This is a genomic window from Frateuria defendens (assembly GCF_001182895.1).
Taxonomy (GTDB): Bacteria; Pseudomonadota; Gammaproteobacteria; order Xanthomonadales; family Rhodanobacteraceae; genus Frateuria_B; species Frateuria_B defendens.
This window is the reverse complement of the sequence record NZ_LFQR01000006.1, coordinates 1-56,632: the sequence shown is the minus strand read 5'-3', so window position 1 is coordinate 56,632 and position 56,632 is coordinate 1. Positions and strand designations below refer to the sequence as shown.

The 56,632-nt window shown below is 71.4% G+C and carries 51 protein-coding genes (1 of these 51 cut by a window edge); 28 read left to right on the top strand and 23 right to left on the bottom strand.

From position 1 onward, the window contains the following. The 3 genes from ACH65_RS01790 to ACH65_RS01780 all read right to left on the bottom strand — a co-directional run. A protein-coding gene (locus ACH65_RS01790; protein WP_049620859.1) for a beta-ketoacyl-ACP synthase III crosses the window boundary here: on the bottom strand, positions 1–99 show its 5' portion. It extends 876 nt beyond the left edge of the window; only the first 99 of its 975 coding nucleotides appear in the window; the start codon lies at positions 97–99; the stop codon falls past the left edge of the window. 138 nt (positions 100–237) lie between these two features. Further along, positions 238–432: a 50S ribosomal protein L32 gene (rpmF, locus tag ACH65_RS01785; protein WP_049620858.1), complete on the bottom strand. Its 195-nt coding sequence runs from the start codon at positions 430–432 to the stop codon at positions 238–240. 18 nt (positions 433–450) lie between these two features. Then, positions 451–930, bottom strand: coding sequence for a YceD family protein (locus ACH65_RS01780; RefSeq protein ID WP_049620857.1), 480 nt, complete (start codon positions 928–930; stop codon positions 451–453). A 213-nt stretch (positions 931–1,143) separates the two neighbouring features. Between ACH65_RS01780 and ACH65_RS01775 the strand changes: the two genes are divergently transcribed. Then, the gene (locus ACH65_RS01775) at positions 1,144–1,599 is read left to right on the top strand and encodes a hypothetical protein (protein ID WP_153242425.1); all 456 of its coding nucleotides are present in this window, start codon (positions 1,144–1,146) and stop codon (positions 1,597–1,599) included. Then, positions 1,596–2,177, top strand: coding sequence for a Maf family protein (locus tag ACH65_RS01770; protein WP_049620855.1), 582 nt, complete (start codon positions 1,596–1,598; stop codon positions 2,175–2,177). The genes ACH65_RS01775 and ACH65_RS01770 overlap by 4 nt, the downstream gene beginning before the upstream one ends. A 178-nt stretch (positions 2,178–2,355) precedes the next feature. Here ACH65_RS01770 and ACH65_RS01765 read toward each other — a convergent pair whose 3' ends face one another. Then, positions 2,356–3,981: an ArnT family glycosyltransferase gene (locus tag ACH65_RS01765; protein ID WP_049620854.1), complete on the bottom strand. Its 1,626-nt coding sequence runs from the start codon at positions 3,979–3,981 to the stop codon at positions 2,356–2,358. On the opposite strand from ACH65_RS01765, the gene ACH65_RS01760 reads away from it, so the two are divergent. From ACH65_RS01760 to ACH65_RS01745, 4 genes are read left to right on the top strand one after another with little or no spacing between them, the layout of a single operon-like run. Continuing rightward, on the top strand, positions 3,980–4,924 hold the full coding sequence (locus ACH65_RS01760; RefSeq protein WP_049620853.1) for an AAA family ATPase: 945 nt from the start codon (positions 3,980–3,982) through the stop codon (positions 4,922–4,924). The two genes, ACH65_RS01765 and ACH65_RS01760, sit on opposite strands and share 2 nt — an antisense overlap. Further along, the gene (locus ACH65_RS01755; protein ID WP_049620852.1) at positions 4,924–5,874 is read left to right on the top strand and encodes a DUF58 domain-containing protein; all 951 of its coding nucleotides are present in this window, start codon (positions 4,924–4,926) and stop codon (positions 5,872–5,874) included. Before ACH65_RS01760 ends, ACH65_RS01755 begins: the two co-directional genes overlap by 1 nt. Beyond that, positions 5,871–7,841: a transglutaminase TgpA family protein gene (locus ACH65_RS01750; RefSeq protein ID WP_049620851.1), complete on the top strand. Its 1,971-nt coding sequence runs from the start codon at positions 5,871–5,873 to the stop codon at positions 7,839–7,841. Before ACH65_RS01755 ends, ACH65_RS01750 begins: the two co-directional genes overlap by 4 nt. A 45-nt stretch (positions 7,842–7,886) precedes the next feature. After that, complete coding sequence (locus ACH65_RS01745) at positions 7,887–8,486, top strand: Slp family lipoprotein (RefSeq protein ID WP_049620850.1); 600 nt, start codon at positions 7,887–7,889, stop codon at positions 8,484–8,486. A 101-nt stretch (positions 8,487–8,587) separates the two neighbouring features. Here the strand turns inward: ACH65_RS01745 and ACH65_RS01740 are convergent, their stop codons facing one another. From ACH65_RS01740 to ACH65_RS01720, 5 genes are all read right to left on the bottom strand, one after another. Beyond that, positions 8,588–8,932 carry a histidine triad nucleotide-binding protein gene (locus ACH65_RS01740; protein ID WP_049620849.1) on the bottom strand — a complete coding sequence of 115 codons (345 nt, stop codon included), beginning with the start codon at positions 8,930–8,932 and terminating at the stop codon, positions 8,588–8,590. Positions 8,933–9,062: 130 nt separating this feature from the next. Beyond that, positions 9,063–9,659 carry a recombination mediator RecR gene (gene recR, locus ACH65_RS01735; protein ID WP_049620848.1) on the bottom strand — a complete coding sequence of 199 codons (597 nt, stop codon included), beginning with the start codon at positions 9,657–9,659 and terminating at the stop codon, positions 9,063–9,065. A 102-nt stretch (positions 9,660–9,761) separates the two neighbouring features. Further along, positions 9,762–10,085: a YbaB/EbfC family nucleoid-associated protein gene (locus ACH65_RS01730; RefSeq protein ID WP_049620847.1), complete on the bottom strand. Its 324-nt coding sequence runs from the start codon at positions 10,083–10,085 to the stop codon at positions 9,762–9,764. Between the two features lie 24 nt (positions 10,086–10,109). After that, positions 10,110–11,423, bottom strand: coding sequence for a DNA polymerase III subunit gamma/tau C-terminal domain-containing protein (locus tag ACH65_RS20515; protein ID WP_049620846.1), 1,314 nt, complete (start codon positions 11,421–11,423; stop codon positions 10,110–10,112). A gap of 273 nt (positions 11,424–11,696) precedes the next feature. Then, positions 11,697–12,746 (bottom strand): hypothetical protein, encoded by a 1,050-nt coding sequence (locus ACH65_RS01720; protein WP_064504797.1) that lies wholly within the window; start codon positions 12,744–12,746, stop codon positions 11,697–11,699. Positions 12,747–13,403: 657 nt separating this feature from the next. Here ACH65_RS01720 and fusA point away from each other — a divergent pair. Beyond that, complete coding sequence (fusA, locus tag ACH65_RS01715; protein WP_049620845.1) at positions 13,404–15,443, top strand: elongation factor G; 2,040 nt, start codon at positions 13,404–13,406, stop codon at positions 15,441–15,443. A 105-nt stretch (positions 15,444–15,548) separates the two neighbouring features. Beyond that, positions 15,549–16,058: a GreA/GreB family elongation factor gene (locus ACH65_RS01710; RefSeq protein ID WP_049620844.1), complete on the top strand. Its 510-nt coding sequence runs from the start codon at positions 15,549–15,551 to the stop codon at positions 16,056–16,058. A gap of 196 nt (positions 16,059–16,254) precedes the next feature. Here ACH65_RS01710 and ACH65_RS01705 read toward each other — a convergent pair whose 3' ends face one another. Continuing rightward, positions 16,255–16,761, bottom strand: a complete 507-nt coding sequence (locus ACH65_RS01705) for a type 1 glutamine amidotransferase domain-containing protein (protein WP_082190085.1) — start codon at positions 16,759–16,761, stop codon at positions 16,255–16,257. 87 nt (positions 16,762–16,848) lie between these two features. Next, positions 16,849–17,319 carry an SET domain-containing protein gene (locus tag ACH65_RS01700; protein ID WP_049620843.1) on the bottom strand — a complete coding sequence of 157 codons (471 nt, stop codon included), beginning with the start codon at positions 17,317–17,319 and terminating at the stop codon, positions 16,849–16,851. 284 nt (positions 17,320–17,603) lie between these two features. Here ACH65_RS01700 and ACH65_RS01695 point away from each other — a divergent pair, with 284 nt between their 5' ends. The 6 genes from ACH65_RS01695 (at position 17,604) to ACH65_RS01675 (ending at position 26,175) form a co-directional block, all read left to right on the top strand. After that, positions 17,604–18,083: a hypothetical protein gene (locus ACH65_RS01695; RefSeq protein WP_049620842.1), complete on the top strand. Its 480-nt coding sequence runs from the start codon at positions 17,604–17,606 to the stop codon at positions 18,081–18,083. A 29-nt stretch (positions 18,084–18,112) separates the two neighbouring features. Further along, complete coding sequence (locus tag ACH65_RS01690) at positions 18,113–19,888, top strand: acyl-CoA dehydrogenase C-terminal domain-containing protein (RefSeq protein ID WP_049620841.1); 1,776 nt, start codon at positions 18,113–18,115, stop codon at positions 19,886–19,888. A 286-nt stretch (positions 19,889–20,174) separates the two neighbouring features. Beyond that, positions 20,175–20,459, top strand: a complete 285-nt coding sequence (locus tag ACH65_RS21065) for a fimbrial protein (RefSeq protein WP_153242424.1) — start codon at positions 20,175–20,177, stop codon at positions 20,457–20,459. A gap of 241 nt (positions 20,460–20,700) precedes the next feature. Further along, positions 20,701–21,765, top strand: coding sequence for a glycosyltransferase family 4 protein (locus ACH65_RS01685; protein ID WP_049620840.1), 1,065 nt, complete (start codon positions 20,701–20,703; stop codon positions 21,763–21,765). A gap of 9 nt (positions 21,766–21,774) precedes the next feature. Further along, positions 21,775–23,919, top strand: coding sequence for an amylo-alpha-1,6-glucosidase (locus tag ACH65_RS01680; protein WP_049620839.1), 2,145 nt, complete (start codon positions 21,775–21,777; stop codon positions 23,917–23,919). A 294-nt stretch (positions 23,920–24,213) separates the two neighbouring features. Further along, positions 24,214–26,175, top strand: coding sequence for a CocE/NonD family hydrolase (locus ACH65_RS01675; protein WP_049620838.1), 1,962 nt, complete (start codon positions 24,214–24,216; stop codon positions 26,173–26,175). 59 nt (positions 26,176–26,234) lie between these two features. Here the strand turns inward: ACH65_RS01675 and ACH65_RS20220 are convergent, their stop codons facing one another. Beyond that, complete coding sequence (locus ACH65_RS20220) at positions 26,235–27,488, bottom strand: M48 family metalloprotease (RefSeq protein WP_049620837.1); 1,254 nt, start codon at positions 27,486–27,488, stop codon at positions 26,235–26,237. A 158-nt stretch (positions 27,489–27,646) separates the two neighbouring features. Here ACH65_RS20220 and ACH65_RS01665 point away from each other — a divergent pair, with 158 nt between their 5' ends. Together ACH65_RS01665 and ACH65_RS01660 are read left to right on the top strand one after the other, a co-directional pair. Beyond that, a complete protein-coding gene (locus ACH65_RS01665) occupies positions 27,647–28,507 on the top strand; it encodes a LytTR family DNA-binding domain-containing protein (RefSeq protein WP_049620836.1) in 861 nt (286 codons plus the stop codon). A gap of 178 nt (positions 28,508–28,685) precedes the next feature. Beyond that, a complete protein-coding gene (locus tag ACH65_RS01660; RefSeq protein ID WP_049620835.1) occupies positions 28,686–29,159 on the top strand; it encodes a GNAT family N-acetyltransferase in 474 nt (157 codons plus the stop codon). 74 nt (positions 29,160–29,233) lie between these two features. Here the strand turns inward: ACH65_RS01660 and ACH65_RS01655 are convergent, their stop codons facing one another. Next, complete coding sequence (locus ACH65_RS01655; protein ID WP_049620834.1) at positions 29,234–30,829, bottom strand: ArnT family glycosyltransferase; 1,596 nt, start codon at positions 30,827–30,829, stop codon at positions 29,234–29,236. Positions 30,830–31,183: 354 nt separating this feature from the next. Next, entirely contained in the window at positions 31,184–31,948 is a 765-nt protein-coding gene (locus tag ACH65_RS01650; RefSeq protein ID WP_049620833.1) for a SapC family protein, read from the bottom strand. A gap of 238 nt (positions 31,949–32,186) precedes the next feature. Between ACH65_RS01650 and ACH65_RS01645 the strand changes: the two genes are divergently transcribed. After that, positions 32,187–32,786, top strand: coding sequence for an HNH endonuclease (locus ACH65_RS01645; RefSeq protein WP_049620832.1), 600 nt, complete (start codon positions 32,187–32,189; stop codon positions 32,784–32,786). 75 nt (positions 32,787–32,861) lie between these two features. Here ACH65_RS01645 and ACH65_RS01640 read toward each other — a convergent pair whose 3' ends face one another. Then, positions 32,862–33,308, bottom strand: a complete 447-nt coding sequence (locus tag ACH65_RS01640) for a low affinity iron permease family protein (protein ID WP_049620831.1) — start codon at positions 33,306–33,308, stop codon at positions 32,862–32,864. Positions 33,309–33,429: 121 nt separating this feature from the next. Here ACH65_RS01640 and dxs point away from each other — a divergent pair, with 121 nt between their 5' ends. Continuing rightward, on the top strand, positions 33,430–35,319 hold the full coding sequence (gene dxs / locus ACH65_RS01635; protein ID WP_049620830.1) for a 1-deoxy-D-xylulose-5-phosphate synthase: 1,890 nt from the start codon (positions 33,430–33,432) through the stop codon (positions 35,317–35,319). A 255-nt stretch (positions 35,320–35,574) separates the two neighbouring features. On the opposite strand, the gene ACH65_RS01630 is transcribed toward dxs, so the two are convergent. Continuing rightward, positions 35,575–36,567, bottom strand: coding sequence for a LysR family transcriptional regulator (locus tag ACH65_RS01630; RefSeq protein ID WP_049620829.1), 993 nt, complete (start codon positions 36,565–36,567; stop codon positions 35,575–35,577). A gap of 271 nt (positions 36,568–36,838) precedes the next feature. Here ACH65_RS01630 and ACH65_RS18425 point away from each other — a divergent pair, with 271 nt between their 5' ends. The 4 genes from ACH65_RS18425 to ACH65_RS19525 all read left to right on the top strand — a co-directional run bounded on the left by ACH65_RS18425 (position 36,839) and on the right by ACH65_RS19525 (position 41,379). Beyond that, on the top strand, positions 36,839–37,420 hold the full coding sequence (locus ACH65_RS18425; RefSeq protein WP_053096111.1) for a sugar dehydrogenase complex small subunit: 582 nt from the start codon (positions 36,839–36,841) through the stop codon (positions 37,418–37,420). 59 nt (positions 37,421–37,479) lie between these two features. After that, positions 37,480–39,090, top strand: coding sequence for a GMC family oxidoreductase (locus ACH65_RS01620; RefSeq protein ID WP_049620828.1), 1,611 nt, complete (start codon positions 37,480–37,482; stop codon positions 39,088–39,090). Between the two features lie 11 nt (positions 39,091–39,101). Continuing rightward, the gene (locus tag ACH65_RS01615; protein ID WP_237561414.1) at positions 39,102–40,556 is read left to right on the top strand and encodes a c-type cytochrome; all 1,455 of its coding nucleotides are present in this window, start codon (positions 39,102–39,104) and stop codon (positions 40,554–40,556) included. 487 nt (positions 40,557–41,043) lie between these two features. Beyond that, complete coding sequence (locus tag ACH65_RS19525; protein WP_153242422.1) at positions 41,044–41,379, top strand: carboxymuconolactone decarboxylase family protein; 336 nt, start codon at positions 41,044–41,046, stop codon at positions 41,377–41,379. Between the two features lie 16 nt (positions 41,380–41,395). On the opposite strand, the gene ACH65_RS01605 is transcribed toward ACH65_RS19525, so the two are convergent. The 4 genes from ACH65_RS01605 to ACH65_RS01590 all read right to left on the bottom strand — a co-directional run bounded on the left by ACH65_RS01605 (position 41,396) and on the right by ACH65_RS01590 (position 47,820). After that, the gene (locus tag ACH65_RS01605; protein WP_049620827.1) at positions 41,396–42,460 is read right to left on the bottom strand and encodes an NAD(P)-dependent alcohol dehydrogenase; all 1,065 of its coding nucleotides are present in this window, start codon (positions 42,458–42,460) and stop codon (positions 41,396–41,398) included. 26 nt (positions 42,461–42,486) lie between these two features. Beyond that, positions 42,487–43,641: an MFS transporter gene (locus ACH65_RS01600; RefSeq protein ID WP_161805573.1), complete on the bottom strand. Its 1,155-nt coding sequence runs from the start codon at positions 43,639–43,641 to the stop codon at positions 42,487–42,489. 389 nt (positions 43,642–44,030) lie between these two features. After that, positions 44,031–44,861, bottom strand: coding sequence for a peptide chain release factor N(5)-glutamine methyltransferase (gene prmC, locus ACH65_RS01595; RefSeq protein ID WP_049620825.1), 831 nt, complete (start codon positions 44,859–44,861; stop codon positions 44,031–44,033). A 277-nt stretch (positions 44,862–45,138) separates the two neighbouring features. Further along, positions 45,139–47,820, bottom strand: coding sequence for a M1 family metallopeptidase (locus ACH65_RS01590; protein WP_049620824.1), 2,682 nt, complete (start codon positions 47,818–47,820; stop codon positions 45,139–45,141). Between the two features lie 455 nt (positions 47,821–48,275). Between ACH65_RS01590 and ACH65_RS01585 the strand changes: the two genes are divergently transcribed. Next, the gene (locus ACH65_RS01585) at positions 48,276–49,256 is read left to right on the top strand and encodes a LysR substrate-binding domain-containing protein (protein ID WP_049620823.1); all 981 of its coding nucleotides are present in this window, start codon (positions 48,276–48,278) and stop codon (positions 49,254–49,256) included. A 27-nt stretch (positions 49,257–49,283) separates the two neighbouring features. On the opposite strand, the gene msrA is transcribed toward ACH65_RS01585, so the two are convergent. The 3 genes from msrA to ACH65_RS01570 all read right to left on the bottom strand — a co-directional run bounded on the left by msrA (position 49,284) and on the right by ACH65_RS01570 (position 50,917). Further along, positions 49,284–49,940, bottom strand: a complete 657-nt coding sequence (msrA, locus tag ACH65_RS01580; RefSeq protein ID WP_049620822.1) for a peptide-methionine (S)-S-oxide reductase MsrA — start codon at positions 49,938–49,940, stop codon at positions 49,284–49,286. Between the two features lie 59 nt (positions 49,941–49,999). After that, positions 50,000–50,518, bottom strand: a complete 519-nt coding sequence (locus tag ACH65_RS01575) for an adenine phosphoribosyltransferase (protein WP_049620821.1) — start codon at positions 50,516–50,518, stop codon at positions 50,000–50,002. 123 nt (positions 50,519–50,641) lie between these two features. Beyond that, positions 50,642–50,917: a putative signal transducing protein gene (locus ACH65_RS01570; RefSeq protein WP_049620820.1), complete on the bottom strand. Its 276-nt coding sequence runs from the start codon at positions 50,915–50,917 to the stop codon at positions 50,642–50,644. Positions 50,918–51,129: 212 nt separating this feature from the next. On the opposite strand from ACH65_RS01570, the gene ACH65_RS01565 reads away from it, so the two are divergent. The 5 genes from ACH65_RS01565 to ACH65_RS01545 all read left to right on the top strand — a co-directional run. Next, the gene (locus ACH65_RS01565) at positions 51,130–52,188 is read left to right on the top strand and encodes a diguanylate cyclase (RefSeq protein ID WP_049620819.1); all 1,059 of its coding nucleotides are present in this window, start codon (positions 51,130–51,132) and stop codon (positions 52,186–52,188) included. Positions 52,189–52,261: 73 nt separating this feature from the next. Further along, positions 52,262–54,031, top strand: coding sequence for a glutamine--tRNA ligase/YqeY domain fusion protein (locus ACH65_RS01560; protein ID WP_049620818.1), 1,770 nt, complete (start codon positions 52,262–52,264; stop codon positions 54,029–54,031). Between the two features lie 2 nt (positions 54,032–54,033). Beyond that, entirely contained in the window at positions 54,034–54,591 is a 558-nt protein-coding gene (locus ACH65_RS01555; protein WP_049620817.1) for a nucleoside deaminase, read from the top strand. After that, the gene (locus ACH65_RS01550) at positions 54,588–55,292 is read left to right on the top strand and encodes a TVP38/TMEM64 family protein (RefSeq protein WP_049620816.1); all 705 of its coding nucleotides are present in this window, start codon (positions 54,588–54,590) and stop codon (positions 55,290–55,292) included. Before ACH65_RS01555 ends, ACH65_RS01550 begins: the two co-directional genes overlap by 4 nt. A gap of 178 nt (positions 55,293–55,470) precedes the next feature. Continuing rightward, positions 55,471–56,632, top strand: a 1,162-nt coding sequence (locus tag ACH65_RS01545; RefSeq protein WP_049620815.1) for a sigma-54-dependent transcriptional regulator, incomplete at its 3' end; no start/stop codon positions are given.

Sequence of the window (56,632 nt, the reverse complement as noted above, 5' to 3'; positions counted from 1 at the left end):
GTCGCTGGTGTCGACGAGCTTCTCCAGGTCGGCATTGGTGAGCACGCGCTCGGGCAATGCGCTGCCGGTACCGAGGATGCGGGAATAGATCGCGGTCATGGACTATCCAAAGTGCGGGGAACGCGGCGCACGCGCCGCCGGACCGGGAGCGCAACCTTACTTCGCGGCCACCCGAACGCAAAGCGGCGCGTCACCGCGCCGCCCTGCCCTACAGCCAGATCCCTTGCGGGATGGCGATCAATCCTCGTCGACCACCGCCGTGTCGGTGTCGATCACCTTCTTGCCGCGGTAGTAGCCGTCGGCGGTGACGTGGTGGCGCAGGTGCACCTCGCCGCTGGTCGGGTCGGTGGCCAGCTGCACGGTCTTCAGCTTGTCGTGCGAACGACGCATGCCGCGGGTGGACGGGGTCTTGCGGCTCTTGGCAACGGCCATGGCTAATCTCCAGCTAAATCAGTTCTTCTTGAGTTCGCGCAGGACCGCGAACGGGTTGTCGGTACGCCCCGTGCCGGAATCCTCTTCCGGCGCGGGCTCGGTCACTTCATCAGGCAGGCTGCTGTCCGGGTTCACCGGCACCAGCGGCAAGGCCAACAGCAATTCGTCCTCGATCACCTCGGCCGGGTTCAGGCGCCCGTCCTCGCCGATCAGCAGCGGCTCGCAGTCGGGCGGCAGTGCCGCCTCCTCGCGCTCGGAGCCGATCAGGCCCAGCCGCCCTTCCACCGTCACCGGCAGCGCGAACGGTTCCAGCGTACGCTGGCAAAGCAGCGTCAGCGGGGCCTGGACGCGGACGTCGAGATAGGCCGAGCCGAACTCGTCGCGGCCGAAATCCAGCTCGTACTGCGCCGTGCCTTCGCGGCCCGCCAACGCTTCGCACAGCCGCGGCATGGCGGCTACGGGCAGCTCCCCGGCGAACGAACGCCGCGCCGAGACCATGCGCCAAGCGTCCACGGACTCTGGCAGTGTCACGGACATAATCGCGAAATCTTAAATTTACGCCCTTCCGAAGTCAACCGCGGGCCCGCAGCGGGCCGGCTGCACCGGACCATCATAAGCCCATGGCGGGCACCGCTCCCGCACCACGCCTTTTTGCCTGCGCGCCGCCCGATGGGGCAGACTGCGGCCGTCCCCCGCCACGCCGACCTGTCCGTGCAGCCATTCCTCACCCTCGGCATCGTCGCCCTGCTGGCGTTCGCGCTGGCCGTGGCCTGCGCGGCACTGCTGCGCCGGCGCCGGCTGGACCGCCGCGCCGACAGCCTGCGCCGGCTGCTGCAGCTGGCCGACCAGGTGGAGGCCGACCTGAAGACCTGCCGCAGCGGCCTGCAACAGGCGCATGCGGTGATCTCGCTCAACCCCGACCTGCCCGCCGCCAGCGAGCAGGAGGCGCAGCAGGCCATCGACGCCGGCCTGCGCTCGCTGCTGCAGCAGCGCATCTGGGTGCGCGACCGCTCGGCCCGCGCCAGCCAGCAGGAGCTGGACGAGGCCGCCTCCACCCTGCGCACGATCCGCGACCGCCTGGAACCGCTGATGCACGCGCTCGAACGCGCCCACCACGAGCTGGACGCGGCCATGCGCGAGCACATCCGCCCGGAGCCGCACGCATGAGCGCGCGCCTGGTGCTCGGCTCCACCTCGCGCTACCGGGCCGAGCTGTTGCGCCGGCTGGTGGCGGACTTCGAACAGCGTGCGCCCGGCCTCGACGAGAGCCCGCTGCCGAACGAGGAGCCCGACCGGCGCGCCCTGCGGCTGGCGATCGCCAAGGCCGAGGCGGCCGGCCTGGGCCGGCGCGATGCCCTGGTGATCGGCTCCGACCAGGTCGCCGCGCTCGACGCGCACGTGCTCGACAAGCCCGGCACCGCCGAGCGCGCCGCGGCCCAGCTGGCCGCCTGCTCGGGACGCACGGTGATCTTCCACACCGCGCTGTGCCTGCTCGACACACGCAGCGGTCGCCATGCCACGCACCTCGACCGCACGCGCGTGCACTTCCGCACGCTGTCGGCGGCGGAGATCGCGCGCTACATCGAGCGCGAGCAGCCGCTGGACTGCGCCGGCAGCTTCAAGTGCGAGGGGCTCGGCATCAGCCTGTTCGAGCGCATCGACAACGAGGACCCCAGCGCCCTGGTCGGCCTGCCGCTGATCGCCCTGGCTCGACTGCTGCGCCAGGCCGGCGTGGAGCTGCCCTGAAGCGGCCGCGCCATAGCACATGCGCGGCAAGCACGTTGCGCATCCCGTAACCGCCGCGTCGCGCCTGCCTTTGCGCTCAAGCAGATAGACCACCTATCCACAGACTTGCCCCAGGCGCGTCCACAGGCGCTGTGGAAAACTCGCCCTCGTTTCGGTCGCTGGCGCGAAGCGCGCCGCCTCAATCGCCGTAGCGCGCGGCATGGGCAGCGCGCCAGGCGATGCACTGCGCCGGATCGGCAGGCACGACCGACGAGGCGGCCGCCACCGTGCCGCGATAGAAGGCGATGCGCTTGGCGCCGTCGAACAGCGTCAGCCGCCGCACCGGCCGCAGGCCGTCCACCCGCGCGCACAGCGAGCCGAGCCAGGCGAGCCGGTCGCGCTCGCTCAGCGTGCCCTCGTCCACCGCCAGCAACACCGGCTCGCCCGCATGCGCCGCGCGCAGCGCGCGCTCGTCGAGGCGCCAGATCGCCAGCTGCGGCACGCGGCCGTGCTTGGTGTTGAGCGGGCTGTCGAGCGCGTACACCGGCTGCCTGCCGTCGAGCGCGAAATCCAGCTCCGCCGCCAACATGAAGTTGTCCGCCACCAGCAGCGCGGGTTGCGCGGCGAGCTGTGCGCGCGCCGCCGCCGCGCTCTCGCGCCAGCCGACGAAGCCGGCCGGGAACGCCTTCACGCCCGCCAGCGCCGCCGCGCCCTGCGCGCTCGCCGCCAGCGCGAGATAGCCCAGCGCCGCCAGCAGGCCCAGGCCCGCCATCGCCGCCGCCGCTACGGCCACGATGCGTTGTCGCCGCGATGCGCCACACAGCACCGGCAGCGCCGCCAGCAGCGGCAGGTAGCCCGGCAGCGGCCAGTGCGCGCGAAAGCGCAGGTCGTCGGCGAACAGCCCCAGCACGAAATAGCCGGCCATGAAGACCAGCGACACCACCGCGATCACGTCCCACGGCGCGCCCTCGCCGCGCCGCCACCAGCTGCGCCACGCCGCCCACAGCAGCAGCGCGTACAGCAGCGGCGTGCAGGCCAGCGCCTGCTCCAGCGGCTGCACCAGCGCGTCGGCATGGAAGCGCCAGGGATTGCGCTCGACCAGTTGGAAGGCAAGCCCCGCGCCGCGCTGCTGCCAGTTGGAAACGAGCAGCGGCAGCAGGCCGAGCGCGGCCACGGCGAGCGCCAGCCACAGGCCGCCGCGCCGCCACAGCGTACGGCCGCGCGGCGCGAGCGCGCACAGCAACAACCCTGCAAGCATCGGCATCGCGGCGCGGTAATGGGTGAGCCAGCACGCGGCCAGGGCCGCGCCGAGCAGCAGCCACTGCCACGCGCGGCCTTCCTCCATCGCACGCAGCAGTGCGTAGAGCGCGAGCAGGATCGCCACCGTCAGCGGCACGTCCGGCAGGGCCAGCACGCCGAGGCTGCCGGCCAGCGGCAGCGCCAGGCCGAGCAAGCCCGCCTGCCAGCCCGTGCGCGCATCGAACGCGCGCCGGGCGAAGGCGACCAGCAGCCACGGCAGCGCACTGCCCAGCAGCAGGAACGGCCAGCGCAGGCCGAATGCGCCGTGCCCGGCCACGGCCTCGCCCAGCGCGATCAGCCAGGCAGTGAGCGGCGGCAGGTCGCTGTAGCCCCAGGCCGGGTGGCGGCTCTCCATCCAATAGAAAGCCTCGTCGCCGAACGGCGACAGCGTGCAGGCGATCGCCAGCTTGAGCAGGCTCAACGTCGCGAAGGCCGCAAGGAACCACGCTCGCCAGCGGGCGACGTCGATGGCTACACTGCCTTCACCCCCTCCGCTGACCGATCGCGCCGACTGCAAGGAACCCATGTCCGCCACCATCACTCCATTGCCCGAAGAGGCTCTCTATCCGCGCCTGGAAGCGGCCATGGCGCAGGTCAACCGCGTGCTGCTCGGCAAGCCGCGGCAGGTGAAGCTGGCCTTCGCCTGCCTGATCGCCGGCGGCCACCTGCTGCTCGAGGACGTGCCCGGCGTGGGCAAGACCACGCTGGCGCATGCGCTGGCGGCGAGCTTCGCGCTCGACTTCCAGCGCGTGCAGTTCACCAGCGACCTGATGCCGGCGGACATTATCGGGGTCAGCGTGTACGAGCGCGAGACGGGGCAGTTCCGCTTCCATCCCGGCCCCGTGTTCACCAGCCTGCTGCTGGCCGACGAGATCAACCGCGCCACGCCCAAGACGCAGAGCGCGCTGCTGGAGGCGATGGCCGAAGGCCAGGTCACCGTGGACGGCCAGACGCACCGGCTGCCGCAGCCGTTCTTCGTGGTCGCCACGCAGAATCCGCTCGACCTCAACGGCACCTTCCCGCTGCCGGACTCGCAGCTCGACCGCTTCATGCTGCGGCTGTCGCTGGACTACCCGGACCCGGCCGCCGAACGCGCCCTGCTCACCGGCGACGACCGGCGCAACCTGCTCGGCCAGCTCGCGCCGCAACTCGATGGCGATGGCCTTGCCGCACTCCATAAACGGGCGCAGGCGGTGACCGCCAGCGCCGCCCTGCTCGACTACCTGCAGGCACTGCTGCTGGCCAGCCGCCGCCACGCCGACATCCGCGCGGGCCTGTCGCCGCGCGCGGGCCTCGCCCTGCTCAACGCCGCGCGCGCCTGGGCCCTGCTCAGCGGCCGTGGCCACGTGCTGCCGGAGGATCTGCAGGCGCTGTTCGTGCCGCTGGCCGCGCATCGCCTGGTGCCGGCCCGCGGCGCCAGCGGCGAGGCGCTGGCGCGCACCCTGCTCGCCGAGGTGGCGGTGGATTGATGCGCGAGGCCCTGCTCCGCCTCCAGCAGTCGGCCGAGCGGCGGCTGCCCGCCCTCACCCGCTACCGCCGCCCCGAGCCGCTGCCGATCGCGCTGCACCGCCGCCGCATCTACATCGTGCCCACCGGCTTCGGCCTCGGTTTCGGCGGGCTGCTCTTGGTGATGATGACCGGCGCGCTCAACTACTCCAACAACGCCGCCCTGCTGCTCACCTGCCTGCTGGCCGCCGCCGCCGCGGCCAGCATGCTGGCCGCCTTCCGCGCGCTCGACGGCCTGCGCCTGCAAGCCGTCCGCGCCGGCCACGCGGTCGCCGGCGAGCCGCTCGCGCTGACCCTGGAATTCGTCTCCGTCCGCCCGCGCAGCGCCTTGCGCGTCGACCTCGGCGACAGCATGCAGGCCTTCGCCCTCGACAGCGGCCATGCCGCGATCGCGCTGCCGCTCGCCACCGAGCATCGCGGCTGGCAGGCACTGCCGCGGCTGCGCGTGTGGAGCAGTTGGCCGCTGGGGATGTTCCGCGCCTGGAGCTGGCTGCATCCGCAGCAGCAGGTGCTGGTGTGGCCGCGCGCCGAGGCGTCCGGCCCGCCGCCGCGGCAGCCGGCGGACGAATCCTCCCGCGTGCAGCTGCGCCACGGCGACGAGCTGGCCGCGTTGCGCGACTACCGCCGCGGCGACGCCATGCGCCGCATCGCCTGGAAGAGCAGCGCCCGCCACCACGGCCTGCTGGTGAAGGAATTCGAGCAGCCCGAGCCGCGGCCGGCCTGGCACCTGGACTGGCGCGCCGTGCGCGGGCTCGACGACGAGTCGCGCATCGCCCGGCTGGCGCGCTGGCTGGGCGAGGCACAGCAGCAGGGGCGCCCCTACAGCCTGTGGCTGCCGGGCGAGGAGATCGGCCTCGGCAGCGGCGCCGCCCACTACGCGCACTGCATGGACGCGCTGGCGAAGCTGCCATGATCCGCCGGCGCCGCACGCCGCCGGGGCCGCCGACCGCGGCGCATACGCTGGACCTGCTCAGCCTCGCCGTGGCGTTGGTGCTCGCCGTGCACGCCAGCCATCTTCCCGTCTGGCTTACGCCACCGCTGGGCCTGCTGCTCGGCCTGCGCTGGTGGCAGCGGCGACGGCGGCCGGGCGGCGCGCCGCTGTGGCTCAAGCTGCTGCTGACCGCGGGCCTGCTCGCCGCGGTGATCGCCGGCTACGGCAACCTGTTCGGCCGCGAGCCCGGCTCCGCGCTGGCGGTGGGCCTGCTGGTGCTGAAGCTGCTCGAATGCGAGACGTCGCGCGACGTGCGCGTGGGCGTCGGCTTCGCCTGCTTCACCCTGATGGCCGCGCTGCTGTTCGACCAGGGCATGGTCGCCACCTTCGTGGTCGCGCTCGGCCTGCTGCCGGCCCTCGCCGCGCTGCGCTCGCTGGAGCCGGCACAGGCCCCGGCCAAGCTGCCGCGCGAACTGCTGCAGGCCCTGAAGCTGCTCGCCGCGTCGCTGCCGCTGGCCCTGGTCGCCTTCCTGCTGGTGCCGCGGCTCAGCTCGCCGCTGTGGGGCACGCCCAACCCCGGCGCCGCCCGCACCGGCCTCAGCGATTCGATGGAGCCGGGCAGCTTTACCGAATTGCTCACCGACGACCGGCCTGCCTTCCGGGTCAGCTTCGACGGCCCGCCCCCGCCGCCGGCGCAGCGCTATTTCCGCGCCTACGTGATGTGGCACTACGACGGCCGCCGCTGGAACCACGTCGACCTGCGCCGCCCACCGGTGCCGATCGACGTGGACCGCAGCATCGGCTACCAGGTGAGCCTGGAGCCTGGCGGCGCCGGCGTGCTGCCCGCGCTGGACGTGCCGCTGGACACCCCGGCCCAGGCCCGCGGCCGCATGGGCGAGGACCGCGAGCTGCTGCGCAACCGCCCGGTCGAGGATCTCCTGGTCTACACCGTGCACTCGGCGCTGAGCTATCGCCTGCAGCCGGACCTGCCCGCGCCGGCGCGCCAGCGCGACCTGGCGCTGCCGCCCGGCTTCAACCCGCGCGCCCGTGCGCTTGCCGCGCAATGGCGGCAGCGCTACGGCCAGGACGATGCCGCCGTCGCTCGCGCCGCGCTCGCGCTGTTCCACGACGGCGGCTTCAGCTACACGCTGGCGCCGGCACCGCTGGGGCGCGACGCGGTGGACGATTTCCTGTTCGGCACCCGCGAGGGCTTCTGCGAGCACTACGCCTCCGCCTTCACCGTGCTGATGCGCGCGGCCGGCATTCCCGCCCGCGTGGTCACCGGCTACCAGGGCGGCTACTGGAACGGCATGAGCAACTACCTGCTGGTGCGCCAGTCCGACGCGCACGCCTGGAGCGAGATCTGGCTGAGCGGCCGCGGCTGGGTGCGCATGGACCCCACCGCGGCGGTGCGCCCCGAGCGCGTGAACCTCGGCGCCAACGCCGCCGCCGGCGCCCAGGCCGGCTGGGCGCACGCCGGCTGGCTGGAAGAGCTGCGCAATCGCTGGGACGTGGTCAACCGCTGGTGGAACCAGGGCGTTATCGGCTTCGACGTGCTGCGCCAGCGTGGCCTGCTGACGCCCTTCGGCATCAGCCGCGTTGAGCCTTCCACGCTGGTGGCCCTGCTCGGCGTCGGCATGGTGCTGTCGGCGCTGGCCGGGCTGGCGTGGGCGCTGCGCCGCCACGAGGCCCGCGACCCGGCCCTGGCCGCGCTGCGCAAGCTGGAACGGCGACTGGCCCGCCGCGGCCTCGCGCGCCGGCCGGGCGAAGGCCCGCAGCACTTCCTAAGCCGGGCCGCGCGCGCACTGCCGGCGCAGCGTAAGGAATTGGAAAGCTTGATGAGCTGTTATCTCGAACTGCGCTACGCCCACGACGAACCGCCGACTGAATTGCTGCGCGTCTTCCACCGTGCCGTGCGGGATTTCCGTCCGCGCGGCGTGGTCAAATGAGTGTCAACGCGGTTGCCATCGCAACCGTCCAGATGGAGAACCGTCATGTCCCCTAGCCGCCTCATCCCATTGGCCGGCGCCACCGTGCTCCTGGCTGCCTGCGCGACGGTGCCCCAGCCGTTGCAGGGCACCTACACCGATGTCTCCACTTCCAGCGCGCAGCAGGGCGGCGCGGGCGGCACCAAGGTGCGCTGGGGCGGCGAGATCATCAAGACCGAGCCGGGCCCGCAGAACACCTGCTTCTTCGTGCTGTCGCGTCCGCTCGACAGCCAGGCCCGCCCGAAGACCGGCGACAACGGCGCCAACCAGGGCCGCTTCGTGGCCTGCCGCAACGGCTTCTACGATCCGGAAGTGTTCGTGCGCGGCCGCGAGATCACCGTTACCGGCACCCTGCACGGCACCGTGAGCCAGAAGATCGGCGAATACGAATACGCCTACCCGCGCGTGGAAGCCGACGTGGTGTACCTGTGGCCGAAGCGCCCGCTCTACGTGAACTACCCGCCGGGCTTCTACGACCCGTTCTGGGGTCCGGGCTGGGGCCCGTACTGGGGCCCGTGGGGCTGGGGCGGTCCCGGCTACTGGGGCCGTCCGCCGGTCGTGGTGGTGCGCCCCGCACCGCCGCCGCGGCCGATGCCGCGCAAGTAATAAGTCCCCGCGCGCGCGGAACGAAAAACGCCGGCTTTCGAGCCGGCGTTTTTTTGCCTGGGCGCGGCGAAGCGCGCCGCGCCCGATCCGGTGCACCGCGCTCAGCCCGGCGGCCAGTGCATGCGGCGCCCGGCCAGAAGGTGCACGTGCAGATGGAACACGGTCTGCCCGCCGTGCTCGTTGCAGTTGACGACCGTGCGGTAACCCTCGTCGGCGAAGCCCTCGCGCTTGGCGTAGTCCGCCGCCGCCAGCAGCAGCTTGCCCAGCAGTTCCGCGTCCTGCGCGGTGGCCTCGTTCAAGGTGGCCAGCGTGCGCTTGGGGATGAACAGCACGTGCACCGGGGCCTGCGGGTTGAGGTCGCGGAAGGCGAGCACTTCGTCGGTCTCGTAGACGATGTCGGCGGGGATCTCGCGCCGGGCGATCTTGCCGAAGATGGTATCGGCCATGGGCAAACTCCTTGAGCGTTGCGGACGCCGCAGCATACCCGCGCCACCGCCGCTGTGGAGCGCGCCTTGCGCGCGAAAAACCTACGCAGCGATGACGCCGTAAATCGGCGGTCGCGCGCGAAGCGCGCGGCTACAGCACCTGGCGGCTGCCGAAGGCGTGCGCCAGCGTGCCGCGGTCGACGTACTCCAGCTCGCCGCCCAGCGGCACGCCGTGGGCCAGCCGGGTCGGCTTCACGCCGCCGGCGCGGGCCAGCTGCGCGAGGTAGTGCGCGGTGGCCTCGCCTTCCACGGTGGGGTTGGTGGCGATGATCATTTCCTCGATCTCGCCCTCGGTCAGCCGCTGCGTCAGCAGCCCGAGGCCCAGCTCCTCCGGCCCCATGCCGTCGAGCGGCGAGAGCCGGCCGAGCAGCACGAAATACTGGCCGCGGTAGCCCGTGGCCTGCTCGATCGCGGCGAGGTCGGTGGGCGACTCGACCACGCACAGCACGTGCCGGTCGCGGCCGCTGCCGGCGCACAACGCGCACACCGGCTCCTCGCTGAAATTGCGGCAGCGGCTGCAATGGCCCACGCGCCGCATCGCCGCATCCAGCGCCGCGGCCAGCCGCAGCCCGCGCTCGCGGTCGCGCTCGAGCAGATGGAAGGCCATCCGCTGTGCGCTCTTGCCGCCCACGCCGGGCAGGCAGCGCAGGGCCTCGATGAGTTCGGCCAGTAGAGGGGAACTGCTCATGGCTCAGGCATCACCTGCAGGAGCACGACTTGCGTGCGACGGCTCCGGTTCGCGCCGGCACGGCGAGAACGGTCGCGCGCAAGCGCGCTCCTACGTGCGGGCTCAGAACGGCATCTTGAAGCCGGGCGGCAGGTTGAGCCCGGCCGTGACGCCGCCGAGCCGGCTCTTGCTGGCCTCGGCCACCTTGTTCACCGCGTCGTTGACGGCGGCGGCGACCAGGTCCTCGGCCATCTCCGGGTCGTCCGCGAACAGCTGGCGGTCGATCTGCACGCGGCGCACCTCGTGCGCACCGGTCATCACCACGGTCACCAGGCCGCCGCCGGCGCTGCCGGTGACTTCCAGCTTGGCGATCTCCTCCTGCGCACGCTTCATGTCTTCCTGCATGCGCTGGGCCTGCTGCATCAGCTGACCGATCTGTCCTCTCATGATCTCTACTCCGAAAACGCTCTATCAGATTCCCACGGGTTTGATCGACTGCGGCACCACCCGGGCGCCGAATTCGCGCTTGAGCGACTGCACCAGCGGATCTTCCTCGATCGACTGCTCGGCCGCCGCCTGCGCCGCCCCGCGCGCATTGGCCGCGCGCGCGGCCGGCGTTTCGGCCGTGCCGCTGCCCTCGCTGGTGAAGCGCAGGCGGACGCGCTCGCCCAGCGCCTGGCTGATGCGATCTTCCATCTGCCCCACGATCGGCTCGACCGCGAGGTGCATGTGCAGGGGCTGCAGGACCAGCACCAGGGTCTGGCCGTCGCGCTCGCGCAGGGCCGCGTTCTGGGCCAGCTGGCCCAGCGGGCCGCGCAGGTTGGCCTGCTCGATCAGCGCGCCCCAGTCCGGCAGGCCGCGGGCATCGCGCGCGAGCGGCGCGCGCGGCGCCGCCGGCGCTTCCCGCACGGCCGGCGGCGCAACCGGCGGCGTGGGTGGCGCATAGGGGCGTTCGGCCGCGGGCGCGGCGGCGGGCGACGGCGGGCGCTCCACCGGCACGGCGCTGGGCGGCGCGTCCGATTTCGGCGGCGCGGCGTCGAGCGCGATGGTGGAAGCCTCGACCTTGGGCGGCGCCTGCGCCGGCATCTCGGGCATCGCCAGCGACGGCGGCGTGGGCATGGGCTGGGTGCCCTCGGCCTGCGGCCTGCGCACCGGCTCGGGCTGGAACTTCGGCGGCACCGGCTTGCTGGCGGGCGGCGTGTCCAGGGCGACCTGGGGCGGCTCGCCGCTCACCGGTACCGGTTGCAGGGCGGGCGCGGGCCGGGGCCGCGGCAGGCTGAGCGGGCGCGGCGGCGCGGCGACGGGCGCGGGTTTGACGGGCGCGGGCGCCGTGTCGGCGGCGACCGCCTGCGGCGCGGCGGCGCGCGCGGCGGAAGGCTTCGCGGCCGCCGCGGCCGTCGCCGTGGCGGCCTGCGCGTTGCGTGGCCGGTTGGCCGCGGCCTGGGTGCCGCGATGGCGTGGCCCGACCTGGCGCGGCGGCAGGCCACGCACCGGCGGCGGGGGCGGCGGCTCGGGCGCCTTCTCGATCAGGCGCACGTGCAGCGCCTCGGTGCGATGCCCGGGCCCTTCGGGCAGCTCGTAGGCCGGACCGAGGATGATGCCGACCAGCACCAGCAGGTGCACCAGCAGCGTCCCGGCCAGCGCCAGCACGCGCAGCAGGCGATCGCGCGGCGGATCCCGCCGGTTGCGGCGGTAGACGGCCGCGCGCGCGGCGGCTTCGCGCGGCGAAGGCAGCAGGGTGACGGCAGGCGAGCCGGCGGGCTTGTCCGCGGGAGGCGTGGGCATGGCGCGAGTGTAGCCGGCGTGATGGATGCCGCGGGACTGTCGCCGTCACCGCCGCGTGGGTGGCGCCGCGCCGCTTCGACGGGGGCTTGATAAGGCATGCCGGTGACTCGGCGCCGCCCGCGGGCCGCATGCACCGGGCTTTGAACAGGCTCTTAAAACCGTGCAGGGCGCGCCTTGCGCACAGGACACCCGGGTAGCGGCGACACTACCGCGCCCCGGTCGCGCGCGTGTGCGCTCCTGCGAGCCCGGCACACCGGCGGCGACTCGTTCTAGCTAGGGACGGCTCGAAGGCGACGCCGGCGCCGCGGCGCGTTTGGCGGTGTCGGCCGGGCACCAGGTGGGCAGGCGCTTGCCGGCGCGGTAGCGCTCGATGCAGTCGCGCGCCTCGGCGTCCACCGAGCGGTTGGGCGTGTCCACCGGGCAGCCGTGGGGCAAGGGTTTGCCGTCGCGGTAGAGAGCGATGCACTCGGCCTCGCTGGGCGGCGGGGGCGGGTCCTTCGCCAGCGGCGCGGCCGGGGCCATGCTGAGGCGCTCGTCGCCGTCCTTGGCCGAGGGCGGCGGGGGCGGATCACCGCCACAGCCGCCGGCAAGCATGGCCAGCGACAGCGCGCAGTGGATGCGCACGCCCTTGGGCAGGCGGATGGTGGTCTTGACCGTGGTCTTCTGCACCGCCTTGTCCAGCGCGCGGGTGACGGCGCCACCGCCCTTGCCCCAGGCATCGTCGAAGCGCGTGGCCTTGTAGGGCAGCGGGCTGGCGTGCCGCATCACCTGTGCATCGCCCTGCGGCAGGCGCTGCACGTAGCCCGGCGCGGCGTTGGCCGCGGGCGCGGGCGCCTGCGTGGGCAGCAGGATGCGGCCGTCCTCGCCGTAGAGGCGTGGCGACGACGGCGCCGCGCCCGCGCTGGCAGCCGGGGCCGGCAGCGTGGCCGTCATGGCGTCGCGCGCGGGCCGCTCCGGCGACGCGGGTTTCGGCGCCGGCACGCGCCCGGCCTGCGTCGGGCGTGCCGAAGGCGGACTCGGCGTGGCCGCGGGAGGCGTGGCCGGTCGCGCCGCGGGTGGCGGCGATGGCGGCGGCGCGGGTGCAGGCGGCGGCGCGGCCGGCCGTTCGGCCACGATCAGGCGTACGTGCAGGGCATCGTCGCGGTAGCCGCCGGCATCCGGCGCCGGCGGCCGCATCTCCAGCCACACCACCCAGGCGAACAGCAGATGCAGCGCCAGCACCACGGCCAGCGCCGGCCAGGAGCGGCCCTGCCCGCGCGTCCAGCCCGGCGGCACCCAGCCGCGCGCGCTCAGGCGCGCGCAGGTGTCCGCGTCCAGGGACAAGGGCTGGAGCGTCGAGCGGTCGGAAGCCGGCGGCGGCCGGCGTTCGTCGGGAGGCGGCGTACGGGGTTCGATGACGGTTCTCTTGAACGGTGACGGGGCATGCCGGCGCCACACGCCCCGACAATGGCATTCTCCGGCACACAGACCTGGCCGGGGCCGTCCGGGTTCCCCGCAGCGCAGCTTGACCGCGCCGGGCGCCGGTTCTAAGAACCTTGCCCAAGGTCCTCACGCAAGCCTGCCTGGCCGGAACACAGCGAAGGCGTTCGCACCGCCCTGCCCCCGCGACGCCGGCGGTGCCGGGCGAACGCATCGCCGGCCGGCACGACGCGGCGTGGCGACCGGAGCGATTTTCGGCCCCTCCACCGCCGGGAGCGAGGCCGAGGGCGATGGCGCGGCCCGTACCGGTCGCGCCCCACGCCCGATCCGGCGCGCTGCGCCACCGTCTCCCGGAGGAAGATGGCAAGGCGCGGAGAACAGGAGCCGCACGACTTTGAGGCCTTGACGCACGGCGCCCCGGCGCCGCGCCCGCCTTGACCGCCCGTCCCTCGCCGCTGCGCGTCCGGACGGCCACGACGGCACGCCATCGCCATCCGTCCACGCGATCCCGCACGGCCACGCGCCGCTAAGCGGAACCGCCCAGCCGAGGAGGGTCGCATCGTGTCCTATCACACGGAAGGCATCCGCAATCTCGCGCTCGCCGGCCACGCCGGCGCCGGCAAGACCACGCTGTTCGAGGCGCTGCTGCTGGCCGGCGGCACCATCCAGACGCCGGGCTCGGTGGAGCGCGGCACCACCCAATCCGACACCGACCCGCAGGAGCAGGCGCGCGGGCATTCCATCGACAGCTGCATCGCCGCCATCGAGCGCGACGGCTGCCGCATCAACCTGATCGACACCGCCGGCCACACCGATTTCCGCGGCGGCGCGCTGTCCGCCCTCGCCGCGGTGGAGACGGTGGCAGTGGTGGCGAGCGCCACCAATGGCGTCGAGTACGGCACGCGGCGGATGATGGAGCGCGCCCGCGAGCGCGGCCTGGCCCGCCTGCTGGTGGTCAACAAGATCGACGCCGAGGGCGCCTCGCCCGCCGCCGCGCTGGAGGCATTGCGCGAGGAATTCGGCAGCGCCTGCCTGCCGGTGAACCTGCCCGCCGACGGCGGGCGGCGCGTGCTGGACTGCTTCTTCCACGCCGAGGGCGCCACCGACTTCTCTTCGCTGGCCGAGGCGCACCAGCGCATCCTGGACCAGGTGGTGGAGATCGACGAGGCCACCATGGGCGCCTACCTCGACGGCGGCGAGGCCACGCTCACGCCCGCGCAGCTGCACGACGCCTTCGAGCGCTGCCTGCGCGAGGGCCACCTGGTGCCGGTGTGCTTCGTCAGCGCGCGCACCGGGGCCGGCGTGCCCGAGTTGCTGGAGCTGGCCACGCGCCTGCTGCCCAATCCGGCCGAGGGCAATCCGCCGCCGTTCCGCGACGAGCAGGAGCGCCCGGTCGCGGTCGCCGCCGATCCGTCCGGGCCGGTGGTCGCCGACGTGTTCAAGATCGTCAACGACCCGTTCGTGGGCAAGCTCGCCGTGTTCCGCATCTGGCAGGGCAGCGTGCACCGCGACAGCCAGCTGTTCGTGGACGACGGACGCAAGCCGTTCAAGGTCGGCCACCTGTTCCGGCCCGGTGCCAGGTCGCACGTGGAGATCGAGCAGGCCGGCCCCGGCGATATCGCCGCGGTGGCGCGGGTGGAGGAGATCCACTTCGACGCCGTGCTGCACGACGCCAACGCCGCCGAGCACCTCCACCTCGCGCCGATGCGCTTCCCGCAGCCAATGTTCGGCCTCGCGCTGGAACCCCGACACAAGGGCCAGGAACAGAAGCTGTCGCAGGCGCTGGCGCGGCTGGCCGAGGAAGACCCGTGCCTGCGCGTGGAGCAGCACAAGGACCTCAACGAGACGGTGGTGCTCGGTCTCTCCGAGCTGCACCTCAAGGTGATGCTGGAACGCATGCGCCAGCGCTACGGGGTGGAGGTGGACACGCGCCCGCCGCGCATCGCCTACCGCGAGACCATCGCCGACAGCGCCGAGGGCCACCACCGCCACAAGAAGCAGACCGGCGGTGCCGGCCAGTTCGGCGAGGTGTTCCTGCGCGTGGAGCCGCTGGCGCGCGGCAGCGGCTTCGAGTTCGTGGACGCGGTGAAGGGCGGCACCATCCCCGGCCAGTTCCTGCCCGCGGTGGAGAAAGGCGTGCGCCAGGCGATGGAGCACGGCGTGGTGGCCGGCTACCCGATGCAGGACCTGCGCGTTACCGTGTACGACGGCAAGCACCACCCGGTGGACTCGAAGGAAGTCGCCTTCGTCAGCGCCGGGCGCAAGGCCTTCCTCGATGCGGTGAGCCGGGCGCGGCCGACCGTGCTGGAGCCGATCGTGGACGTGGACGTGGCGGTGCCCGAGGCCAACATGGGCGACGTCACCGGCGGCCTGGCCGGCAAGCGCGCGCGCATCCTCGGCACCGACACGCAGCGCGGCGGCGAACTGCTGATCCACGCGCAGGCGCCGCTGGCCGAGCTTGCCGGCTACGCCACCGAGCTCAAGGCGATGACCGGCGGCCGCGGCCGCTACAGCCTCGACCTCAGCCACTACGAGCCGGTGCCGCCGCCGGTGCAGAAGCAGCTGAGCGAAGCCTGGAAGCCGCATGCGGAGGAAGACTGAACACGACTGTTCTAGGCCGTCCGCACGGCTTGATTCGCGCCGCCCGCGCCACCACGCCGAAAGACATGCCGCGCGTGCGGCCCCACCTGCTCCCGAGCGACCACCATGAGCCGTGCATTCGTCAAAGATTCCGACACCCCGGCGGGCGACACCCAGCCGGAACTCGCCATCAGCGGACACACCAACTACGTGACGCCGCGTGGCCTGCGCCTGCTGCGTGAGCGGCAGGCGAAAGTGCGCGCGCAGCGCGACGCGCTCAAGGAAGGCGCCGACGCGCTCGCCCAGCAGGCCGAGCTCGCCGCCCTGGAGCGCGAGCTGCGCTGGCTGGACGTGCGCACCGCGGGCGCCATCGTGGTCGATCCCGACAAGCAGCCGCACGACCGCGTCGCCTTCGGCGCGCACGTCACCGTGGACAGCGCGGAAGGCGAGCGCCGCTGGCACATCGTCGGCGAGGACGAGGCCGATGCCGAGCACGGCCTGGTCAGCTACGTTTCCCCGCTCGCCAAGGCGCTGCTCGGCGCGCGCGTGGGCGACGAGGTCAACTGGACGCGCCCGGCCGGCATGCTGGCGCTGGAGGTGCTGGCGATCGACTACGACAAGGCGCCGCCGGAGTGAGGGCCGCGCGTTCGGCGGGTCGTGAACGGTTGAAAGGAACAGTTGGAGGTGGGCGTGATGCCTGGCGGTGCGCTCCGGGCGTACCCTCATCCGCCTGCCGGCACTTTCTCTCGGCGGGAGAAGGGTTCCTGCCTGGGAGCGTGGCGGCACACCGGCCGGGCAACGCGGCGGGCCCGCGGCGGGCGACCGTCTGCGCTCACGCCGCCAGCGCCTCGATCACCGCCTGCGCGAAAGCCGGGATGTCGTCCGGCTTGCGGCTGGTGATGAGCTGGCCGTCGCCCACCACCTCGCGGTCCTCCCAGTGCGCGCCGGCGTTTTCCAGGTCCCGGCGCAACGAACCCCACGAGGTGCGCGGCCACGGGCCATGGCAGATCGCGGCGATCGGCTTGCCGGCCCTGGCGAAGGCCTGCACCAACGCCACCGCCTCGGGCTGCGTGCGCAGCTTGTCGGGGGTGATCACGCCGCCGGGCAACACCAGCGCGTCGTAGCCGGCGGCGTCGACCTCCCCGAGCGTCCGCCCGGTCCACGTCCACCCAGTCGCCCCACTCGCGCACGTTCCAGCCCTTGATCCGCCCGGCGCGAGCACGTCCACGCCCGCGCCGGCCTCCTCCAGCAGGCGCTTGGGCTCGGTCAGTTCGGAGTATTCGAAGCCGTCGGTGGCGAGCATGGCCACGCGGCGGCCCTCGATGCGCTGGGTGGCCATGGGGTTCCTCCTCGCGTCGGAAAGCCCCACCCTCCCATGCCGCGCATGAGCGACCCGTGGCCGCGGCGTGAGCGGTGCGTGAGCCGCTTACGCGCGCTTGGACTTGAGCAGCGTGCCCGTGCAGTTGGGCGCGCCGCACAGGCAGCGCCACAGCTTCTTGAGGCGTGCCGTATGCGGCACGTCCAGCGTGATGCCGTAGTCGTAGGTGAGTTCCTGGCCCGGCTTGATGGGGCGGATGGCCTCGATGATCACCTTGTCCTTGCGCCGGTCGCCGTTTGCGCTCTCCTCGATCACCGCGCGGCAGTTGGGCGCGCAGCTGTGGTTGATCCAGCGCGCGGTGTTGCCCTTGCGGTTGGCGTCGACGATGTAGTCCTCGTTCAAGGTGAAGAGGAAGGTGTGGCCCGTCTCGCCGCCGTCGCCGTACATCGCGTCGGCCTCGGCGTGGGTCATCAGCGTGCCCCGGTACTGGATGATCTCCTCGCCCTTCTTGATCGGCGCGGTGGCGAACACGCCGGTGCCGTGGATCGGCGAGCGGCGGGCGATGAAGCGTCGTGACATGGAAGGCAGCTCTCGGTCGCGATGAAACCCCGATCATGCCCGTTTGATCCACACCGCGAAACCTTGCCATCGACGCGGGACGCGGCCAAAGAAATTCGAAAGAGCGCATGACACCGCCGGTGCGATGCGCGCCTGCGGCAACGCCACTGGCCGGCGCGCATCGCGGCGACGGTTTCCACGCGCGGCCGCAAGCCGGATTCGCGGGCGAAGGCACGCCCCCTCACCATCCCGCCCCCAACGCGGTTAGAATCGGCATTCAAACGATCGTTTGGAGAGACCGCAAGATGCGTTGGCTGCGCTGGATCGTCCCCGTCGTACTGGCCCTGGTCCTGATCGCCTGCGGCCCACCGCGCAAGAGCGTGTTTCCGCCCACGGTCAGCATCCAGCAGCTGGAAGTGCGGCCCAACGGCAGCTGGCACCTCACCGTGCGCATCCAGAACAACAGCTACGCCGGCATGGATTTCTCCGCCATCGAGGGCGAGATCCGCGTGGCCGAGCTGGTGCCGGTGCGCCTGCACGCCCGTTTCGACCGCGACATCCCCGCCTTCGCCGGCGACGTCGTCGCGCTCGACCTGCTGCCCACGCCGGAGATGGCCGCGGCCTTGCAGGCCATCGCCGGCAAGGGCAGCGCCAGCGGCCTCGCCTACAGCGTGAACGGCACCGCCAGCGCCACGCCGGAGAAGGAAAAGGCGCCGCGCGATTTCGCCTTCCACGGCAACGACTGGCTCTCGCCGGTGCCCGGCATCCCCAACACCTACCGCTGAACCCTCTCGACCTTTCGAAGGAATCCGCCATGACGATCTACAAGGCCCCGCTCGACGACCAGCGCTTCGCCCTCTACGACGTGCTCGGCGCCGAAGCCGCGCTCACCGCGCTCACCGGCGGCGAGGGCCACACCCGCGACCTGCTCGACGCGGTGCTGGAAGAGGCCGGCAAGCTCAGCGAGCAGGTGCTCGCCCCCACCAACGGCCCCGGCGACGAGGAGGGCTGCCACTACGACAAGGCCACCCGCACCGTCACCACGCCCAAGGGTTTCAAGGAGGCCTTCAGGCAGTTCGCCGAGGGCGGCTGGGCAGGCCTCACCATGGCCGAACACTTCGGCGGCCAGGCGCTGCCGCAGGTGTTAGGTACGGCCACCACCGAGATCTTCCAGTCCGGCAACCTGTCGTGGAGCCTCTACCCGCTGCTCTCCGAGGGCGCCTGCCACGCGCTGGAGCTGCACGGCACCGAGGCGCAGCAGCACACCTACCTCAAGCCCATCGTGGAAGGCCGCTGGACCGGCACCATGTGCCTCACCGAGCCACAGGCCGGCTCCGACCTCGGCCTGCTCAAGACCCGCGCCGAGCCGGGCGAGCACGGCAGCTACAAGATCACCGGCACCAAGATCTTCATCAGCGCCGGCGAGCACGACCTGGCCGAGAACATCGTGCACCTGGTGCTGGCCCGCCTGCCCGACGCGCCGGCCGGCAGCCGCGGCATCTCGATGTTCATCGTGCCCAAGTTCAAGCTGAAGGCGGACGGCTCGCCGGGCGAGCGCAACGAGGCCTACGCCGGCGCCATCGAGCACAAGATGGGCATCCGCGGCTCGGCCACCTGCGTGATGAACTTCGACGCGGCGGAGGGCTACCTCATCGGTCAGCCCAACAAGGGCCTGGCCGCCATGTTCACCATGATGAACGCCGCCCGCCTCGCGGTGGGCGTGCAGGGCCTGGCGCTGGCCGAGCGCGCCTACCAGAACAGCCTGAACTACGCGCGCGAACGCCTGCAGGGCCGCGCGCTCACCGGCGCGAAACTGCCGGAAAAGCCCGCCGACAACCTGGTAGTGCACCCGGACGTGCGCCGCATGCTGCTCACCCAGCGCGCCTTCGTGGAAGGCTCGCGCATGCTGCTCTACTACACCGCGCTCAAGAGCGACCTGGAGGCGCGCGGCGCCGACGAGGCGACCCGCCGCGACGCCGGCGACCTGGTGGCCTTCATGATCCCCATCGCCAAGGGCGTGGTGACGGAGCTTGCGCAGGAGTGCACCAAGGAGGCGCTGCAGGTGTACGGCGGCCACGGCTTCATCGTGGAGAACGGCGTGGAGCAGTTCGTGCGCGACGCGCGCATCATCACCCTGTACGAGGGCACCACCGGCATCCAGGCGGCCGACCTGCTGGGCCGCAAGATCCTCCAGCTCAAGGGCGCGGGCTTCAAGCTGTTCCTCGGCGAGGTGCAGGCCTTCCTCGCGCGGCACGCCCAGGACGCCGCCCTGCAGCCCTTTATCGCGCCGCTGGCCGCGCTGGCGAAGGAATGGGGCGAACTCACCCTGGCCCTCGCCCAGCGCGTGCAGGCCGACCCGGAGGAACTCGGCGCCGCCGCCAACGATTACCTCTACTACGCCGGCTACGCCGCCCTCGCCTACTTCTGGGCCCGCGCCGTGGCCGCCGCCGAAGCCGGCAGCCAGCCGGCCGCGTTCAAGCAGGCCAAGCGCGACACCGCCGCGTTCTACTTCGCCCGCATCCTGCCGCGCACCCGGGTGCACAAGGCGGCGATCGAGGCCGGCGTGGCGACGCTGCCCGCGATCGCCTGAGCCCTGTCGACGGCCCGGCGCAAGAACTGGATTTTTCCAGTGTCCGCCGCCGGGGCCGTCGCCTAATCTACCCGCATGGACCCGCATGGACCCGCATGGACCCGCATGGACCCGCATGGACCCGCATGGACCCGCATGGACCCGCATGGACCCGCATGGACCCGCATGGACGCACGGCTTCCGCTAAGCCACAACCTATAGAGCTGCACGCGCTTTCCCGATGCAGCCGTTTGTCCAGAAGCCCAGCCTTTAACCCGGCTGGGCTTCTTTGCCATGTATCCGGCTGATGCCCCACCGGCGAGCGCGACACGCTGGGGTTTCAGGCTCAAATGCTGTTCGTCATAACGGCTCGCCGACCACACGGGCGAAGGCATGGCGAGGGGCACCGGCGCGCGGCTGCTGCAGGACGACAAGCCCGTCGAGACCAACAGGCTCTCGCACCTGCGCGACGACCACGGCCGAGCAGCAGGCGCTCGACATGCCCTTCGTCGCCCGGTACTACCGGACGGACCAGGCGGTGACACCGGGCAAGGTGTCGGCGACGGCGACGTTCACGATGAACTACCAGTAGGCGCCGCGACCACGCGCGCCTTCAGCGCCTGCCGCCATCGTGCGCGCTGGCGATACCATGATTTTTCCACTTTCCGTTTGGACGTCCATTCGGCAATGCGGCGCGGCGCCTTCCCCGGCGCCGGGCACCCCGCGCAAACGGCCATGTCACGGCAATTTCGCAAACCACGGGGCAAGCTTACCCAGGCTCGTGGCCGGCCGCTCTGGCCATGCCGCCTGTTCGCGCACCGAGGCGCCCGGCCATGAAGATCGCGCAGATCGCCCCCCTCTACGAAGCCGTGCCGCCGCGGCTGTACGGCGGCACCGAGCGCGTGGTCGCCCACCTCACCGAGGCGCTGGTGGAGCAGGGGCACGAGGTCACCCTGTTCGCCTCCGCCGACACGTTCACCCGCGCCCGCCTGGTGCCGGGGCGTGACCGCGCGCTGCGGCTGGACCCCTCGCCGCTCAAGAGCGACCTGGCCTGCCACCTCAGCATGCTGCACGAACTGCGCCGGCGCGCCGACGAGTTCGACATCCTGCACTTCCACCTGGACCTGCTGCACTTTCCGCTGTTCGAGGACCGCGCCGGCCGCACGCTCACCACCCTGCACGGCCGCCTCGACCTGCGCGATCTCGCCGAGGCCTACCGGCGCTGGTGCTGCTATCCGCTGGCGTCGATCTCCTTCGACCAGCGCACGCCATTGCCGGAGGCCAACTGGTTCGGCAACGTCTACCACGGCCTCGACCCGCGGCCGTACGGCCTGGCGCGGCAGCCGCGCGGCGACTACCTGGTGTTCCTGGGCCGCATCTCGCCGGAGAAGCGCCCGGACCGCGCCATCGCGATCGCCCGCCGCACCGGCCTGCTGCTGAAGATGGCGGCCAAGGTGGATCCGGCCGACCACGAGTACTTCAAGCAGGTGGTGCGCCCGCTGCTCGACCCGGCGGTGGTCGAGTTCATCGGCGAGATCGGCGACGCGGAGAAAGTGCACCTGCTCGGCCACGCCCGCGCGCTGCTGTTCCCGATCGACTGGCCCGAGCCGTTCGGGCTGGTGATGATCGAGGCGATGGCCTGCGGCACGCCGGTGATCGCCTGGAACCGCGGCGCGGTGCCGGAGATACTCGAGCACGGCGTCACCGGCTTCATCGTCGCCGGCGAGGACGAAGCCGTCGCCGCCGTGCAGCAGGCGGCGGTGCTGAATCGCCGGCGTATCCGCCTCGCGTTCGAGCGGCGATTCACCGCGCAGACCATGGCCCATCGCTACGTGAACCTGTACTGGCGGCTGCTGGAACGGCACAGCGGCACCCGCCCCCTCAGCAAGATCGCCTGAGCCCGCACGATGGCGCACGAAGCCCCGAGCCTGCCCGACACCGAGCCGCCGCCGCGCAGCCTGCAATCGCTGTTCGTGCTCAAGGAGGGCGACAGCTTCCTGGTGGCCGACGCCTTCGGCGACGTCACCGGCGAGGACGATGGCCTGTTCCACAACGACACCCGCCTGCTCTCGGGCTTTCACCTCTATCTCGCCGGACGCCGGCCTTCGCTGCTGTCGAGCGCGGTGAGCCAGGACAACCTCTACTTCACCGCCAACCTCACCAACCACCCGCTGCCCTCGCTGGGCGACTCGCCCATTCCCCAGGCCGTGGTGCACGTGGAGCGCAAGCGCTTCCTGTGGGAGGACCGCGTGTACGAGCGCGTCCGCCTGGTCAACTACAGCGACCAGCCCACGCGCGTGCCGCTGATGCTGCGCTTCGCCGCCGACTTCCGCGACATGTTCGAGGTGCGCGGCCAGCGGCGCCTGCAACGCGGCCAGGCGCAGTCGGCAGAGGTCGACGGGCGCGGCGTGGAACTGCGCTACCACGGCCTGGATGGCAGGCTGCGCCGCATGGCGATCGACTTCTCCGAGCCACCGCAGCAGCTGGACGAATGGCATGCGGAGTTCCAGGTGGCGCTGGCGCCGCGCGCCGAGTGGCGGCTCTACCTCGAAGTGGGCCCGGCCCGCGCCGAGCCCTGCCGCGCCCGCTATCGCCAGTGCGCCGCGCGGGCCTGGCGCAGCCTGCGCCTGCGCCGCCACCGCGGCGCGCGGCCGGTGGCCTCCGGCCGCCTGTTCCAGGCGTGGCTGGACAAGTCGCGCGCCGACCTCGCCCTGCTCACCACCGAGCTGCCCACCGGGCCATATCCGTATGCCGGTATCCCGTGGTTCTCCACGCCGTTCGGGCGCGACGCCATCATCACTTCGTTGCAGGTGCTGTGGCTCGATCCCAGCCTGGCGCGCGGCGTGCTCGCCTTCCTGGCGCAGAACCAGGCGCGCGAGACCTCCGCCTTCCGCGACGCGCAGCCGGGCAAGATCATGCACGAGACGCGCAAGGGCGAGATGGCGGCGGCGAACGAGCTGCCGTTCGCCCAGTACTACGGCGGCGTCGACACCACGCCGCTGTTCCTGATGCTGGCCGGCGCCTATGCCCGGCGCACCGGCGACATGACCCTCGTCGGCCAGCTGTGGCCCGCCCTGGTGGCCGCCACGCACTGGCTGGAGAACAACGCCGACGCCAGCCCCTACGGCCTGCTCACCTACGCCCGCGGCGAGCTCAGCGGCCTCGCCAACCAGGGATGGAAGGACAGCCACGACTCGGTGTTCCACGCCGACGGCCGCCCGGCGGAAGGCCCGATCGCGCTGATCGAGGTGCAGGGCTACGCCTACCGCGCCTACCGCGACATGGCCGAGCTGGCCGAACGGCGCGAAGAAACGAACGCCGCCCTGCACTGGCGCCGCCGTGCCGACCAGCTGCGCAAGACGGTCGAACAGCGCTTCTGGATGGACGACCTGCGCTACTACGCGCTGGCCCTGGACGGCGCCGGCGAGCCCTGCCGCATCCGCGGCTCCAACCCCGGCCACCTGCTGTACGCCGGCCTGCCGCGCCCCGACCGCGCCCGCGCGGTAACGCGGCAGCTGCTCTCGCGGCCGCTCAACAGCGGCTGGGGCATCCGCACCCTCGCCACCGGCACGGCGCGCTTCAACCCGATGTCCTACCACAACGGCTCGGTGTGGCCGCACGACGTGGCGCTGTGCGCCGCCGGCCTCGCCCGCTACGGCGAGCGCGACGGCGTGGTGCGGCTGCTGGGCAACATGTTCGAGGCCGCCACCCAGTTCGGCATGCGCCTGCCGGAGCTGTTCTGCGGCTTCGACCGCGCGCCCGGCGAGGCGCCCATCGCCTATCCAGTGGCCTGCCTGCCTCAGGCCTGGGCCTCCGGCTCCGCCTTCATGCTGCTGCAGGCCTGCCTGGGGCTGTACGTGGACGGCCGGCGCGGCCGGCTGACCATCGAGCGCCCGCGCCTGCCGCGCGACATCGAGCAACTGACGCTGCGCGACCTGCAGGTGGGCGTGCAGCGCATCGACCTCGCCTTCCGCCGCCTGGGCGACCAGGTGTCGGTGTTCATCGAGCGCCAGCAGGGCCCGCGCGAGGCCAAGGTGGACGTGCGCCTCTGAGCGCGGCGCCCGTCGCCGTCCGCCTCCGCGCAGGCGGCGCCGACCTGCCCCCTCCCCTGCGTGCAGGGAGAATTGGGGGGTGAACACCGGCCTCGAGGCCACCCCCTGCAAGCAGAGGGAGGCGCCATGCCGCGTCGACGGCAAGCGTTTGAACAGGCCCCAAGATCTTGCGATGACGGCGCCGCCGCGCACCGGAACGGCAACCGCATCCCGCAACGCCAACGTGCGCATGCCGCCGCCGGCCGCAGCGGTTACTCTCGGGAGCGACATTCGTCAGACAGGGGGATCCACCGCATGCCATCGTCTACCGCGCCGCTCCGTCGCCGCGTCGTCGCCGCGCTCGCCGCCGCGCTGTCCGTCTCCATCGCCGCCGCGGCGGATACGCCCAAGCCGCAGTACCCGAACTACCCGAGCGAGACGCCGGCCGCGTTCACGCCCTCCACCGCCGACCACGACTACGTGCGGCGCGAGGTGATGATCCCGATGCGCGACGGCGTGAAGCTGCACACCGTCATCCTCGTCCCCAGCGGTGCCCGGCATGCCGGCATGCTGCTCACCCGCACGCCCTACGACGCCAAGGAACTCACCAGCCACACGCCGAGCGGCCACCTCGCCGCAATGCTGGAAGGCTACGACAACGCCACCGACGTGATCGTGGAAGAGGGCTACATCCGCGTGGTGCAGGACGTGCGCGGCAAGTACGGCTCGGAGGGCGACTACGTGATGAACCGCCCCGTGCACGGCCCGCAGAACCCCACCCCGGTGGACGACGCCACCGACACCTACGACACCATCGACTGGCTGGTGAAGCATGTGCCGGAGAGCAACGGCAAGGTCGGCACGCTGGGCATCTCCTACGACGGCTTCGAGCCGCTGATGGCGCTCTACCACCCGCACCCGGCGCTGAAGGTGTCGGTGCCGATGAACCCGATGGTGGACGGCTGGATGGGCGACGACTGGCTCCACCACGGCGCCTTCCGCCAGCCCAACATGGCCTACATCTACGAGCAGACCGCCAGCCGCGACAACAGCCACAAGTGGTGGAGCAACTACCACGACGACTACGACCTGTTCATGCAGGCCGGCTCCGCCGGCGCGCTGGGCAGGCGCTACGGCATGGAGCAGCTCGGCTTCTGGAACAAGCTGCTCGCGCACCCCGCCTACGACGCCTTCTGGAGCGACCAGGCGGTGGACAAGCTGCTTGCCGCCGAGCCGCTCAAGGTGCCGGTGATGCTGGTGCACAGCCTGTGGGACCAGGAGGACATCTACGGCGCCCAGGCCGTCTACCGCGCCATCAAGCCCAAGGACAAGAGCGGCGACATGGTGAAGCTGGTGATGGGCCCGTGGTACCACGGCCAGGAGATCCACGACGGCAGCGCACTGGGTGCGATCCGCTTTGGCAGCGACACCGCCAAGTACTTCCGCGAGCACGTGCTGCGCCCGTTCCTCGCCCAGTACCTCAAGGACGGCGCGCCCAAGGCCGACCTCGCCCCGGTCACCGCCTTCCAGACCGGCACCGACCAGTGGCAGCGCCTGGACCGCTGGCCGCTCGCCTGCGACGGCGGCTGCGCCACCAAGAGCCGCGCGATCTACCTCGAACCGGGCGCCAAGCTCGGCTTCGCCGCGCCCGCCGGCGGCGAGGCCTACGACGAATACGTCTCCGACCCCGCCCGCCCCGTGCCCTACCGCGAGCGGCCGATCCTGCCGACCGGCTACAGCGCCGGCAACACCTGGTCCGAATGGCTGGTGGACGACCAGCGCATGGCCGCCGGCCGCACCGACGTGCTCACCTACGTTTCCGAGCCGCTCACCGCGCCGCTGCGCGTCGCCGGCGCGCCCGAGGTCAACCTCGTCGCCTCCACCAGCGGCACCGACAGCGACTGGGTGGTGAAGCTGATCGACGTCTACCCCGACCAGGTCTCCGACCAGCCGGAGATGGGCGGCTACCAGCTCGCGGTGGCGATGGACATCTTCCGCGGCCGCTACCGCGAGGGCTACGCGACGCCCAAGCCCATCGCCGCCAACCAGGCCCTGCCCTATCGCTTCGACCTGCCCAACGCCAACCACGTCTTCCTGCCCGGCCACCGCGTGATGGTGCAGGTGCAGTCCAGCTGGTTCCCGCTCTACGACCGCAACCCGCAGACCTTCGTGCCCAACATCTTCTGGGCCAAGCCGAACGACTACGTGAAGGCCACCCAGCGCGTGTACCACGCGCCGGGCGAGGCGAGTTTCATTGCGTTGCCGGTGGTGGACTGAGCGACGCGGCGGACAGGCGAGAACGCCCGGGCGATCCGGGCGTTCTCCTCCGCGGTTTGCTATCCACCTGCGGGCATCGCGCACTCGCCGGCATACTCCAGCGGCTCGCCCGTCGCCCATGGGCGATAGCGGTTCGCCATCCGGATGCGCTCGCCCACCGGGGGGTGGGTAGCGCGGAACAGGCGCTCGAACCATCCTGGCTCGGCCAGTTCCGTCTCGCTCGCCCAGCCGGCGAACATCCGCGCGGCCGCGTCGTTCTCGTGCGTCATCTCGAGGGCGAACCGGTCCGCCTCGCGCTCGATGTGCCGGTCGAAGGCGAGGAAGGCCGGCGTAACCGCCAGCCATAGCCCCGTCGCGCAGAGCACGAACAGAGGCAGCGAGGCCGGGTCGTCCAGCCGGGCGAAACCGAGACGCCGCGGCCAGCGCCCGATGGCCCAGCCGCCGACCCCGTGCATGCTCCCGAAGCCCGCCAGCAGCAACAGGGCGGCGATGAGCAGCGCCTTCCAGTTGTCGCCCATCACGTAGTGCTTGAGCTCGTGCGCGATGGTGAAGCGCACCTGGGATGGGCTTTCCACCTCGGCCAGGTCCCGTTGCAGCACGATGCGGCTGCTCGGCCCCAGCCCGACCACGGTGGTATCGCTGCCGCCCACCACCACCGGAACATGGCGATGCCCGCATTGCGCCGCCAGCATCGTGATCTGCGCTTGCAGCGACTTGTCGGCGACGGGTCCATACGTGGCGGCCAGGGGCTTCATCCACAGCGGCTGCGACACCAGCAGCACGCAGGCGACGGGCACGCTCACGGCCGTGCTCCAGAGCCACCAGCGGCGCGGGCTACGGCGTATCAGCCAATAAGGCATCCAGAGCAGCAGGACCACCGCGATCATCAGGCCCAGCAGCGAGACGCCCTGCCCCAGCAGCCATCCGCCGGCGCTTTCCTGCTTGAGCCAGCCGAGGGACGTGGGCAGGACGAAGTGGCGCAGGTAATCGAGCGGCAGGCGCAGGAGCGCATCGAGCAACAGGTAGGCACAGCCGAACAGCGTCACGCTGGCGTAGCGCGCACCATGGGCCAGGCGGCAGCAGGCCGCGCTCAGCCTGGCGCCGAAGCCCGACACGAGGAAGCCGGCCGGGATCAGCAAGGCAAGCAGCGCCTCGGCGATCCAGTAGAGGTCGAACGTGCGGCCCAGCGCGATGGCGGCGGGGGAGTCGTGCGGGACGGCCACGCCCGCATGGGCGCTTCCCGCCACCGCGGAAGCCGCCAGCAGAAGCGGCCGCAGCAGGCTCGGACTGTGGCCGGAAGACAACGCACTCATCGGGTGTTCCCTGTCGCGGAGAAGACTTAGAGAAGTGTGTCCGGCACCGTGGCAACTGCCAGACCGGCCCGCCCCCGTTCCGACACGATTCGTCACAAAAACAGGGCATTGCCGCCGCAGCCATGGACGCCCCGGTGGCGCCTGGGCAGACTGCGTCCATGGCTTGCCCGAACCGCTCCAGTCGCCTCCCGCGCCGACGAACGCTGCCGCCATGGCTCGCCGAGAGCGGCGGCGGCTTCGGCTATTGGCTGCTCTTCCTGATCGTGCTCGAACCGGGCAATGCGCTGCGCGCCAACGCGCACGGCCATGCGCTCGCGGCCGGGCCGGAGGCCTTGCGCATGACGGTGGCCGCCCTGCTCGGCGCCGCCGCCACGCCGGCCCTGCTCGCGCTGACGCGGCGCTTTCCGCCGAGCGGCCCCAACGCGCTGCGCCGCCTGCCCGCCCTCGCACTGGGCGTGGCGACGCTGGCGTTCGGTCTGATCGTCGCCTCGTGCTTCCTCGCCGCATGGGGCTACCACCAGGCATGGCTGCCCTCCCTGGCCGATCTGCGCGACCAGCTCATCGACAACTGGCTGTTGCTGACCTACGCCCTGCTCGCGCTGGCCGCCCTGGCGCACTTCCTGCGCTGCCTCGGCAGCACGCGCGAAGCGGCGCCGGCCATGCTGGCGGCACCCGCACAGCCTTACCTCACGCGCGTGCCGGTGAAGCATCGGGGCCGGCAGAGTTTCGTCGAGCTGGACCAGGTCGATTGGATCGAGACACAGGGCAACTATCTGGCATTGCACACCGGCACCACTTCGCACCTGATCCGGGAGGCTGCCGTCGCCTTCGAAGCCAAGCTCGACCCCGCGCGCTTCATGCGCGTGCACCGCCGCGCCATCGTCGCCATCGACCGTATCCGCGACCTTCGCCCCATCACCAACGGCGACGCCCTGTTGCGGCTCAGCAGCGGCCACGCGTTGCGCGCGAGCCGCCGCTACCGAAAATCCATCGCGGAGCGATGGCGCCTGGACGGCTGATCGGCCGCGGCCCGGCATGAGCGCCGCCAATGCGGGCCGGCTCGGATACCGGAGCCCCTGCCGCGGCACGCCCGGACTTCGCACCACCCGCAGGCCCGCCCGCCGCGGCGGGCGGGCTTCCAAATAGCTGCCCCTCCGGTGTAGAACCGCAACACCGTTCACCGACGACCGCCAACGCATGAACGACGCCATCTACCGGGTCCGTCTCGCCGAGGACGACGACGATTTCATCCTCGGCCTGGCGCCGCGCCTCGCCGGCGTCCCCCTTCCCGCCTGGCGCAAACGGGCCGAGTGCATCAACGGCATCCGGCGCGACCTCGCGCAGCAGCTGGACGAGCAGCCCGCCAACAGCTTCGTGTTCGTGGCCGAGGACGCCGACGGCAAGCCGGTCGGCTTCATCCACCTGCAGAAGACGCAGGACTACTTCAACGGCCACGCCAACTGCCACATCGCCAACCTCGCCGTGGCCGCCGCGCACGAGGGGCGCGGCGCGGGCACGGCACTGCTTGCGCATGCCGAGACCTGGGCTCGCGAGCACCGCTGCGCGCTGCTGACGCTGGCGGTGTTTCCCGGCAACGAGCGGGCCCGGGCGCTGTACGAGGCGGCCGGCTACGGCACCGACCTGCTGCGGCTGGCCAAGCCGGTGCGCTGAAGCGTAAGCGGCGGCGTGGCGTAACGGCTTTCCCGCACTCGCCCGGCATGGCAAAGCAGAAGCGCAGCGCGCCTCTAAGGCTTGTCGTCCTCGTCCCCGGCTGTGCCGTTCTTGGCCTCGGCGATGCGCGCGGCTTCGTCCGCAATGTCGCCCGCCCGCCAGATCGCCAGGCGCCGCCCCAGCATCGGCTGCGCGTACAGCGGCGCGGCGGCGTAGCGGTAGCGCGGGTAGCTGCTGATTACCCAGCCGTCGGGATGCGCCCCGGCCCACGTCGCCACCTGCGCCTGGCCGTGCGCGCTGGGAATGGCGCGGGTCAGCCGGCCGGCGAAGGTGTACAGCCCATGCTGCTGGCCGGCGTGCAGCAACGGCACGCCGGCTGCCTGGGCCCGGGCGATGCGTTGTGCCGCCGGCCGCACGTCGTAGCCCGGGCCCAGCGCCTGCATGAAGGCGAGCTTGGCCAGGCCGATGGCGGCGATCATCCCCAGCGCGGCCGCCTCCACCGGCGTGTCGCGCCGGCCGCGCAGCAGGAAACCCAGGCCCAGCGCCGCCATCGCCGCCACGCACGCATAGGCGAGGCCGACCGGGCCCAGCGGATGCCGCAGCACCACCGCAAAGCCCACCGGGAAAGCCAGCAGCACCAGCCCCACGCGCCAGCCCACCACCCGCCAGCGGCCGTCGGCAAGCCGCACGCCGGCCGCCAGCAGCGGCCCCGGCAGCAGGGGCAGCAGGTAATGCGGCTGCTTGCCGCTGATCAGGCAGAAGGCCAGGAAGGCCGGCACCGAAGCGGCCAGGGCGAAGCGGTCCAGCGGCGACAGCGCGGCGCGGGCCACACCGCCGCGCCCGAGCGCCAGCGTCCACGGCAAGAGCAGCAGCGGCGCGACGGGCAGGTACCACCACCAGCCGCGCGCATGGGCAAAGCTGCCGGCCATCCGTCCTACCGTCTGGCGCAGGAAAATCGCGTTGGCGTACGCCTCGCCGCCGGCGCGCGCGGCCGGCAACGCCCAGGCCAGCACCAGCACCGCCGCCGCCGCGAGCGCCACGGCGACGGCGAGGTAGTAGCGCCGCCACGGCGTGCGCAACGGCGGTTGCCACCACGGCGCGAGCAAGGCCGGCAGGCCGCCGACCAGGAGGCCCACCGGCCCCTTGGCGAGCACGGCGAGGCCGAGCCCGAGGCCCAGCACCGCCACGCCCGCCGGCCCCTGCCCGCGCAGCAGCGCGAGCGCGCCCAGCCAGGCGACCAGGGTGCACACCACCAGCAGCGCATCGAACATCACGCCGCCGGCGAAGCCGGCCAGCGCGACACTGCCCAGCCACAGCCAGCGCGCACAGCGCACGGCCTCCGCGCTCGCGCCCAGGCGTCGGCCGAGCAGGGCCAGCAGCGGCAGGGTCGCCAGCGCCAGCAGCAGTTCCAGCAGCCGCGCCGCCCAGGCGTGCACGCCGGTGAGCGCCCAGGTCAGGTCGATCAGCCAGAACAGCAGCGGCGGCTTGTCCGAGTAAGGCGCGCCATCCAGCCACGGCACCAGCCACTGGCCGCCGAGGTGCATGTTCCAGGCCACCGCGAGGTAGCGCGTCTCGTCGATGGGAATGGGCAGCATGAAGAAGACCGGCGGCAGCAACAGCAGCACCGCCAACAGCCAGCGCCACGCACATGTCCCGCGACCGGCATGCATCGCCCACTCCTCCGTCGAGGATCGGCTACCCAGTCCTAGCGACTGGACAGCCTAGAACACCCTGCGTTTCAGGAGGAAGCAGTCCCGGCGAACCCGCTCCGCCGTGCGCGCGCTGACGGACCTGAAGCGAGCGGACGCGGCCAGGCGGAGGCGGCCGGCCACCCGGTGTTCATGCCGGGCCGGCTCGCGGCACGGGCGGACTCGTCGGTACCCATGGCCGCGGCAGCCATCCGGGCAGACGCGACGCCGTGGCGGTCCGCGCGGCCCCAACGAAAACAGCCAGGCAGGCGGCGCGAACGCCGCATTGCCTGGCCGTCTATCGGCATGCCCGCCCGGACGGGCGGGGCCGCGGGCTTAGTTGACGCTCGAGCTGGCGGCGGTCTCGGCCGCCTCGCGCTCGTTGAGGCGCAGGGCCAGGCGGTCGATGTTGGGCAGCGACAGCAGGTGCGAGTAGATCCAGCCGAACACGCCTTCCTGGAGGAACTCGTGCGCGGTCTTCTCGTCGAGCTGGCGCAGCTTGTCCTCGTTGACCACGAACAGGCCGTTGAGGTTGATCGCGTTGCCATCCTTCTGCAGGCGCACGTTGCGCGGCTCGAGCAGGTCGTGCTTGCGCAGCTGGTCCATGAACCAGTGGGTACGCGCCACGTGCTGCTGGAACTCGCCGAGGAAGCTCACGGCGCGGCTCAGCACTTCGCTGTCGGTGCCGTCGTCCTTGAACAGGCGCTCGCCCTCGTTCTCGCCGAAGCCCTCGAAGGCCTCGTCGAGGAATACGGTGAAGTCGTCGCCCTCCTGCCCCTCCGGCTTCTCCGCCAGCACGAACGGGTAGCGGCGCACGAAGGCCGGCACGTACACGTTCGGCGCCCACTGGCCGTCGGCGTCCACCAGCAGGTTCTCGTCCTGGCGCAGGCCGAGCAGGGCCATCGGGCCGGCGTCGGCCACGCTGGTGCCGGCGAACAGGATCGGCACGTCGCGCGCGGCCAGCGGGAACTCCACGCCGGTGAGCGGCACGGAGTGCACCTTGGCGGCGAACTTCATGCTCGGCACGCCCTTGATGCGCAGATCCTTGTGTTGGGTGCGGTTGAGCGGCACCGGGCGCTCGTAGAAAAGAACTTCAGCCACGTCACTTACCTCTGCCCCGCCGTGCCGGGGTCGCCACCCAGGCTCCCCCTCCCGAGCCCGGCGCCGGGTCTCTAGATCGACTGGCGACTATAGCAGCGGCCACCGGTGGTCGCGAATGGACGCCTTTAGCCTGCACCGGCAAAGGCTTGCACGGGAATTGCAATATGTTTTGGTCTATGCTGGGCTCGATACGACATCGCTTGGACGCTCTCTTCACTTAACGGGAAGGACGCAAGACATGCTGATGGAAGTAACCCGCCGGGCCAATCTGCACTCGACCCGCGTGCTGTCCCTGGACGCCGCCGGCCGCATCCTCGACTGGATCAGCTGGCAGGAGGCCGTCTGCCTCTACGTCCGCGAGGCGGTGGCCTGGACCCTGGGCGATCCCTGCCTCACCGTGCACGGCGGGCACAACCGCGAGCTCGGCGAGCAGAGCCGCATCCACGTGCACCCCATCGTCGCCAGCACCGGCCATTGCCGCGACCACGCGGTGGACCCGGCCCCCACCCTCACCAACACCGCGCTGTTCGCCCGCGACCGCTACCTGTGCCTGTACTGCGGCAACCACTACAGCCGCGGCGAGCTGACCCGCGACCACGTGCAGCCGGTGTCCAAGGGCGGCCGCGACGAATGGGAGAACGTGGTCAGCGCCTGCATGGCCTGCAACCTCAGGAAGGGCAGCCGCACGCCGCAGCAGGCCAACATGCCGCTGCTGGCGGTGCCCTACCGCCCGAGCTGGGTGGAGCACCTGATCCTCTCCAACCGCAACATCCTGGCCGACCAGATGGAATTCCTGGTGAGCCACCTGCCGCGCCACCGGCGCGCGGCGATGGCCTGAGGCCTCGCCCGAATCCCCCGCGCACGGCGGGCCCTGCGCCCTCTGCGCCGCCCCCGGCTCAACCAGCTCAACCGCTCAACCCGGCGGCGGCCGGCCACGCCGGCCGTGATGGCCGCTGTGGTCGATGTTGTCCTCGATATCCTGCTCGATCACGTCCAGCGTGTCCCGCGCCCGGCGGGCCAGCTTGCTGTAGTGCTCGCGGATGCGGTCCAGCGCCTGGTCGTCCAGCTCCTCCAGGTTGAGCAGGGCGTTGTGGGCGCGGCTGGTGCGGATCAACTCGTCCAGCTTGATCTGCAGCGCCGCGGTGTCGCGGTTCTGCGTGTTCTGGATCAGGAACACCATCAGGAAGGTGACGATGGTGGTGCTGGTGTTGATCACCAGCTGCCAGGTGTCGCTGAAGTGGAACAGCGGGCCGGTGAGGGCCCAGGCCCCCACCAGCACCACGGCGGTGGTGAACGCGCTGGGCCGGCCGGCGTGGCGAGACGTGGCCTCGGCGAAGCGGCGGAACAGGCGCTTGGACATGGCGGCAGCTTACTCGAACGGCGGCAGGCCGGCATGCCTAGGCGGCGTGAAAGGCCGCCCGCCTGCGCCCGTTCACACCGCTGCCCTTGCCCCGCCCCCTCGCTGGGCCAACAATATGCCGATGATCGACTCCACCCGCTTTCCCCGCCTGGCGCACATCGACGGCCCGGCCGATCTCCGCCGCCTGCCCGACGACGCGCTGCCCGCCGTCGCCAATGAGCTGCGCCAGTACCTGATCGAATCCGTCGCCAGCTCCGGCGGCCACTTCGGCGCGGGCCTGGGCGTGGTGGAGCTCACCGTGGCCCTGCACCACGTGTTCGACACCCCCGCCGACCGCCTGGTGTGGGACGTGGGCCACCAGTGCTACCCGCACAAGATCCTCACCGGCCGCCGCGACCGCATCACCACGATCAAGAAGAAAGGCGGCCTGGCGCCGTTCCCGCACCGCGAGGAGAGCGAGTACGACAGCTTCGGCGTCGGCCACTCCTCCACCTCGATCTCGGCCGCGCTGGGCATGGCCATCGCCGCCCAGCGCAAGGGCGACCCGCGCAAGATCGTGGCGGTGATCGGCGACGGCGCGATGACCGCCGGCATGGCCTTCGAGGCGCTCAACCACGGCGGCGACGTCGAGCCGGACATGCTGGTGATCCTCAACGACAACGGCATGTCGATCAGCGAGAACGTGGGCGGCCTGACCAAGATGATGGCCCGCGCCATGGCCAGCCGCACGCTCAACACCTGGCGCGAGCGGGCCAAGCGGGCGATCCCCAAGCAGTCGTTCATGGGCCGCTTCTTCCAGCGCTGGGAGGAACACGCCAAGGGCATGTTCGTGCCCTCCACGCTGTTCGAGGAACTGGGCTTCCACTACACCGGCCCGATCGACGGCCACAACCTGCCGCAGCTGCTCGCCGCGCTGCGCACGGTGAAGGACTTGCCCGGTCCGCGCGTGCTGCACGTGATCACCACCAAGGGCAAGGGCTACGCGCGCGCCGAGAAGTCGCAGATCGAATACCACGCGGTGGGCCCGTTCGACCCACTGGCCGGCGTGGTGAAGAAGGCCGGCCCGGCCAAGCCCACCTATACCGACGTCTTCGGCGACTGGCTGTGCGACATGGCCGCCGCCGACGAGCGCCTGCTCGGCATCACCCCGGCGATGCGCGAGGGCTCGGGCCTGGTGAAGTTCTCCAAGCGCTTCCCCGAGCGCTACTTCGACGTGGCGATCGCCGAGCAGCACGCCGTGACGCTGGCCGCCGGCATGGCCTGCGAGGGCGCCAAGCCGGTGGTGGCGATCTACTCCACCTTCCTGCAGCGCGCCTACGACCAGGCCATCCACGACGTGGCGCTGCAGAACCTGGACGTCACCTTCGCCATCGACCGCGCCGGCGTGGTCGGCCCCGACGGCGCCACCCACGCGGGCAGCTTCGATCTCAGCTTCCTGCGCTGCCTGCCCAACATGGCGATCATGGCGCCGGCCGACGAGCGCGAGTGCCGCGCCATGCTCAGCACCGGCTTCCTCCACGACGGCCCGGCGGCGATTCGCTACCCGCGCGGCGTGGGCCTGGGCGTGCCGGTGTCCGGCGACCTGGAGACGATCCCCTTCGGCAAGGCCGAACTGCGCCGGCGCGGCCGCGGCATGGCCTTCCTCTCCTTCGGCGCCATGCTGGCGCCCGCCGCCGCCATGGCCGAGGAGTTCGACGCCACCCTGGTCAACATGCGCTTCGTGAAGCCGCTGGACGAGGCGATGATCCTGGAGTTGGCGCAGGGCCACGACGCCTTCGTCACCTTCGAGGACAACGCCGTGGCCGGTGGCGCCGGCTCGGCCGTGGCCGAGTGCCTGGCCGCGCACGGCATCGTGATGCCGATCCTGCACCTGGGCCTGCCCGACACCTACCTGGAGCATGGCAGCCGCGAGGAAGTGCTGAGCATGGCCGGCCTCGACCTGCCCGGCATCCGCAACGCCATCCGCGCCCGCTTTCCGCAGGCGGCGGGGCGGGTCAACGTGGCGGGCTGAACGCGGGAGGGCGGCGGCCTCGATGCCGTGACCCTCGTCATCCGCCCCCGCGCCACCCGCGGCGCATCGCAAAGCGCTGCTGCCCATCCGGACGGCGGCTGACGACGCACCGGCCAGGGCTTCGCAGCGCGCTCCTCTGAGCCTGCCCTCGATCCCCACGAGTGCCTCGCCCCGTCCTGCCCTGCAGGGCGCTTTCGCGCGACCGCGGCGCGGCGGCGTTATCGCTGCGCAGGCTCGGTGCGCGTGCACGCGCCGCTACAGCGATCGCCCTTGCACGTTTGCGACGCCGGGGGCATGAACGGGCTCCTGGGCCAGCACCGGCGCGCGCCGGCCCTCGTCCATCCAGTCCAGCACCGGGCTGGCCGCCAGCCGCTCGGCCAGGAAATCGATCAGGGCGCGCAGCCGCCCCGACAGCGGCCGCGGCCCGGGCACGTAGACGGCCTGGATCGGCGCGGTGGGCGAAGTGAACTTGGGCAGCACGTCCACCAGGCGGCCGGCGGCGAGGTCCTCGGCCACGTCCCAGATCGATTTCAGCGCGATGCCGGCGCCGGCCAGCGTCGCCGCGTGGGCCACCTCGCCGTCATTGGTCTGGAACGCGCTGCTGCCCACGTTGACGGCGACCGGCTCGCCGCCCACCCGCGGCTGGAAGCGCCACAGGCTGATCGGCGGGTCGCCGGGCAGAATGCAGCGGTGCCCGGTCAACGCCTGCGGGTTGGCCGGCAGGCCATGGTTGCGCACGTACCCGGGCGAGGCGCAGGGTACGCGGCGATCCGGCACCAGCATGCGTGCGGCCAGCGTGCTGTCCACCAGCGCGGCCTGGCGGATGGCCAGGTCGTAGCCGCCCTGCACCAGGCTGACCAGCGCGTCGGTGGAGGTGAGGTGGATGCGCAGCCGGGGATAGCGCAGCCCGAACTCGGCCAGCAGCGGCGCGAGGTGGCGGCGCGAGAACGGCAGCGAGGCGGTCACGCGCAGCTCGCCCGCCAGCTCGCCGCCGCGCTGCACCGCCTCGCGCGCCTTCTCCAGCTCGTCCAGGATCACCCGGCAATGCGTGGCGAAATCGCTACCCTCGGGGGTCAGGTAGAGATGCCGGGTGCTGCGCTTGACCAGGCGCACGCCCAGCGCGTGCTCCAGTCGCGCCAGCTGCTTGGACACCGCCGCCGGCGACAACCCCGTGTCGCGTGCCACTTCGAGCAGGCTCTGCGCCTGCGCGATGCGCACGAACAGGGCCAGGTCCTGCAGATGCTCCACCGCTTTTTTCCATTTCGAAAAAAGTGAATTTAGCTCAAAGCGCTTATCCGGCACCGCCTGCGGGCGCTACCATGCGCCGGCCGCCCTCCGGCGGCTGTCGATTACTCCCACCATGGTCTTCCGCCCATGCGCCCTCGGGCCGCATGCCGGGTCAGTGTTGCCCATTGCCGCCAGGGACGGCGTCGAAGCTAAGGAGGTGTGAGCGAACGGCCGCCAGGAGGCCGGCCCCGCGTCGTCGACGCGGGCGTTCCCTCCAAGCCATGGGACCCACATGACCGACGCCTACGATCCGGTTCTCCCCCACGCCGATGCCGCGGACCCGCGCCGGCGCGCCTTCCTCACCGCCACCCTGTTCGGCGCCTCCGCCGCCGTGCTGGCCACGGCGACGCCGGGCTGGACCTCGTCGCTGCATGCGGCGCCCGCCGCGGGAGCTCTCGCGCCGGAAGGCTTCCTCGCGCTCTCGCGCCTGCTCACTGCGCATCCGGAGCTCAACCCCGACCTGGCCGATGCGGCCTGGAGCGCCCTGGTGGAGCGTGAGCCGGACTTCGCCGCCCGCTTCACCGACCTGCAGCGCGCCGTGGACGCCGCCGGCCTGCACGACATGCGCGATTTCGGCGCCTCGCCGGTGGCCGCCGACGCGGCCCTCAAGCGCACCGCCGTCGCCATCGTCGGCGCCTGGTACCTCGGCCGCGTGGGCGAGGTGAAGCCGCGCTCGGAGGACGGCCCGGCCTTCATCACCTACACCGGCGCACTGATGTGGCGGCCCACGCTGGACGTCACCGTGATCCCCACCTACTCGCGCGGCCGCCCCGGTTTCTGGGCCGAAAAGCCCGCCACGCTCGCCACCGACTGAACCGGCGCGGGCGCCGCCTCCGGCACCCGCCGCGTCACCGCAACAGGGAACCAGGCACCATGGCAAACACCCAATACGACGCCGACGTCATCGTGGTCGGCTCCGGCGTGATCGGCAGCCTCGCGGCGCACGACCTCGCCAGGCACGGCAAGGCCGTGATCCTGCTCGAGGCGGGTCCGCGCGTGCCGCGCTGGAAGATCGTCGAGAGCTTCCGCACCTGCGCCAACGTCAGCGCCAACAACGGCAACCGCAACCAGCCCTACCCCAACGAGCCGTGGGCGCCCAGCTCGTTCACGCCCGGCTACATCGAGAGCACCGGCCCGGTCGACTACATCCCCGGCATGCTGCGCCTGGTCGGCGGCACCACCTGGCACTGGGGCGGCGCGTGCTGGCGCAACCTGCCCAACGACTTCAAGCTCAAGAGCCTCTACGGCGTGGGCCGCGACTGGCCGATCGGCTACGACGACCTGGAGCCCTGGTACTACCGGGCCGAGGTGGAGATGGGCGTCTCCGGCAGCGACAGCGACGACTACAGCGGCCACGGTGGCGCCTCTTATCCGCCGCGCAAGCAGCCCTACCCGGTGCGGCCGCAGGCGCTCAGCTACTACAGCCAGCGCTTCAAGGAGCGCGTGGCCGAGGGCGGCTACCACTTCACCTACCAGCCCAACGGCCGCGCCACCGACCCCTACGACGGCCGCCCCGCCTGCGTGGGCAACAACGACTGCTCGCCGATCTGCCCGATCGGCGCCCAGTACAGCGGCGACCGCCACGCCACCAAGGCCGAGCGCGCGGGCGCCAGGCTGATCCCCAACGCGGTGGCCTACAAGCTGGAGAAGGGGCCCGACGGCAAGAAGATCGTCGCCGTGCACTACAAGAACCCCAAGGGCGAGAGCACCCGCCTCACCGCGCGCTACGTCATCGTCGCCGCGCATGCGCTGGAGACGCCGCGCCTGCTGCTGATGTCCGAGGTGGCCAATTCCTCCGGCCAGGTCGGCCGCAACCTGATGGACCACAACGCCTTCTCGATGGTGCTGCTGGCCGACGAGCCGCTGTGGTCGGGCCGCGGGCCGGTGCAGCAGGGCGACATCCTCAACTGGCGCGACGGGGCGTTCCGGGCCAGGCACGGCGCGATCCGCCACGAGATCGGCAACTTCGTCGGCAACGTGCCGATCACCGAGCGCCTGCTGAGCCAGGGCGTGATCGGCCCGGAGCTGGACCGGCAGATCCGCCACATGGCGGCGCGCTGGACGCCGCTCTCCTCCAACATCGAGATGCTGCCCGAGCCGGGCAACCGCGTGGCCCTCAGCAGCACGCGCAAGGACGCGCTCGGCCTGCCCACCATGACGGTGCACTACGACGTCAACGACTACGTGCGCGCCGCCGGCGAGGTGGTGAAGCAGGACTACGCCAACTTCCAGAAACTGCTCGGCGCCGAGGTGTTCGACAAGAACGTGGCCGTGTGGGAGAACCGCGACCACCCGATGGGCACGGTGATCATGGGCACCGACCCGAAGGACTCGGTGGTGAACCACGAGTGCCGCACCTTCGACCACGACAACCTGTTCCTGGCCACCACCGGCGTGATGCCGGCCTCTGCCGCGAACAACCCCACCATGACCGGCTGCGCGCTGGCCTTGCGCTCGGCGGCGATCATCCGCCAGGAACTGTGAGGAGCGCCGCCGTGACGAACCGCATCTTCCGACTCGGCCTCGGCCTCCTGCTCGCCGGCCTCGCCTCATCCGCGCTGGCCGCGGCAACTCCCGACGCCGCCCTCGCCCCGCGCGGTGCCTACGTCGCCCGCGCCGCCGACTGCGCGGCCTGCCATACCGCGCCCGGCGGCAAGCCCTACGCCGGCGGCTACGCCATCGCCTCGCCGCTGGGCGCCATCTACGCCACCAACATCACACCCTCGAAAAACGCTGGCATCGGCAACTGGAGCGAAGCGCAATTCGCCCGCGCCGTGCGCGAGGGCGTGGCGGCGGACGGCCATCGCCTCTATCCAGCGATGCCCTATGCCGAGTACAGCGGCATGACCGACGAGGACGTGCATGCCCTCTATGCCTACCTCATCACGCAGGTAGCGCCGGTGGACAAAGCACCGACGCAGCGCACGCAGCTCGGCTTTCCCTACAACCTGCGCAGCCTGATGGCCGGCTGGAATCTGCTGTTCCTCGACAGACAACGCAACACGCCCGCTGCCGGCGCCAGCCCGCAGCTCGCGCGCGGCCGCTACCTGGTCGACGTGCTCGGCCACTGCGGCAGCTGCCACACGCCGCGCAACCTGTTCATGGCCTCCGACCGCGGGGCCTACCTCGCCGGCGGCGACGTGGACGGCTGGCACGCGCCCAACCTCACGTCCGACCCGGTGAGCGGCATCGGCGGCTGGAGCGAAGACGAGCTGGCCGGGTTCCTCAGGAACGGCCACGCGCCGGGCAAGGCGCAGGCCGCCGGCGGCATGGCCGAGGCGGTGGAGCACAGCCTGCGCTACTTGAGCGATGACGATCTGCACGCCATTGCCGCCTACCTGAAGTCGGTACCGGCCAAGGCCAGACCGGGCCAGACGCAACCCGCCTATACCTTCGGCCAGACCGCCGAACGGGCCTACGACTTCGACAACGCGCAGAGCGCAACCACCCTCGCGGCCATCGGCAAGGCCCGCGCCGCCGCGGCCGATGTCGAAGCTCAGCGCAGCAACGTGGCCGGCGTCACCGACGGCGCCATCCTGTTCGACAGCGCCTGCGCGAGCTGTCACCAGCCAAGCGGCAGCGGCACCGCGGATCACTACTACCCGTCGCTGTTCCACAACACCGTCACCGGCGCCGCCACGCCCAACAACCTGGTGATGGCGATCCTGCGCGGCGTCAGCCGCCAGGGCGCCGATGGCGCCGCCTTCATGCCCGGCTTCGCCGGCGACATGGACGACGGCCAGGTCGCCGCCGTCGCCAACTTCGTCGCTGCCCACTTCGGCAACCCCGCCCTCACGGTGACCGCCGGGGAGGTTGCCCAGTTGCGCGTGGGCGGCCCGGCGCCGGCTATCCAGCGTGCGATGCCGTGGCTGATGGGCGGCGCGATCCTCGTGGTGCTGCTGGCGATCGCACTGGCCGCGCGCCTGGTGCGGCGAAAGCGAAGCCCCTGAGCCGCGATGGGAAGGCTCGCCCGCGGCGGGCCTTCTTTTTTAGGACGCATGGACTGTCTATCCTCCCTTGGTATTTGAGTCGTGATTGAACGGGTTATGGCACTCTGGGTGCACGCGATTACCTGATCGCTTCACACCAACGATTGACCATCAGGGGAACGATGATCGGGATGGAGTGGTTGACCGAGGATGGGCATCCAGAACGCAAGACTCCGCCCATCGCCAAACAGCGGGTGATACAAGACGGTCATGGCCTCGATGAAGAGAACGGCATCAGTCGTAGCCGGGGCCAGTGAGTTTTCACAACGCCGATCCGAAACCTTTCGCCTGGCACAAGAGCGCCGACACCATCTTGGCATCCGTCGCTCGCGCCGCGGCCAAACTTACTTAATATTATTTATGAGACCCTACACTAGGGGGAGGTCGATCTACCACGCCGGCCCTCAATCCTTACCTTCTCAAATTTCCAAGAGATAAGGGGGAGGCATTGCTGGACACAGGCACCGCCAACCAGACCCGGCTGTCGGACGGCCCCGTCGCGGGGCCGCTGTTCGATTTTGCCCCCGCCATCGACCAATACCTCAAGACCCATTTGTTCGGCGACATCTTCGAGCGCGACAATCTCGACTGGCAGAGTCGCGAACTGGCGACCCTGGGCATGCTCTCCGCCCTGCCGGGGGCCGAGCCGCAGCTGCGGGCGCACGTGCGCATCAGCTTGAATGTCGGGCTCGGTTCCGGCCAGTTGCGTCAGCTTGTGCGAGTGCTGGCCGAACGCGTGAATGCCGATGAGGCGGGGCGTTTGGAGACTGCACTGAGACAGTAGCTCGCCGGCGAGGCGGTTATGGCACGGAGGACGCTTCCAGCGTAGCCATGTCGATGACGAAGCGGTAGCGCACGTCCGAACGCTCCATGCGGTGGAAGGCCTCATTGATGTCCTGGATGGCGATCGTCTCGCACTCCGGCAGGATGCCCTTCTCGGCGCAGAAATCGAGCATCTCCTGGGTCTGGGCGATGCCGCCGACCGGGGTGCCGGTGACCTTGCGGCGGCCGAACACCAGCGGCGCACTGTCGAAGCCCTCCATCGCGCCGATCTGGCCGACCATCACCAGGGTCGCGTTGAGGTCGAGCAGCGGCAAGTAGGGCTTCAGGTCGTGCTTGACCGGAATGGTGTCGATGATCGCGTCGAAGCCGTTGGCTGCCGCGGCCATCGCTTCGGCATCGGTGGACAGCAGCACCGCGTCCGCGCCGAGCGCATGGGCTTCGGCGGCCTTGCCGGCGCTGCGGCTGATCACGGTGACGTGCGCGCCCATGCCGTGAGCCAGCTTGACCCCCATGTGGCCGAGGCCACCGAGGCCGATGACCGCGACCCGGGTGCCCGGACCGACGTTCAGCGCGCGCAGCGGGGTGTAGCAGGTGATGCCGGCGCACAGCAGCGGCGCGGCGCGGGCCATGTCGAGGCTGGCCGGCACTTTGAGCACGAAGCTCTCGCGTACCACGATGTGCTTGGAGTAGCCGCCGTAGGTGACTTGTCCGTCGCGGCGATCGCGGCCGTTGTAGGTGACGGTGACGCCTTGGCGGCACAGCGTCTCCTCGTGGGCCTGGCACTGGTCGCACTCGCCGCAACTGTCCACCAGGCAGCCGACCGCAACCAGGTCGCCGACCTTGTGGCCGGTGACGGCGCTGCCCACCGCGCTGACCTTGCCGACGATCTCGTGGCCGGGCACGCAGGGGTACAGGGTGGGCGCCCAGTCCCAGTCGCCGCGGGTCTGGTGCAGGTCGGAGTGGCACACACCGCAGTAGAGGATGTCGATGGCGACGTCGTCTGCGCGCAGGTCGCGGCGGTCGAAGGAGTAGGGAGCCAGGGCGGAGTGGGCGTCCTGTGCGGCGTATCCGATGGTGCGCATGGTGGTGATTCTCGGGTTGGGATGGATCAGACGGAAGATGCGGGTTGTCCAGGAAAAGCGTGCCGTACGCTTTTCGCGACCACGGCCAGAGACAGGCAGACGGATATCAGCGAGAACAGCTCCAAGCCGGCGACGCTGGAGGTGCCGAGCAGCAGCCCGCCCATCGCGCCGCCGCCGAAGATGCCCAGGTTGTAGATGGTGACGAGCATGGCCGTGGCCAGTTCGGCATTGCCGGTTGCCACGCGTCCCGTTGCGGACTGAAAAATGGTTGGCATCACGCCGAACGAAGTGCCCCAGGCGAACAACGCGACGCATGCCAGCACCAGGTGGGGATCGGCCGAGAGGATCAGCATCATGATGGCGGTGCAGGTCAAGGCCGTCATCGCCAGCGTGCGTTGCCGCTGGTCGACGAGGCGGCCGGCCATCAGCACGCCGACCAGCGCGCCGGCACCGAACAGCAGCAGCCCCTGCGCGGTGCCGCGGGGCAGGCGCAGCGCCTGCGCGAGCGGTGCCATGTAGGTGTAGAGGGTGTAGTGCGCCAGGATCGCGCAGAGCGTCGCCAGCAGGATCGGCCGCAGGCCCGGCGTACGCACGACCACTCGGATCGAGGCGCGTGCCTGCGCGTGCTCGCCTGGGGCTGGCGGTACGCACGCCAATACCCAGGCGATGACCAGCAGCGCCACCAGCGACAGCAGGCCGTAGCTGTAGCGCCAGCCCAGCAGGTCGCCCAGCGCGGTTCCGAGAGGCAACCCCGCGACCATGGCGACCGTGCTCCCGGCCAGGGTGATGGCGACCGCGCGCCCCATGTTTTCGGCCGCGACCAGGCGCATCGCATAGCCGCAGATGACCGGCCAGATGATTCCGGCGGCTAGTCCGGCCACCACTCGGGAGGCCAGCGTCAGTGCATATGACGAGGACAGTGCCGTGATGGTGTTGGCGATGGCGAAGCTCAGCACCAGGGCAATGTAGAGCGGCTTGCGCGGCAGGGTCCTGGTCAGTGCAACGATCGGGATAGCCGCCGCCGCGGAGGCCAGGGCGTAGACCGATACCAGCAGGCCGATGCCGGCTGGCGACTGCTTGAGACCTTCCGCCATGGCCGGCATGACCGCCGCCGGCATGGTCTCCGTAAGGATTGTCAGGAATGCGGTCGTTGACAAGACCAACAGCTTGTCGAGAGGCAAGCGGCCCTCATGCGCACTAGACATGCTCCACCATGCTTTTCCTTGGAATGAGCATCATCGGCACCATCGCGATGTGCATGGGAGTAGCGCAGGTTATCGGCAACGCCATGATCGCGGTACGGACGATCGGTGGATGCAGGCATGAATGGGATTGATGAGTTGCCGTCCAATGAAGTGAATCGGGAGGGATTTCGAGCGATTTCGAACGTCTATTTTTTTGATGGTCGGCGGCGCAGGGCGATCAGACGGCCATCTGGCAGGATGGCAGGCAGGCGTGGCGCCTTCTTACCGTCGAGCCACGCGTCGGCCTGCCCAGGCCGATGCCGCCGCACTCCTGAAGGCCGCGTCCCTCCCCGATGCGAGCGCCGCCGCTCCCATCCACGGGCCGCTCACGGCCCCGGCATGCGCCCGCCGCTGACCCGGTCGCGCCGTTCCAGGTCCTGTGCGGTGAACACCTCGGCGTAGCCCGCCGCCTGCAGCAGCGCGCGCGCGGCCTCGCCCTGGTTCCAGCCGTGCTCGAACAGCAGCCAGCCGCCCGGCTCGAGGTGCGCGCGTGCGTCGGCGACAATGCGGCGGATCGCATCGAGGCCGTCCGTGCCGGAGGCGAGCGCGGCCATCGGCTCGAAGCGCAGGTCGCCCCGCCCCAGGTGCTCGTCGGCGGATTCGATATACGGCGGGTTGGACACGATCAAGGCGAAGCGACGGCCGGCCAGCGGCGCCAGCCAGTCGCCCTCGGCGAACTCGACGTTGCGCAGGCCCAGCCGCCCGGCGTTGCCGCGCGCCACCGCCAGCGCCCCGGCGCTGGCGTCGGTGGCGACCACGCGGGCCCGCGGCCGCTCGCTGGCGAGCGCCAGCGCGATGGCGCCGCTGCCGGTGCCGAGGTCCGCCACGCTCGCCGCCGCCTCGCCCGGCAGGCGCGCCAGGGCCAGCTCCACCAGCAGCTCGGTCTCCGGCCGCGGGATCAGCGTGGCCGGCGTCACCGCGAGATCGAAGCTCCAGAACCCGCGCCGGCCGGTGATATAGGCCACCGGCTCGCCGCCGGCGCGACGCTCGACCAACGCCGCATAGGCCGCCGCCTGCGCCGGGTCGAGCGCATCGTCCGCATGCGCGACCAGCCAGCTGCGCGGCTTGTCCAGCACGTGCAGCAGCAGGACCTCGGCATCGACGCGGTCGCCGAGACGCTCCACCGCCGCGGCCAATATCCGACGGACCTCAGCCATGGTTGTCGATGCGCTCTACGCCACCGGCATCACCAGCCCGGCCCCCGTCGCCCGCACGTATTCCGCCAAGGCAGGCTGCAGCAGCAAACAGAGAACTTCGACGAGACAGCATGCATCGGCCCCTGGTGATGACAAATCAGCAACAGTGTAAGCCCGTCCTGGCGGCCGCCCGCGAAATCCCGGTAAGCGTAAAGACAAAAGAAAACACCGAATGGCAAACGCCATCCGGTGTCTGCCGGGCCGATGCCGTGCGCATCGGCCCGGTTCCAGGCAAACCTCAGCGCAGGATCGACGCCGGATCCTGCTTGCCCTTGAGCGCCGCGCACAGCAGGGTGGCCTCGGTGGTCTGGGCCAGGCCGCGTTCGGCGCCGGTGACGTCCTTGGCGCGGGTCTTGAAGAACGCCTGCAGGCGGTCGGCCTCGGGCTGCGAGCAGCCGCCGCCGCCCATCAGGGCCGGCAGGCGGCCGCCGGCGAAGCTGCCGGTGCGGCCCACGATCTTGTCGTAGTTGGCCACCGACCAGTTCCACACCGCATCGCGCTGGGCCTGGGTGTCGCGGCCTTCGCGCAGCAGTGCGGCCATCTCGCCCACCTTCACCTGCTTATCCAGGGCGAAGTTGCGCACCTGCTCGGCCAGGGCCGGCGCGTCGGCGGCGGCCAGGCCGGCGAGGATGGCGTTGCGCTGCGCCGGGTCGCTGGTCTTGGGCAGTTCGGCGATCAGCGCGTCGACGGTGCTCTTGCCGTGCTCCTGCACCGCCACGCCCAGCGCCGCGCCGAGCAGGTCCGGGTCGGCGGCGGCGAGGTCGAGATGGCCGTCCTTCGTCTTGAGCGCGGCATCGCCCTGCTTGAGCAGCGGGGCGCGCACCTCCGGCAGCTTGTAGCCGAGGCCGAGCCGCTCGGCCAGCGTGCTGCGCAGCAGCGAGTCGCCGTCGGCCTCGCCCGCCTTGCGGGCATAGCCGAGGGCTTCCAGGCGCGGCAGGTAGGCGCTCTTCACCCAGGCGACGATGCGTGCGCGCTGGGCGTCGGTCTGCGCCGCCTGGTGGTAGATCCAGTCGACGGTGCCGAGCGGCGCGGTGGCCACCTCGCGCGGCTTGGCGGCGGCGAGCGGCTCGAGCGCGGCCAGCACGTCGCCGGCGGTGAGGTCGCCGTGGCGGAAGGCGGCGTTCACCGCGTCGGCGTAGGCCAGCTGCTCGGCGTCGTCGAGCTTGCCGATCTGCTTGCCGAGCGCGGCGAGGTCGGCCTTGGCCATGCCGAAGCGGTAGTAGCCGCTGCCGTTGGCGTTGGGCAACACCCAGGTCGAGGGGCTGGCGCCTTCCAGCACGATCGCGCCCTCGGGCTTGTCGAGCAGCTCGCAGCTCACCTTGCTGCCGGAGGCCACGCCGTAGCGCACGCACATCGGCACGCCCCACACATGGTTGGCGTCGCCCTTGCTGCCGTAGGGCAGGTAGCGGCTCTGCTTGAGCTCCAGCACGGTCTTGCCGCCCTGCTGCGCGAGATGGGTCTGCACGTAGGGCACGCCGGGCTGGTCGAGGAAGCTGCGGAAGGCCTGCTTGAAGTCCTGCCCCCTGTCGGCGGCCTTGGCGATGGCGTCGATCAGGTCGTCGGCGGTGGCGTTGCCGTACTTGTGCTGCTGGATGTAGCCACGCATGCCCTGCCGGAAGGTGCCCTCGCCCACGTAGCCCTCGAACATGCCGAGCACGGCGGCGCCCTTCTGGTAGGTGATGGCGTCGAAGGCGGTCTCGATGTCGCCGTTGCCGGTGATCGGCTGGCGGATCTTGCGCGTGGTGACCAGGCTGTCGCCGTTCATCGCCATCTGCGCCCCGCGCACGCGGTCGAGGTCGGCACGGTATTCGGGGTGCACCTTCTGCGTCACCTTCTGCTGCATCCAGGTGGCGAAGGCCTCGTTGAGCCACAGGTCGTCCCACCAGGCCATGGTCACGGTGTCGCCGGTCCACTGGTGGGCCAGCTCGTGCGCGGTGACGTTGAAGGAGCCGCGCACGTACTGCGCCGGGGAATCCGGATCGAGCAGCAGCAGCCAGTCGCGGAAGGTGACGAAGCCGGGGTTCTCCATCGCGCCGGCGGAGAAGTCCGGCGCGGCCACCAGGTCGAGCTTGCCGAAGGGATAGCCGAAGCCGTAGTAGTCCTCCAGCGTCTTGATGATGCTCGGCGTCTCGCCCAGCACGTGCTGCATGCGATGGCCCTCGCCGCGCGCGGCCACGCCGCGCAACGCGATCGCCTCGCTGCGGTAGCTGTCCGGCTGGATGGTCGGGCCGGGCTGCAGGTCCCACGGACCGACGCCGAAGGCGACCAGGTAGGTGGGCAGCGGCGGGGTCTGGGCGAAGTCCAGCGTCTTCCAGCCGGCGCCGGCCGGCGTCTCCTTGACCTGCTTGGTGTTGGCCACGCCCACTTCGTCGTTGGGAATGGTGAGGCTGATGGTGTAGGGCGTCTTGAAGTCGGGCTGGTCGAAGCCGGGGAAGGCGTAGCGCGCGCTGATCGGCTCCATCTGCGTCATCGCATAGGGTTCGCCCTTGTGGCTGACCTTGTACAGGCCCTGCAGCTGCTGGTTGAGCGGCGCGCTGTAGTCGATGGCGAGCGTGATCGCCTGCGGCTTGAGCGTGGCGCCGAAGTCGATCCGAACCACGCCCTCCTTCGGCGCCGCGTCCACGTACTTGCCCGCGCGCGACTTGCCGGCCGCGTCGGTCACGGTGACCTTGGACACCTTCAGCTCGCGCCCGTGCAGCCACACGTGGTCGGCGGCCTGCTTGAGCTCCACCTTGATGGTGGTGGTGCCGGAGAAATCCTGCTGCTTGGGATCGACCTTGAAGGCGAGCCGGTACTGCTCCGGCACCGCCCAGCGCGGCAGCTTGCCGTGGGGCACCTCATCGGCGGGAGCGGCGGCGAATGCCGCGCCGCAGCAGGCGGCGAGCGCGGTGAGCACGAGGGGGCGGACGAGACGGCGCATGGGGACTCCCAGGGTGGGGCAAAGGAGGGCCACGCTAGGTCGGCCATGACTTGCGACACAGTGCCAAAAGGCATGGTCGCCCGGCGGCCTGCCGCCCTCCTGCCCGCACCGGGTCGCGCGGCGGCGGAGCTTGGCTTGATCCGGGCCGGCCCCATTACGTCTACGCTTTTCCCTGGCATGCACGGCCCGGCGGCTCCTTTCCGCGCGCCGCAGGGTTCGCAGCTCGTCCCGCGACTCGCCGACACGAAAAACCGGGAATAAAAAAACCGGCGTCGAAGCGAAGCTTCGCGCCGGTTCGGAGTGCCGCGCGCCGAGGGAGGGGGAAAGCGCGCGGAACGGGCAGGCTCGTAGGGGCTGCGAGCCGCTGCTAAAGCTACGCGCCCGAGCCGCATTGTTCTAATTGATTGATTGCATCACAATCATAGCCATCAACTATTGATTTAGGGGCAAGCACCATGAACCTGCGTGACCTGCACTACCTGGTGGCCCTGGCCGAGCACCGCCATTTCGGCCGAGCCGCCGAGGCCAGCTTCGTCAGCCAGCCCACCTTGTCCACCCAGATCAAGAAGCTGGAGGACGAGCTGGGCGTGCCGCTGGTGGAGCGCACGCCGCGCAAGGTGCTGCTCACCGAGACCGGCCGGGAGATCGCCCGCCGCGCCCGCGGCGTGCTGGCCGAGATCAACGAGATCAAGGCGATCGCCCAGCGCACGCGCGACCCCGAGTCCGGCACGCTGCGGCTGGGGATCTTTCCCACCCTCGGCCCCTACCTCTTGCCGCACCTGGTGCCGCTGGTGCGCGAGCGCTACCCGCGTCTGGAACTGCTGCTGCGCGAGGAGAAGACCGAGCAGATCATCAAGCTGCTGCGCGAGGGCTCGCTCGACGCGGGCATGCTCGCCCTGCCGCTGCACGAGGACAGCCTGCACGCGGAGTTCCTGTTCGAGGAGCCCTTCGTGCTGGCCGTGCCCGAGCGCCATCCGCTGGCGCACCACCACGGCCGCCTCAAGCTGGCCGACCTCGAGGACCAGAACCTGCTGCTGCTGGAAGACGGCCACTGCCTGCGCGACCAGGCGCTGGAGGTGTGCCAGCTCGCCGGCGCCAGCGAGAAATCCGGCTTCCGCGCCACCAGCCTGGAGACGCTGCGGCAGATGGTGGCGGCCAACGTCGGCATCACCCTGCTGCCCACCCTGGCGATCAAGCCGCCGGTGCCGCGCACGGACAACGTGCACCTCTTGGAATTCGCCGGCCATCCGCCGAGCCGGCGCATCGCGCTGGTGTGGCGCAAGAGCTCCTCGGTGGGCGCCTTCCTCACCCGCTTCGCCGAGGTCATCCGCAGCCTGCCGCCCGAACTGCTGAAGCCCGAGGGCCAGGCCGCGGCGACGCACGACAAGCACGACAAGCACGACAAGCACGACAAGGCCGTGCATCCGGCGCCGTAGGCGTCCGCCGCGGCGCGGGCGCGGGGCTCAGCCCGCCGCGCCCAACCCCACCGGGCAGCTCACGCCGGTGCCGCCCAGGCCGCAATAGCCGGCCGGATTCTTGGCGAGGTACTGCTGGTGCTCGGCCTCGGCGTAGTAGAACGGGCCGGCCGGTGCGAGCTCGGTGGTGATCGCCCCGTGGCCGGAGCGCTCGAGCTCGGCCTGGTAGCGCCCGAGCGACGCGCGCGCCGCCTCCAGCTGCGACGGATCGGACGTATAGACGGCCGAACGGTACTGCGTGCCCACGTCGTTGCCCTGGCGCATGCCCTGGGTGGGATCGTGGTTCTCCCAGAACACCTTGAGCAGCGCGTCGAAGCCGACCTGCGCGGGGTCGTAGACCACCTGCACCACTTCCGCGTGCCCCGTCAGCCCCGAGCACACCTCGCGGTAGCTGGGGTTGGGCGTGTAGCCGCCGGCGTAGCCCACCGCGGTGGTGAGCACGCCGGGCAGGCTCCAGAACTTGCGCTCCGCGCCCCAGAAGCAGCCCATGCCGAACAGCGCCGTGGCGCTGCCGGGGAACGCCGCCGGGTCCAGCGGGCGGCCGTGCACGAAGTGCGCGTGCGCCGTGTCGATGGGCTGGCCGCGCCCGGGCAGAGCCTCTTCGCGGCGGGGCAGGCGTTGTTTCCACGCACCGATGCCGAGCATGACGGTTCTCCTTCGATAGTCGAGAGGTTCGCCCGCCGGGTGGATCGGCACGGACGGTTTCAGTAGCGCACCAGCGCGCGCAGCGGCGAGGTGCCGTTCCAGCGCTTGCGTCCCTGCATGGCCTCCAGCTCGATCACTACGCAGGCACCGGCCAGCGCGACGCCGAAGCGTTCCACCAGCGCCCGCGCGGCGGCCAGGGTGCCGCCGGTGGCGAGCACGTCGTCGGCGAGCAGCACGCGCTCGCCGGGCTTGAGCGCACCCTCGCGAATCTGGAGCCGGTCGACGCCGTATTCAAGCTGGTAGCGCTCCTCCACCACCGGCGGCGGCAGCTTGCCCGGCTTGCGCAGCGGCACGAAGCCGGCGTTGAGCTTCTGCGCCAGCGCGGCGCCGAAGATGAAGCCGCGCGATTCGATGCCGCACACCGCCTGCACGCCCTGCCCCAGCCAGGGCTCGGCCAGCGCGTCGATGCAGCGCGCGAAGGCGCCGGCGTCGGCCAGGAGCGGGGTGATGTCGCGGAAGATGACGCCCGGGGTGGGGAAATCCGGCACCTCGCGGATCAGCGTCTGGAAGTCCTGCATGTCTTGGCTCCCCTCGGGCCGGCCGCACGCCGGCCCGCATTGGTGATGATCGCCGCGCACCGCCCGCGCCGGCGCCTCGGGGCACCGGCGGGCGTCGCTGGCATGGATGGAAAGCGCGGCGGCTCAGCCTGCGCCGAGCGCCGCGCCGTCGAGGCCGTCCCAGTCGGCGATGGCCACGCGGGCCTCGGCCAGGTCGTCCGCGACGCGCCGCACGATCGCCTCCGCCGCCGCGATGCTGGCCTCGGGCACCATCACGGCGAGGTAATCGAGCGCGGGCAGCTGGCCGATGCCGCCGGTCAGGTATTCGCCGGCGACGAAGGCGGGGATCGCCTCGCGCTCCAGCGCGTCCTTGACCAGGTGGGCATCGATCAGGTTGTCGGCTCGATAGGCGATGCGCATGGCCCACGCTACCGCCGCCGCCCGGCGCGGCGCAAGCGCGGCGGCGCGCGCTGCGCGGGGATGCCGCACGCGGCCGGGCGGGCAAGACCGGGCGAGGGCCGCTCGCTCCGGTGCTTTCGCCCACACCGTTTCGCGGGGCTACCGGGCAGCCCGTCACAGACTCTAAAGTCGGCGCCACCCAGACTTCGACTGTCACCACGGGGAGAGGCGTCATGCCGGCCGCGCCGCGGGACGCGCAACGCAAATTCGTCGCCCAGGTCTACCGCCTGCGCATCCTCGGCCTGGGGCTGGGCACCCTGCCGGTGGCCGGCGTGCTCTACCAGCAGCAGGCGGCGTGGTGGCTGTGGACGCTGATCGCCCTGAACGGCTACGTGTGGCCGCACGTGGCCTACCTGCTCGCCGCCCGCAACGAGCACCCGCTGCGTGTCGAGCGGCTCAACCTGATTCTCGACGCCGGCTTCGGCGGCGCCTGGGTGGCGATGATGCAGTTCAACCTGCTGCCCAGCGCGCTGCTGGTGACCATGCTGGCGATGGACCGCATGAGCGCCGGCGGCTGGCGGCTGCTCGGCCCCTCGCTGGCGCTGCAGACGGCGGTCTGCCTGCTGGCGGCCTGGCTGCAGGGCTTCCCCGTGCAGCCGGTGAGCGACATGTTGAATGTCCTTACCTGCCTGCCGATGCTGGTGATCTACCCCATCGCGCTCAGCCTGGCCAACTTCGCGCTGGCCCAGCGGGTGCGCCAGCAGAACCGCCTGCTCGACCAGCTGAGCCGCACCGACCCGCTCACCGGCCTGCCCAACCGCGCGCACTGGCTGGAGGCGGCCGCGCGCGAGCTGCAGCGCTTCCAGCGCAGCCAGCGGCCGGCCACCCTGATCCTGCTCGACGTCGACGGGCTGAAGCCGATCAACGACCGCGCCGGCCACGCCGCCGGCGACGCGCTGCTGTGCCGCTTCGCCGGCCTGCTGCGCAACAGCCTGCGCGACGTGGACACGCCCGGCCGCCTGGGCGGCGACGAGTTCGGCATCGTGCTGCCCGAGACCGGTATCGCGCGCGCCGCGGAAGTGGCCGAGCGCATCCGCCGCCAGGCCGAGCATCTCGGCGTCGACAGCAGGCATGGCGCCTGGACGCTGAGCCTGGGCGTGGCCGAGCTCGGTGTGGAAAGCGCCGACGTGAACGACTGGATGCACCGCGCCGACCTCGCGCTGTACCGCGCCAAATCGCAAGGCCGCAACCGCGTGTGCGTGGCCGGGCGGGCGACCTCGCCCGCCACGTAGACGCAGGCTGGGCCAGCCGGCGCACGGGCGGGTAAACTGGGACGTTTCAGCCACCGCCCGCGAGCTTCGCCCGATGCCGATCGAGACCCCCGCCGCCGACTCCGCCGCCACTGCCGCCCCGGCCGAGGGCCAGCGCGACTTCGTGCGCCAGATCGTCCGCGACGACCTCGCCAGCGGCAAGCACCGGGCCATCCGCACCCGCTTCCCGCCCGAACCCAACGGCTACCTGCACATCGGCCATGCCAAGGCGATCTGCCTGGACTTCGGCATCGCCCGCGAGTTCGGCGGCTGGTGCAACCTGCGCCTGGACGACACCAACCCCGGCAAGGAAGACCCCGAGTTCGTCGAGGGCATCAAGGACGACGTGCGCTGGCTCGGCTACGACTGGCACGACCTGCGCCACGCCTCGGACTACTTCGAGGTGCTCTACCGCTCGGCGCTCAAGCTGATCGGGGACGGCAAGGCCTACGTGGACGACCTCTCCGCCGACGAGCTGCGCGACTACCGCGGCACGCTCACGGAGCCGGGCCGCAACTCGCCCTACCGCGAGCGCACCGTCGCGGAGAACCTCGACCTGTTCCAGCGCATGCGCGCCGGCGAGTTCGCCGACGGCAGCAAGACGCTGCGCGCGAAGATCGACATGGCCGCCGGCAACATGAACCTGCGCGACCCGGCGCTGTACCGCATCCGCAAGGTCGCCCACCAGAACACCGGCGACGCCTGGCCGATCTATCCGATGTACGACTTCGCCCACGCGCTGTCCGACGCGATGGAAGGCATCACCCACTCGCTGTGCACGCTGGAGTTCGAGGACCACCGCCCGCTGTACGACTGGTGCGTGGACAACGTGGACCTGCCCGCGCACCCCGAGCTGTGGCAGTCGGTGGTGGAACAGGCCGGCATCCGGACCATCCCGGCCAAGCCGCGCCAGATCGAGTTCTCGCGCCTGAACTTGAGCTACGCCATCACCAGCAAGCGCAAGCTTGCCCAGCTGGTGAACGAGGGCCTGGTGGACGGCTGGGACGACCCGCGCATGAACACCCTGCGCGGCCTGCGCCGGCGCGGCTTCACCCCGGCCGGCATCCGCCTGCTGATCGAGCGCGTGGGGGTGAGCAAGCAGAACAGCGTGATCGACTACGCCGTGTTCGAGGGCTGCATCCGCGAGGATCTCGACGCCACCGCCGCGCGCCGCATGGCCGTGCTCGACCCGCTCAAGCTGGTGATCGCCAACCTGCCCGAAGGCCACGAGGAAACCCTCGTCTTCGCCAACCACCCCAAGGACGAGGGCTTCGGCACCCGCGAGGTACCCCTCGCCCGCGAGGTGTGGATCGAGCGCGAGGATTTCGCCGAGGTGCCGCCCAAGGGCTTCAAGCGCCTGGTGCCCGGCGGCGAGGTGCGCCTGCGCGGCGTGGGCATCGTCAAGTGCGAGGAAGTGGAGAAGGACGCCGAGGGCAACGTCGTCGCGCTGCGCTGCACGCTCGATCCCGACTCCCGCCACGGCCTGCCCGGCGCCGACCGCAAGGTGAAGGGCACCATCCACTGGGTCAGCGCCAGGCACGGCGTGGCCGCCGAGGTGCGCCTGTACGACCGCCTGTTCAACGTGGCGGCGCCCGACGACGAGAGCGACGGCAAGAGCTGGCTGGAGCACATCAACCCCGAGGCCAAGCGCGTGGTGCACGGCTGGCTGGAGCCGGCCGCCGCCGCCGTGGAGCCGGAGCAGCGCTTCCAGTTCGAGCGCCTGGGCTACTTCGTGGCCGACCGCGTCGAGCACCGCGCCGACGCGCCGGTGTTCAACCGCACGGTAACGCTGCGCGACACCTGGGCCCGGCAGGCGGGGGCGTAAGCATGCAGCCGTTGCAGATCCAGCTCGCCCTGCCCGCCTGGGTCACGGACGTGGCCGACTTCGGGCGCCTCTACCGCACCGACGAGGAGCGCGTGGGCCTCGCCATCGCGCTCTCGCGCGAGAACGTGGCGCGCGGCGACGGCGGCCCGTTCGGCGCCGCCGTGTTCGATCAGGAGGGCCGCCTCGTCGCCGCCGGCGTCAACCGCGTGGTGCCGCAGAGCTGCTCGGTGGCGCACGCCGAGATGATGGCCTACATGAGCGCGCAGCAGCGCCTGGGCACGTTCCGCCTCAACGAGGCCGGCGGCCGCTACACCCTCGCCACCAGCGCGCAGCCGTGCTGCCAGTGCTACGGCGCCACCGTGTGGGCCGGCGTCGACGAACTCTTGATCGGCGCCCGCGCCAGCGACGTGGAGGAACTCACCGACTTCGACGAAGGCCCGCTGCCGGTCGACTGGATCGGCGAGCTGGAGCGCCGCGGCATCGCCGTGCGCTACGACATCCTGCGCGAGGAAGCCCGCGCGGTGCTGGCCGACTACGGCGCCAACGGACCGAACTATTGAGCCGGCTGCGCGCCGTCCTGCCCCTGCTGTTGCTGGTGGCCGCCGGCATCGCGCTGTACGCCTCCGGCGTGCTGAAGCCGCTGCATCCCGAGCAGCTGGTCGCGCACCGGCAGGAGTTCGAGGCCGGGATCGCCGCCCATCCCTGGCTGAGCCGCGCCGCCTACGTCGGCCTGCTGACCCTGGCGATGTCCACCGGCATCCCCGGCACCATCGTGATCATCCTCGCCGGCGGCTTCGCCTTCGGCCGCGTGGAAGGCACGCTGTATTCCTCCATCGGCCTCACCCTCGGCTCGCTGGTGCTCTACCTCGCCAGCCGCTACGCCTTCGGCAACGGCAGCCGCCCCCCGCCGCCCCTGGTGGCGCGCCTGCACCACGGCTTCGAGCGCCACCCGACCGGCTACACGATGTTCGTGCGCTTCGTGCCGATCGCGCCGTTCGGACTGGTCACCATCTGCCTGGCCTGGCTGCGCTGCCCGCCGTGGCTGTTCCTGGCCGCCACCTGGCTGGGCGGCACCACCTCGCTGGTGTTCGAGACCTCGGTGGGTGCCGGCCTGGGCGACGCGCTGGGCCGGAGCCCGCACCTGGGCCTCGGGCTGCTGCTGCACCGGGAGGTGCTGCTGCCGCTGGCGGCCATCGCCCTGCTGGCGCTGCTGCCGGTGGGGGTCAAGCACCTGCTGCGGCGAAGGGTGCCGCGGGGGTAATGGGCTCCGGCCTGGGGCGACTGCGGCCATCGCACGGCCCAAATCGCACGGCGCACATGCGGCGACCGGGCGTTGGCGCGGCCTCGGCGGCCCCGGTCCTGTCCTGCCCGCCTTTGCCCCCCACCGAGGCCGCGGGTATCCTCGTCCCGCCCTCCCTTCCCTTCACCGCCCCGAGCCCATGAGCCCACAGACCGTCCTGGTCATCGACGACGAACGCGACATCCGCGAGCTGCTCACCATCACGCTCGGGCGAATGGACCTCAAGGTCGATGCCGTCGGCACCGCGAGCGACGCGCGGCACGCACTGTCCGAGCGCAGCTACGACCTGTGCTTCACCGACATGCGCCTGCCCGACGGCGACGGCCAGCAGATCATCGAGCTGATCGCGGCGCAGTACCCGGACACGCCGGTGGCGATGATCACCGCCTACGGCAACGTGGACGCGGCGGTGAACGCGCTCAAGGCCGGCGCCTTCGACTTCGTCTCCAAGCCGGTGGACATCCAGATGCTGCGGCGGCTGGTGCGCACCGCGCTCAAGCTCACCGAGGAGCGCCGCACCGGCGCCGCCGCCGCCGGTGCCCGCGACCGCCTGATCGGCGCCTCGGCGGCGATGCAGCAGGTGCGGCACACCATCGCCAAGCTGGCGCGCAACCAGGCACCGGTGTACATCGCCGGCGAGTCGGGCGTGGGCAAGGAGCTGGTGGCGCGGCTGATCCACGAGCAGGGCCCGCGCGCCAACGGGCCGTTCGTGCCGGTCAACTGCGGTGCGATCCCCTCCGAGCTGATGGAGAGCGAGTTCTTCGGCCACCGCAAGGGCTCCTTCACCGGCGCGCACGTCGACAAGGAGGGCCTGTTCCAGGCCGCCAACGGCGGCACGCTGTTCCTCGACGAGGTGGCCGAGCTGCCGCTGCACATGCAGGTGAAGCTGCTGCGCGCGATCCAGGAGAAGGCGGTGCGCCCGATCGGCGCGCGCGAGGAAGTGCCGGTGGACGTGCGCATCCTCTCGGCCACGCACAAGAACCTCGGCGCGCTGGTCGAGCATGGCCAGTTCCGCCAGGACCTGTTCTACCGCATCAACGTGATCGAGCTGCGCGTGCCGCCGCTGCGCGAGCGCCGCGGCGACGTGCCGCTGCTGGCCGAGTTCATCCTCGGCCAGCTGGCCGCCAAGAGCGGCGCGGCGCCGGGCAAGCTGCAGCCGGACGCGCAGCAGGCGCTGGAGAACTACGACTTCCCCGGCAACGTGCGCGAGCTGGAGAACATCCTCGAACGCGCGATGGCGATGTGCGACGGCGAGCTGATCACCGCCGCCGACCTGATGCTGCCGCAGCGCGCGCTGCGGC

Bases quoted from the DNA above. Each gene is read 5' to 3' on its own strand.
- ACH65_RS01620 (WP_049620828.1), top strand. From the start codon at position 37,480: ATGGCAAACACCCAATACGACGCCGACGTCATCGTGGTCGGCTCCGGC.
- ACH65_RS01740 (WP_049620849.1), bottom strand. From the start codon at position 8,932: ATGGCCGATACCATCTTCGGCAAGATCGCCCGGCGCGAGATCCCCGCC.
- ACH65_RS01730 (WP_049620847.1), bottom strand. From the start codon at position 10,085: ATGAGAGGACAGATCGGTCAGCTGATGCAGCAGGCCCAGCGCATGCAG.
- ACH65_RS01575 (WP_049620821.1), bottom strand. From the start codon at position 50,518: ATGCAGGACTTCCAGACGCTGATCCGCGAGGTGCCGGATTTCCCCACC.
- ACH65_RS01710 (WP_049620844.1), top strand. From the start codon at position 15,549: ATGAGCCGTGCATTCGTCAAAGATTCCGACACCCCGGCGGGCGACACC.
- ACH65_RS01555 (WP_049620817.1), top strand. From the start codon at position 54,034: ATGCAGCCGTTGCAGATCCAGCTCGCCCTGCCCGCCTGGGTCACGGAC.
- prmC (WP_049620825.1), bottom strand. From the start codon at position 44,861: ATGGCTGAGGTCCGTCGGATATTGGCCGCGGCGGTGGAGCGTCTCGGC.
- ACH65_RS01660 (WP_049620835.1), top strand. From the start codon at position 28,686: ATGAACGACGCCATCTACCGGGTCCGTCTCGCCGAGGACGACGACGAT.
- rpmF (WP_049620858.1), bottom strand. From the start codon at position 432: ATGGCCGTTGCCAAGAGCCGCAAGACCCCGTCCACCCGCGGCATGCGT.
- ACH65_RS20220 (WP_049620837.1), bottom strand. From the start codon at position 27,488: ATGAGTGCGTTGTCTTCCGGCCACAGTCCGAGCCTGCTGCGGCCGCTT.
- ACH65_RS01585 (WP_049620823.1), top strand. From the start codon at position 48,276: ATGAACCTGCGTGACCTGCACTACCTGGTGGCCCTGGCCGAGCACCGC.
- ACH65_RS01695 (WP_049620842.1), top strand. From the start codon at position 17,604: ATGCGTTGGCTGCGCTGGATCGTCCCCGTCGTACTGGCCCTGGTCCTG.
- ACH65_RS01675 (WP_049620838.1), top strand. From the start codon at position 24,214: ATGCCATCGTCTACCGCGCCGCTCCGTCGCCGCGTCGTCGCCGCGCTC.
- ACH65_RS01750 (WP_049620851.1), top strand. From the start codon at position 5,871: ATGATCCGCCGGCGCCGCACGCCGCCGGGGCCGCCGACCGCGGCGCAT.
- ACH65_RS01745 (WP_049620850.1), top strand. From the start codon at position 7,887: ATGTCCCCTAGCCGCCTCATCCCATTGGCCGGCGCCACCGTGCTCCTG.
- ACH65_RS01565 (WP_049620819.1), top strand. From the start codon at position 51,130: ATGCCGGCCGCGCCGCGGGACGCGCAACGCAAATTCGTCGCCCAGGTC.
- ACH65_RS01690 (WP_049620841.1), top strand. From the start codon at position 18,113: ATGACGATCTACAAGGCCCCGCTCGACGACCAGCGCTTCGCCCTCTAC.
- ACH65_RS20515 (WP_049620846.1), bottom strand. From the start codon at position 11,423: ATGCCCACGCCTCCCGCGGACAAGCCCGCCGGCTCGCCTGCCGTCACC.
- recR (WP_049620848.1), bottom strand. From the start codon at position 9,659: ATGAGCAGTTCCCCTCTACTGGCCGAACTCATCGAGGCCCTGCGCTGC.
- ACH65_RS01640 (WP_049620831.1), bottom strand. From the start codon at position 33,308: ATGTCCAAGCGCCTGTTCCGCCGCTTCGCCGAGGCCACGTCTCGCCAC.
- ACH65_RS01780 (WP_049620857.1), bottom strand. From the start codon at position 930: ATGGTCTCGGCGCGGCGTTCGTTCGCCGGGGAGCTGCCCGTAGCCGCC.
- ACH65_RS01560 (WP_049620818.1), top strand. From the start codon at position 52,262: ATGCCGATCGAGACCCCCGCCGCCGACTCCGCCGCCACTGCCGCCCCG.
- ACH65_RS01665 (WP_049620836.1), top strand. From the start codon at position 27,647: ATGGCTTGCCCGAACCGCTCCAGTCGCCTCCCGCGCCGACGAACGCTG.
- ACH65_RS01590 (WP_049620824.1), bottom strand. From the start codon at position 47,820: ATGCGCCGTCTCGTCCGCCCCCTCGTGCTCACCGCGCTCGCCGCCTGC.
- ACH65_RS01755 (WP_049620852.1), top strand. From the start codon at position 4,924: ATGCGCGAGGCCCTGCTCCGCCTCCAGCAGTCGGCCGAGCGGCGGCTG.
- ACH65_RS01700 (WP_049620843.1), bottom strand. From the start codon at position 17,319: ATGTCACGACGCTTCATCGCCCGCCGCTCGCCGATCCACGGCACCGGC.
- ACH65_RS01680 (WP_049620839.1), top strand. From the start codon at position 21,775: ATGGCGCACGAAGCCCCGAGCCTGCCCGACACCGAGCCGCCGCCGCGC.
- ACH65_RS01770 (WP_049620855.1), top strand. From the start codon at position 1,596: ATGAGCGCGCGCCTGGTGCTCGGCTCCACCTCGCGCTACCGGGCCGAG.
- ACH65_RS01645 (WP_049620832.1), top strand. From the start codon at position 32,187: ATGCTGATGGAAGTAACCCGCCGGGCCAATCTGCACTCGACCCGCGTG.
- ACH65_RS01765 (WP_049620854.1), bottom strand. From the start codon at position 3,981: ATGGGTTCCTTGCAGTCGGCGCGATCGGTCAGCGGAGGGGGTGAAGGC.
- ACH65_RS01655 (WP_049620834.1), bottom strand. From the start codon at position 30,829: ATGCATGCCGGTCGCGGGACATGTGCGTGGCGCTGGCTGTTGGCGGTG.
- ACH65_RS01760 (WP_049620853.1), top strand. From the start codon at position 3,980: ATGTCCGCCACCATCACTCCATTGCCCGAAGAGGCTCTCTATCCGCGC.
- ACH65_RS01605 (WP_049620827.1), bottom strand. From the start codon at position 42,460: ATGCGCACCATCGGATACGCCGCACAGGACGCCCACTCCGCCCTGGCT.
- ACH65_RS21065 (WP_153242424.1), top strand. From the start codon at position 20,175: ATGCCCCACCGGCGAGCGCGACACGCTGGGGTTTCAGGCTCAAATGCT.
- ACH65_RS01570 (WP_049620820.1), bottom strand. From the start codon at position 50,917: ATGCGCATCGCCTATCGAGCCGACAACCTGATCGATGCCCACCTGGTC.
- dxs (WP_049620830.1), top strand. From the start codon at position 33,430: ATGATCGACTCCACCCGCTTTCCCCGCCTGGCGCACATCGACGGCCCG.
- ACH65_RS01705 (WP_082190085.1), bottom strand. From the start codon at position 16,761: ATGGCCACCCAGCGCATCGAGGGCCGCCGCGTGGCCATGCTCGCCACC.
- msrA (WP_049620822.1), bottom strand. From the start codon at position 49,940: ATGCTCGGCATCGGTGCGTGGAAACAACGCCTGCCCCGCCGCGAAGAG.
- ACH65_RS01685 (WP_049620840.1), top strand. From the start codon at position 20,701: ATGAAGATCGCGCAGATCGCCCCCCTCTACGAAGCCGTGCCGCCGCGG.
- ACH65_RS18425 (WP_053096111.1), top strand. From the start codon at position 36,839: ATGACCGACGCCTACGATCCGGTTCTCCCCCACGCCGATGCCGCGGAC.